This window comes from Rhizobium sp. Root1203, assembly GCF_001424945.1.
GTDB lineage: Bacteria > Pseudomonadota > Alphaproteobacteria > Rhizobiales > Rhizobiaceae > Rhizobium.
In genome coordinates, this window is the sequence record NZ_LMCW01000010.1 from 1 (window position 1) to 57,671 (window position 57,671).

Here is a 57,671-nt window from a genome sequence, read left to right on the forward strand (position 1 = left end):
CTTCCCAGGTCGAACCGCTGCTCGATCAGATCGACGCACCGATTGGCCAGTTTACGGCCGATGGCGCCTATGACGGCGACCCGACCTATGAAGCCGTCAGCCGGCATAGTGCCGATGCTGCCATCGTCATTCCCCCGCGCTCAAACGCGGTGGAACAGCCGGATGCCGYGCTTCGAAMTCAACGAGACCATCATATCGCGGCGATCAAGGCCATGGGTCGGATGAAGTGGCAAGTGACGACCGGCTACGGCAGGCGGTCCCTGGTCGAAACCACCATCGGCCGCTACAAGTCTATCATTGGACAAGGTCCAGCACGCGGGCTGCTTCTCGAAAGGATAGCCGAGAGCCCAGTTCCGCCTGAATTCGCTCCAATTCTGGTGTTGCTCTTCCATTCAGCAATGTCTCGAGGCTGGATGTGCGCGAATCTTGCGCCTTTCCGCATGCACAGCTGCACCACCGTGGCACGCGCACACCAACAAGCTCGACCCAGATGTTCATCTTCAATTGCGCTGACAACGCGTGCCCTTTCCAAAAAGCTCTCGACTATCCGAAGATTCTTACCCCCACGTTTTTCCCGCTCCCAAAACAACTGCGGCAATCTCACGGTTAACTGCCAAACGACAGGAACAGCCGGATGCCGCGCTTCGAACTCAACGAGACCATCATATCGCGGCGATCAAGGCCATGGSTCGGATGAAGTGGCAAGTGACGACCGGCTACGGCAGGCGGTCCCTGGTCGAAACCACCATCGGCCGCTACAAGTCTATCATTGGACMCCGATTGCGGGCACGATCCTTCGGTGCCCAGCAGACGGAAGTTGCCCTCGGCTGCGCCGTTCTCAATCGCATGCTCGATTGTGCACACCCGAAATCCGTCCGCTGCAAGACAGAAACGGCATAACCTCGCCATCAAAGTTCGAAATCCGCTCAAACCGCNTCTCAATCGCATGCTCGATTGTGCACACCCGAAATCCGTCCGCTGCAAGACAGAAACGGCATAACCTCGCCATCAAAGTTCGAAATCCGCTCAAACCGCGATCGCTGCACCAACGTCCTTCGACATTGATGTGTACCCAAGTCGCTTTTAATCGCAAGCCTGCCAAGCCGCCTATGCAAGACGTTTCCCGCCTGGCGTGAACAGGTGCACGCGCTTGAGGGGAAGACCGACTTCCAACCTGTCGCCCGGCTTTACGCCCGTCTGCTCGCGTGCCTCGACGACCAGGTTCTCTCCCCCTGCGGTCGTACCATAGAGGTAGCGCGTTCCCCCGAGATTTTCGACGACATCGACATTGAGCATTATTCGGGTTGGGCTGGCATCGGCGGGCACGAAATGTTCCGGCCGCAATCCGACCATGACTTCTCCCTCGGGTGCCCCGACCGGCCATGTTTCCCCGCCGGCTAGGCGAAGCGTCCCACCTGCGATACGTCCGGGCACGAAATTCATTCTGGGCGAGCCTATGAAACCCGCCACAAACATGTTTGCCGGATTTTCGTAAAGTTGCTCCGGCGACCCCATCTGCTCCACCTTCCCCTCGCGCAAAACGACTATCTTGTCAGCGAGCGTCATCGCCTCTGTCTGGTCATGGGTGACATAGATCATGGTCGAGCGAATTTGCCGGTGCAGCTTGGCAATCTCGACGCGCATCGTGACGCGAAGTTCCGCATCGAGATTGGACAAAGGCTCGTCGAACAAAAAGACCTCCGGATCGCGCACGATCGCGCGGCCAATGGCGACGCGCTGGCGCTGACCGCCCGACAACTGCGACGGACGGCGCTTCAGCAACGGCCCGATCTGTAGAGTCGTAGCGGCTGCCGCCACGCGGCGGCCAATCTCCGCCTTCGGCAGGCGCGCCATTCGAAGTGAAAAACTGATATTCTGTTCAACCGTCATGTGCGGATAAAGCGCATAGTTCTGGAATACCATCGCGACGCCGCGCTCGATGGGATCGGCATCGTTCACCCTTCGTCCGTCGATCTCCATATCGCCGCTCGAAATGGCCTCAAGACCCGCGATCATCCGCAAAAGCGTAGATTTTCCGCAGCCGGACGGGCCGACGAAAACAGTGAACGCGCCGTCTTCGATGTCGAGATTCAATCCCTCGATCACCGAGACTTCGCCGTATGATTTGCCGATATCCCGCAGTTGGACACGCGCCATCGTTCATTCCCCATTCGGAGTGTCAATCGGAAACCAGATGCGGGCGCCGAAAGCCGGCGCCCGCATCTAATTAAGCGGCGCCGTCGAACACGATGGCACGATGGATATGCAGGCCCGGCAGCACCACGTTGACAACGCCGTCTCCTTGATCCTGCCATGCGAGGTCCTCGCCCGATGCGGCATCGAAGACGCGGCGTGGCAGCGACCCCAGTCGCACCGCCGCAGATACGGGGCCGATCGCCGGTATGTCCTCGATCATCTCCATCACGCGGGTCGTGCCATCAGGACTGCCAACCGCCTTGCCGCGTATCTGCGGTGTGGCGAACAGCAGATGCAGCACGTGTCTGTTTTCCTCCTCCTGGTGCGTCAGGGTCGCCCGCCCCGCCGACGGCAGGTCGGTCGTGAAGGAAGGTTTCGGCACCAGCCGCTCCATAAGCCCGCGGACGATGTACCGGTAGAGCGGCTGACCGATATCGTGATAAAGTTGGAAAATGGGATAGGCGATATAGGCGATCCCCTCATACTCGGTGACGGCAGGCCCTAGAGGCTTGGCCGCCACGTCATCCGGCGCATGCTGATGCGACGAGAAGTGCTGGAACGAACGGTTGAAATAAGGCGGCACGATATCGGCCAGCACCGTCGCTCCCGCCGCCGATACGGACTGCGCCATGGCATAGGCGATGAACGGGCTTTCGGGCAGCCCTTCATCCAGGCCCTTTCTAGCGCTGATGTAGGATGGCGTGAAGCCGACTGGCTGTCCCGCCAGTTTGATTCCCGCATTGACCGCAAAGGCCTGGCCATCCGGAGCGAGGCCTGATTTTCCCGACAGGAGAAGCTTGCCGCCCTGTCGCGTGTAGGCTTGAAGCTTTTTCAGTAGGACATCATCGACGGGGACGTCGTCAGGCAGGATCAGCAGCCGATAGGGCTCAAAGGCCGAAAAGCCGTCGATGACGTCGAACGGGCGCTTCAGTTCCAGCAGCATTTGCGCGGCGCCATCGTCACTGCCGTGATTCCGTTCGGTGCCTGGATGATAATGCTCTGCGGCAAGAATGGCGATTTCCGAAACTTGTATGGCTCCGCGCAGAAACGGCTCCATCTTTTCCACCCGCGCATAGGCCGGCGCGATCGAGCGATAGGTATCATGATTGATGGCACCGCTGGCATGAAGCTGGTCGCCGACAAGGCATTTGGCGCCCAGCGCCGCCATCTGCATGATCTCGTATTCCAGCGCATGCGGATGCTTAAAGCCGCCGAACTCGCCCCAACTGGTATGGAACTTTCCGGTCTGGCCGAGAAAGTCAAAACCTAACGGCGCTGCATAGCGGGCGCTGGACGGGAAATGATCGTAGCCCCAACCGCCGGTCGGCAGGCTTTCGATCTCAAGATGCGTATAGCTGGAGAAGCGCTGTTTGCCCTGCTTCGGGATATGGCCGCAATTGTAGAAAACCCGCAGGCCCGGAAACTCCTCGAACAGTGCAGAGCTGATCTCGTGGCGAAACTGTTCGTTGACGGCCTCATCGTTGACAAGCCGATCCCTGGCGCTCATCGGGTCGAGGCCATTCATGTTCATCCGCTTTATGCAGGCATTGCACACGCAATCATGCGACCCGACAATATCGAAGAACAGACCTTGCGTCGGATAGTGGGTGGCCACCTCGCGCGCCTGAGCGAGCACATGGTCGCGATATTCCTTATGGTTCAGGCAGATCGTGTGCCAAGCCGGGCTGAGCTGCTTGAGGGCCGAGCGATCCTCCACCAGGCTGTGTGGGAACCGGCCGTTGTTGGCGGCAACCACCCGCCATTCCGGCCGCTCGCGCGCCGCACGTTCGTCCCACTGAACCGTGATGTAGATTGGTGCTTCGATATCGGCGGCTGTACAGGCCTCCAACATCTCACCCATCAGATCAGGGCGGACGAGATGGGGATGGGGGAAACCGACTTTCGTCGGATAGTATGACCACCCATGGTGGCACTTTGCGAAGATAGTGATCGAATCGACATGCGCTGTCTTGAGAGTGGCTACAAAGTCCTTTGCATCGAATTCGGCACCGACTGCGGGAATGTGCTCGGATGTGTGGAAATCGAGATGGATCTGGCGATACCGCAGCGGCTTGTTGGGCTTGTTGGCAGGCATAATTACTCCTTGCTCCCGCTGCGAGCGGTCGAACCGGCAGCGAATTGTTTTTGAAAGATGATGAAGATGATCAGCGGTACTGCGGTGGTAACGATTGCCGCCACAGCCTGGAGATCGTAGTTAAGGTCGTGTGTGCCAACGATGTTGGAGAACACCACCGGCAAGGGCGCTTTCGTGCGCAGAAAAAGAAGCGGCAGCAGCAAGGAATTCCAGCAGAACAGGAATTGCAGGATGCCGAGCGCAAAAACCGAGCTGAGCGAATTGGGCAGAACCACTCTGAAGAAGGTGGACAGTGCGCCGCAACCATCGACGCGCGCGGCCTCGATGAGTTCCTTGGGGAAGTCTTCCAGGAAATTCTTCACCAGGAAGATCGACCAGGCAAAACTTAGGCCCACATAAGGAATGAGGACGGAGATCATGTTGTCGATCAGGCCGACCGAGCGCCACAGTTGAAACAGAGGAATGATGATCACCTGCTGAGGCAGAACGAACGCATTGACGATGATCACGAGAATGGTGCGCCGGAAAGGAAATCTGAGGAACTGGAAAGCATAGGCGGCAGCGGGCGTGAGGAGCATGGTTCCCAGCGTCGCCAGTCCCGCCAGTTTGGCAGAAACCAGAAGACCCTGCGCCAGGGGATATTTATACCAGACGGTCGTCCAGGCATTCAGCGTCAACGTCAATTTCTCCACGTTCCACCACCCTGCAATCACTTCGGCGGGCGGGCGGATCGAGGTGATGAACATGCCGAGGATCGGGATCGCCCACAGGAGCGATACTCCCCAGACCAGAACGGGAATCCAACGTGGGGTTCGGCCAATCATCTTGTCTGCCTCGTCCTCTGTATGATCGCAGGGATTGAGACCATCAGCACTGCCGCCAGGAGGATCATCGTCGCTGCGGCACCGTAGCCAAGCTTGAATTGCGTGAACGATTCCCGATACATGAAGAAACCGACCGTCTCCGTGGATCGTACCGGGCCGCCGCCTGTCAGCACGTAGATCATGTCGAATGCCCGCAGGCTGCCCAAAAGATTGATGAAGACGGCAACCCTGACACCGGGCATCGCCAGAGGTGCGATGATGTGCCACATGATCGAAAGCGGCCGGGCGCCATCCATGTAGGCGGCTTCTATGGTAGACCTTGGCACGGCTTGAGTGGCTGCGAAGATGACTATCAGCGGCAAGCCGACCTGCGCCCAGGAATAAGCAACAATCACGCACCATAAGGCCGTCTGCGAATCGCCGAGCCAGGGGTGTGCCAACTGAGCGAGCCCGAAAAAGGCAAGGATGCCGTTGAGCATTCCGCCCGCGTCCGGACGGTATATGCCGCTCCAGATAAAGCTCGTCACAGCCTCGGAAATGCCAAATGCCGCGAAGATTACCATACGCGGAATGAGGGTCGCCTGCGGCGCGAACGAACAGACGATGGCCAGAGCCCAGCCGGTGCCTACCGAAAGCACCGTGGTCAAAATTGTCCATTTAAACGTCGTGACGATGACCTGGGGGAAACTGGCATCCGAAAACAGCGTCAAATAGTTTCCGAGGCCGACAAACCGCGGTTTGCCGAGGCCCTTGATATCGAACAGGCTCAGTCGGACCGTCTCGGCGAGCGGATAGATCACCGAAAACGCGAACAGGATGAAGACCGGCGCGAGCAAGAGGTAGGCAGTCGGCACGTCGCCAAGACGGAACCGTGTGGCAGCTGCCGGCTTTCGCCGGCCGCCGCCTCCCGGAGGATCCGTGATGACGACCACCCTATTGCCGGGAGCAATGGCGAGCTGACCCATCAGTAGGCCGTCGCCGCTTTTGCCTCGATCGCCGCCATGACGGCATCGATGCCGGCATCGCTCGGGTCCAGCAGAAATTTCTGCAACTGGACACGATATTCATCGACGAGATCCCCTGGAAGAAGATCGCCGAGCACAAACTGCAGCTTGGACTTGGCGACGTTCTCGACGGCGATTTTCAAGACGGGCCCGTAGAGCGCGGTATCCACCTTGTTGCTCGGCGAGGCCTTGCCGGCCTTGGCGATGATATTCGCCGCGTCCGCGGTCGTCAGCCAGGCCAGGAAAGCATCCGCAGCCGTCGGGTTGGCGCCTGAGCTCAAGGCGACATATTCGATGGCATCGATGCTCGACGTGTCGTCATGGCCTTCCCCTAATGCGGGGAACTGATAGATGCTGTAGTCAATGCCCTCGTTGAGGTGGAGCGTGGATTTGGCATAGCCGTTCGTCCATGGTCCGATGAGGTGGGATCCGTAGGTACCCAACTTCAGCACGTTGTCGGTCATCATCCCATCGTCACTGGCCAGCGCCACGCTGATGTCGCCGAAAGCGCCGGCTTCGATCAGCTCGCGCCATTTTAGAAATGTCGCCTTGACGACGGGATCGGTCCAGGAGATTCCATGGGCCGCCAGTTTGGCCGTGGCCTCAGTGCCGGCCGTACGCAAGAGCAGCGTCTCGAAAAATTCGCCATGCGACCACACCTTGGCGCCGAGAGCGATTGGCGTGACATTGATCGCCCTCAACTTGGGAAAGGTCGCCAGGAATTCTTCCCAGGTCGTTGGCTCGGCAACGCCCGCTTTTGCGAAGACGGCCTTGCTGTAGTACAGCGCGGATCGGTCGCCATAGGTATGGGTGATGCCGTAGAGGACGCCATCGCTCGATCCCTGCGCCTTCCAAATATCGGCGAGGTTTTCGCCGAGCTTGGCGTCGTCCCACAAGGAGCCAAGGTCGCGGAGCAAGCCGGCGCTTGCAAGCTCCTTGCGGAAGGCGGGCCAGGCGTTGATCAGCAGATCGGCGGCCTGTCCGCCGAGCAAGGCCGTGCGGATCGCACCGCGCTGGTCACCCGTTCCGGTCAATGTGACGTTCTTGAACGTCACGCCTGTATGCGCGGCGACAAAGGCTTTCTGCAATTGCTGTATCTGGTCAAAATCGCTGCCCCCGAACCAGTTCAGCAAGACGATCTCTCCACTCACGTCTTGTGCCCCGGCACGGGAAAACCCGGCCATGACGGCCAGGCCTGCACCGGCCATCAACATGGTGCGGCGCGTCACCGCGATCGGATGACGGGCTGCGGACACAACTTCGCTGGTATTATCCATTTTTGGTTCTCCTCTCCTCAATGCCATCTGTGCTCCTACACAGTAAATTGAAACGTTGTCTATTTCGCTCTCAAAAGCAATATGTTTGTTTTTTGCCTATAAAAAACATTTCGTGCGCCAGAGGATGATGGTGCAACATCTCCCCGGCTGGCAGAGGCAGAGGCCGCGATCTCATTCAATGGGCTGATTGGGTTTTGACGCTAAAATGTGGAGGCGGATGCCTGGACAGCGCGGCGACGCCCAGTCGCAATTTCAGTTCCTTGGCCTCTGGCGTCTAGCCGCTTATGTGCGCAGGCACTGGTTACGAGCGCACGCGCGCCGGTCATTCCCAACACTCCACTCTCGTCATTGGTGGACTTGATTGAGTCTGGAGCTTTGAGCAGAAAACGACTAGACATCCTTGGTGCAGAACCGTATTCGCGGCAGAGATGGGTAAAAAGAGGTGACGGTATTTCGATCGGATGGACGACGCAGGGCAGCGACCATCATCGACGTGGCGCGTCATGCCAACGTGTCGGTCGGCACCGTTTCACGCTATCTCAACGGCATCATCATTCGGCAGACGAAGCGCGAGGCGATCGACAAGGCCATTGCCGCCTTGCATTACAACCGCAACGCCGCCGCCAAGGCCATGCGCACAGAGCGGACAAATATGGTCGCCTTGCTCGTGCCGGACTATGACGAATTCTTTGCCGAGGTCCTAGCCAGCCTGACGAGAAACCTTGCCGACGAAGGGCAGGTGCTTTTGACTCACAAGCACGAGGGCGACCCGAAGACCTTGGCGATGGCGATGGAGTTTTTCCAGAATCATCGGGTCAATGCCGTGGTTACGCCGGGCGTCAGCGAGGTACGCACACAGGTCGAGGCTTTGGTCGAGCATGGCATTCCGGTGGTGTTCTTCAACAATGACGTGCCTTATCTCAAAGTAGACCGGGTTTTTGCCAGGAACAGGGATATCTCCCGCCGGGCCGTCCGGCACTTGATCGATCTCGGCCACCGGCGCATCGGTCATATTTCAGGAGGCATGCGCGAAACCACGGCTCAGGACCGCCAGGCCGGATATAGCGATGCCTTGCGGGACGCCGATATTCCGCTCAACCCGAACTACATCGCCGGTGCGAGCTGGAAGCGGCAGGATGCCTACAGCGCCATCGAGCGGCTGATGCAACTCGACGAGCCCCCGACGGCAATCTTCACCGCAACCTATGTTCTTGCGCTTGCGGTTATCGACTATTTCCGCGAGCACGACATCGCCTTGGGCAAGGACGTTTCTCTTCTAAGCTTCGACGACGTCGAAATTTTCCGGCAGATGTCACCGGGCGTGACCGCTATTGCCCAGCCAACCACCGCAATCGGGCAAGCTATCAGCGAGATCGTGCTCGGCCATATCAACGGAATTCAGCGCATTGCGCCACGCACCGTCACCATCGATTGCAGCATCATACTGCGGCAGAGCACCCGACCGCCAAGAGGGAATGGTTGAACCAATCGCACTTTGAAAAGTGCTAGCAAACTCAAATCCATAATGCGCGCTCAATATCGTTCTGCAACAAGTCTTCCACTCCGAAACGTCAGGTGTCCGATTGAATAGCCCGAGTTCCTTAGACGCCCTCGGTTAGGTTCTCTATGGTGGCGGTGAACGTTGCCATCATCAGTAGTTTGCGTCCGCCGGCCGACCTTTATGGGAGTTCGTCCCAGCAGATACGCGCCATTGCCGTCCTGCACCATCGACTGAACCGAACCGGGAACATGGCCATCTGCATGTGTGAATTTCCGAAAGCGGGCGAAATTGGCCGTCCCGCTCGGTTCACGCGGCAGCGCAGCCGTCCGGGCGTTGAGGATGTCGGTTTTTCGGCCCGACGCGGGTGTCATCAGTGCGAAGAAGCTTCGCAGGGCAGCCTCAAAGCCTCATCAGCGGCAAGTTTTCGTCCCGGCCCTCGGCACCTATTCCTATTACCAGTTCGCGCATCGATGTGTTGCAAGGTGCTACCATCCCCAGTAGTCGACGTTTTGTCTCCATTGAAGGCGTCAAGTTGGCGTTATTTGCCGTTCGGTTAATCTTGTAGTTCCATAATTAAACTTACCCTGCAAAGCGTTGTAGCGGCTATTTAGTAATGCGACAGTTGGGCCAGTTAGAGATGCGACAGTCTCGCCTCTCGAGGTTCTGGTCAAAGCCAACGTTGGGAGCAAGGATGACGACCTTCAACCTGGTCGAGACCATGAGCGGTCGGAGTCGTCATGTCCTTTATGATCACCATGTCACAGAAAGAATTGCATCGCCTCGAAGTCATCCAGAAGATCCGTGATGAACGCCTGAGCGTTGTCCAGGCTGCCAAACTGCTCGACCTCAGTCGAAGTCAGGTCCACAGGTTGCTGCAGGCCTACGACCGGGATGGTCCGGCCGGGCTCGTTTCCAAGAAGCGATCGCAGCCGAGCAATCGACGCCACAGCGAGGATTTCCGCAATGCGGCGCTGGATCTGATCCGCGAGCGCTATCTGGATTTCGGTCCGACGCTGGCGCGCGAGAAGCTGACTGAGCTGCATCAGATCTCGGTCGCCAAGGAGACGCTGCGGCAATGGATGACCGAGGCCGGCATCTGGATCTCGCGCAGGGAACGCAAGAAACGGGTTTTCCAGCCACGCGGCCGGCGCGACTGCTTTGGCGAACTGGTGCAGATCGATGGGTCGCATCACTGGTGGTTCGAGAACCGCGGTCCCAAATGCGCGCTGCTCGTCTATATCGATGACGCCACCGGCAAGCTCCTACATCTTCGCTTTGCCGGATCGGAGAATACGTTCGACTATCTGCATGCGACGAAGGCCTATCTGCTGCATTGGGGCAAGCCGCTGGCCTTCTACAGCGACAAGCATGGCGTTTTCCGCTCCACCCATGCGTCCGAGAAGGACCGGACCAGCGGACTGACGCAGTTCGGTCGAGCACTTTATGAGCTGAACATCGACATCATCTGTGCCAACACCCCGCAGGCCAAGGGCCGTGTGGAACGTGCCAACCAGACATTGCAGGATCGGTTGGTCAAGGAGATGCGGCTTCGCGGCATCGATACGATCGAGGCTGCTAATGCCTATGCGCCTGAGTTCATTACAGATTTCAACACTCGTTTCGGCAAGCAACCACGCAATCCGAAGGACATGCACCGGCCGCTGGCCGAGCATGAGAACCTCGATGGCGCCATGTGCCGCAAGGAGGTGCGCACGCTGTCGCAATCCCTGACGTTGCGCTACGACAAGGTGCTGTTCATTCTCGATCCAACCGAGCTTTCCAAGCCATTGGCGGGCCAGAAGGTGATTGTCTGCGATTATCCGGACGGTCGGCTCGAGATCATGCACGAGAGCTTTGCCCTGCCCTACAGGACGTTCGATACGTTGCGCTCGGTGCATCGTGCCGAGGTCGTCGACAACAAGCGGCTGGACGACATGCTGTCGATCGTCGCCGAGTTGCAGGCGGGACGCGAACAGCAGCGTAGCAAGAACGGCCCACGCCGCACCGGCCAGACGGATCATATGTTCGGAATACCGGACGGCAGCACAGCCAACGGCTACCAGAAGCGTGGCCGCAAGCCGGGGCCGAGGGCGGATTTCATGAATGATCCGGCGGTGATTGCGCGGCGAGAGAAAGCGTTATTGAGGCAGCCAGCGGCGGAATAAGATCGTCAATGCACGCCAATGTCGCTTTGCGTATCCGATTGCAACTGCAGGCAAGCTGCCCAAAGTGGCGTCTTGTGGAAGGATCCGTCCTGCAGAAGAGTGAGCCCCTCTCGTGCCTCATAGAGCAAACCGAGCCAGCATAAGCGTTGGAAGACGCCATACTGAAGGTCGGATTTCAACTCCCAAGCTTCTATGGTCATTTCGGTGTCCGACAGAGGCGCCAGGTCTGGATAGAGGATCTTCACAACGTCCATTGGCGTGCAACCTTCTCTGGCCTTGATATTGAGAAGATCGAGGAACATGCGCCACCAGCGCAAGCGCGCTCGGACCTCCTCTTCCCGCTCGGTGGCGTGGACATACGAATAGAGATAATCCGTGGCGACCAGATCGAAGAAGGCTTGCGGGTTCACCAAAAACTCCCGGCCGCGTCTGGTTGGCAGCAGCATATCCTTTTTCCGGCGAAGAAGCTTCAGATGACGGGCCATGTCGCGCACGACCCAAAGTGGCGGCATGTCGCTTTCATTGAGAACTTTGTTCATGCTGTAGAGGTCCTCGGCTGTGAATCCTGGCCAGAGGAAGTGCACAGCGGCCCAATGCACGAACTTGCGGTTCATGGCGCCGGTCGCCGTCAATCCTATGCCACCCTCACCGTCAGCATAGGCAACCGAAAGAAGCATGCCGCGAAGAAGTGGTGACAGCGCGGCGATGTCGACGTCACCTTGCAGGTTGATTTCCGGAAGCATCGTGCGGCTTTGATCCCCAACTGCGCCATGCAAGTGCCAGCGAGTATCGAGCGGCAAAAGAACAAATGCTAGTGAGAAAGCTAAAGCCGAAGGGGCGTGTTTATCACCCGCCCCCGCTCCGCCCTTTCAACCCGGCCCAGCCGGCCGGATCGGGGGCTGACCATCAGAGCAAGTGTCGCATCTCTAACTGGCTGACTATGTCGCGCCTCTGGTCAGCTTTGACAAGCGTGAGTTTTCAGCTATATAAGTGACTTTGACGCGGCCGAGACGACGGTTCGAAACCGTTGAACGCGGGCAATTCTCTCTCAACCGGGATCAAAAGGTTCGGCAACAGTGATGATTACATCATCGCCGATCAAGGTCAGCCGGATCGTCAGGGGAGACGAGATCGACGTGGCTAACGCCAAGCTTGTCGCCTTTAGGTCTTTGTTTTTACGCAATTCGTTGTCGCCGAACCGCTGCACACTTTTGCGCGACATGCTTCAGAAGACCGTTGGATTACTCCCAGAAATCATAATCCTATCTCCGATGGGAGACTGCTTCGGCCAGGTGATGTCCGTTTCGCCCGCCGGATTGCGTCGAGCGCGATTGCCGTGAGCAATGTCGCCGCCAGAATGAGGAGATAGCCCCCGACCGCACGGTAGATGCAGACGCCCAAGATGCCGCCGATCAGAAAGGCACCGATCGTGTAGAGGTGCAGGCGAAGCTTGGTCAGATTGTGCCGGGTCTCTGTTGCCGGCTCGCGCCCACACAGTATGTCGAAGGCAATACCGAGTTCAATGCCGAGATCGGTGGCCATGCCGGACACATGTGTGGTGCGCACACGGGCATCCGAGATGCGCGTGACGACGGCATTCTGCAACCCCATCAGGAAAGCCAGGCCGGGAACGAGCACCGGCACCCGCCAGGCAGCCAGCAACCAAAGATCCGCGCAGCCGAGAATCGCAAGCAGCATCGCTTCGGCCAGAATGCTGTAGGCGTAAATGGCATGCATGCCACGACGCCGACCCTCGTTGACGATCAGGGTCGACATAGCCGCGCCGAGCACGAAGGCCGCCACGATCCCGCCATAGAACAGGGCGGACAGCCATTGGCCCACAGCGAGGTGGTCGGACAGCGTGGAGACGTTGCCGGTCATATTGGCGGAGAAGAAACCGACGGCATAAAAAGCCGATGCGTTGAGCGCGCCGGCGATCGCGGCAAGGGAGGCTGCGAGGCCGCGGTCGATCTTCTCGTTACGGTGAGAGCCCTGTCTTATGAGCATGTATGGCGAGCTATTGGCGTGATGCTATCAGGTTTGACGGGAAGCTGAGGCTGCTTCTTTTGGCGACCTATGTCTTTTGTTCTGTGAGAATATTTTTGGCGTGATGACGGCGGACTGTTCCGCTGTCGGCACCCTCGAGTGGCCCAACTCGTCATCAAGGGCAGCAACGGCTGACTGCACAGATTGGCGCTCGTCGGTCACGAACGGCTCCTTCGGGTGTGTGAAAACGACGTCTTCCTACTCCCAGCCGGGTAGGTTTAACAAGCGGCGGTTCACGTCAAAACGGTGCTGACGCATCAAAATATTGATTTCAGACATCAATAGGCACATCATAGACGTCAACTGTCAGAGTCTGCGCAAGATAAGCGATATTTCGGTCGTGATCACCGCCGCTCAGATGCGGGCCGCCCGGGCCCTTCTCGGTATCAACCAGCGCCAACTGGCCGATCTGGCGGGAATTTCTGTCCCGACAATTCAACGCATGGAAGAGAGCGCCGATGTGGTGCGCGGCAATGTCGACTCCCTCATGCGTTTGCTGGCGGCGTTGGAAAGCGCCGGCGTCGAGCTGATCAACGAGGGGGCTGCCAGCACGGATGGCGGGCGAGGCGTCAGGCTCAGGGCGAAACTCAAACCATCCGAGAGCGGAGCGGCCGAACCATCAAGACCCTCTCCTGCAGCGAGGGATGATCCGTGACATCAGTTTGCGTCCTGTTGTCATGTGTGGCGGCGCTGTTCGGGACAGCCGTGCTTGCCGTGTCGATCGCCCGGTCGGCTTCGTCCACGCCTGTCATCTACGGTGCAAGCCTGGTTTTCTCCGCCGTCACTTTCGTTATTGCGCTCGCCTATCTGGCCATGGCTCTCCCTGCCAGCGAAGCTTCGGCGCTTGTCCTTCCTCTCGGCCTGCCAGGGCTCGGGAGCCATTTCCGGATCGATGCGCTTGCGGCCTTGTTCCTTGTGATCGTCTACCTCGGCGGCGCGCTCTCCAGCCTCTACGGTCTCGGCTACGGCCGTCACGAACACGCGCCGCATCGGGTGCTGCCGTTTTTTCCGGCTTTTCTCGCCGGCATGAACCTTGTGATCATGGCCGATGATGCCTTCACCTTCCTCATTTCCTGGGAGTTTATGTCGCTCGCGTCCTGGGCGATGGTGATGGCCCATCATCGCGACGCCGGCAACCGCAAGGCCGGCTATCTTTATGTCGTCATGGCCGGCTTCGGCACGCTCGCGCTGCTGCTTCCCTTCGGGCTGCTTGCCGGGGCTGACGGAAGCTATGGTTTTGCCGCCATGCGGATGTCCGAACATACGCCGTTCACGGCTGGTCTCGTGCTCATCCTGCTGCTGCTCGGCGCTGGTTCCAAGGCCGGCCTCGTCCCGTTGCATGTCTGGCTGCCGCTGGCACATCCGGCTGCGCCAAGCCACGTTTCGGCTCTGATGAGCGGCGTCATGACCAAAGTCGCCGTCTATGCGTTCATCCGCGTAATCTTCGACCTGATCGGAGCGCCGCCATGGTGGTCGGGCGTCATCGTCCTTGTGCTCGGCGGCGGCACGGCTGTGCTGGGCATCCTGCATGCGATGATGGAGAGGGACCTCAAACGGCATCGTCAACTTAACGAAACCTGGAATTTGATGTGCGATGAGGGGTCATGACAGACCATGATCCGCTATATCGCCGCCATCGCTTTCCCGCTGAAGTCATTGCCCACGCCGTGTGGCTTTATTTCCGTTTCCCTCTCAGCCTGCGGATGGTCGAGGACTTGCTGGCTGCGCGTGGGATCATTGTCTCCCATCAGACGGTCCGGCTGTGGGCGGAGAAGTTCGGCCGGCATTTCGCCAACGACATCCGTCGTCGCTCATCCGGCCAGCTTGGAGACAAGTGGCACCTCGTTGAGGCCGTCACTTCGATCCTAGGCAAGCCGCACTGGCTGTGGCGCGCCCCGTTGATCAGGACGGTTTTGTTCTGGAGGTGCTGGTACAAAGCCGCCGCAATGCCAAGGCGGCCAAACGCCTGATGCGTAAGCTCCTGAGAGGGCAGGGCCGAGCGCCGCGGGTGATGATCACCGATAAGCTTCGATCCTACGACGCCGCAAAGCGGGAGATATGCCCGGTGTCGAGCATCGCTCCCACAAAGGCCTGAACAATCGGGCGGAGAATTCTCACCAATCAGTCCGGCGGCGAGAGCGGATCATGAAGCGCTTCAAGCCACAGCGACATCTACAACGCTTCGTCTCCATGACCCGATTGCCAACCTGTTCCACATCCCGCGCCACGACATCCCCTCCAGCCATCATCGCGAATTGCGCGCAGCGGCGATGAACCTGTGGGCAAAAATCGGCCGGGCATCACCGACAAAATAGGACGGCGTCATGGTCTGGCTTCTTTGCCGTTAAGTTTACGATGCCAAGCGCGGTGCTAAGCGGATCCAATTCTCATGCTTCGGCGGCATTCAAGGCGAGCTTTGACGCGTTGGCACAGCTCGAAGGCGGTGCAAATTTTTTCTGCCGCAGATCTTGAATCATAAATTCGGCAAAACCAAATCGATTGCCGCCAGTCGCTGGTGAAGGGCTGGCATCACCGAGAGCGCCGCTTTTGGCGCTATCTTACCCATGTTGCTTCAAGGAGGATATGGCTATGGCAACATCTTACGACTACGCACCTCTGTTCCGCTCGAGCGTTGGCTTTGACCGGGTCTTCAATCTTTTGGAAAACGCCCAGCGCGCCCGCTCGATCAGCGACTGGCCGCCCTATGATATCGTTAAGACCGATGACGACACTTACCGGATCTCGATCGCGGTGGCGGGCTTTGGTCAGGACGATCTCGACATCACCTTTCAATCCAACCTTCTGACCGTCACCGGCAAGAAACAGGAAGCATCTGCCGATGGTTATCTGCATCGCGGCATTGCGGGGCGGCCGTTCGAACACCGGTTCGAACTTGCCGACCATGTCAGGGTGAACGGAGCGGATCTGAGCAACGGTCTCCTGTCGATAGAGCTCGTTCGTGAGATTCCCGAGGCATTGAAGCCGCGGAAGATTTCGATCCAGAGCACGCCGGCGCTGACTTCGGCCGCTCCGGCCCAGATCGAAGCGCAAAGGGTCGCTTGACCACTAAGTTCGTTCTAGCGAATCGGGGCGCCGTCGCGACGGCGCCCGTCAACATTCCGGGTTGGGAAGGAGAGAGCGATGAAACCCGATCTGTTCAGAAGACCTGTCACCATTCTTGTCGGCTTGGGCTTCCCTGCGGAAGTTCGCAGCGTCATGGACGCCTACCGACACCTTGTCGAGTGGCCGGCGTCGTCTGGAGACACGGCACACTCTATTGCCCTGAAAGCATGTCAGGCGGCGCTTCGCGGCGAAATCGAAGCGGAGACGGCGCGCGGCCTGTTCGCAGCATTCGCCGAAAAGCATGAAATTCTTGCGCCTGAAAGGCCCGCGATTGCTGCATCTCGCATGCCAAGCGAGAACGATCCCCACGTGCAATGAGGTCGTTTCATGAGAGACATCATGTTACAGCGGGTGGTCGATAGTGCGGTGGCCTTGGGGCCGACTGTTCTGATGCGAGGCATGCAGCTTCGGCGGCCGAACGATGTGGTGAATGCGCCATCCCTGTCGACCGATGACAAACGGACGATACTTGCCGCATGGGCATCCCATTTCTACGCGGTCGAGTCTAAACCGACGCTTCGCCAACTTCCCGGAACGCCAGAGCCGGTCTCCATCGACGAGGTCCAGTTGCGCCTGAAAGAGCTGGATCGGCTCTATGATCCGTAGAGCTTTTGACTAAGGAGTATGTGTAACCAGGCGAAAACAGAGGCGCGGCGAGAGCAGTTGTCCCGCCATAGCGTTTGGTCACGGCGCAGACGACCGGACAGGATGGCCTGCGCCGGTCTTCATGATGAGACCGGATGGATTGGCTCGCCGCGCAATCCCCAACAGTTCCATGGAACAAACGCGGCACTCACGCATTTCTTCGCGGATCTTCCCATAAAGAGAGCGACAGTGATTCCGGCAGACGATTTAAGCTTATCAGCCGCCCCAGTGTCGATTGGACGGATGCTGCTGGCCGAAGATGACATCCTCATCCGTATGGACATTGCTGATGCGCCCCGTGCGGAGGGTTGGGAAATCGTGGAAGTTGCGACGGCGGATGATGCACTTGTCGTTCTGTCGCGCGACCAACGCCAAGCGTTTGAGCGTCGCCTCGTAGCCAACCCGTTCCGTCGTTTCATTGACGATGCAAAACACGGCAAGCATATCACCGCGTTCGTCGGAAACGGGCGAATAGGAAATATCGAAGTAGACTGACTCCGGTAGGCCGTGCCGCTCGATATAGAAGGGCCTGTCCTTGGCAACGATGGTCTCGCCACCTTCCCGAACTTTCAGCAGAAGCGGTTCTAGGTCGTCCCAAAGTTCAGCCCAATTTTCCTTCGCCGGTCTCCCTAGCGCGTTTGGGTGTTTGGCGCCGATGGTCGGGGCATACGCATCATATAGATGGACGCATCCTTTCGCGTTCATCTGAGGGACACCGATATGGCGGCTCGCTCTGGGACTGGCCAGTCGATCGCTCGAGGATCGCCATCTAGGATGGTTATCACCTCGTCAGAGGATTGTGCCAATCGGAGCCCCTCGCGGATCCGAGGTGCCCGAAGCATCCGGCACAGTTGTGCAAGCGCTGGCAGGAAGGCGGCAGCGGCAGAGCGCGGCCAAAGAAGGGTGAAAACAAGGTCGACGGGATCCCCGTCGGCGCTGCCGAAATCAATAGGAGCGGCTAATCGGGTGAACGACGCAACAGGCTTTGAAATCGAATCGAGCAGAGAATGCGGGACAGCGATACCACGGCCAATACCCGTCGCTCCGCTACTTTCGCGCTCCCAAAGGCCACGGAGAACAGCTTTATCATCAGCCTCTATCCTCTGCGCAATATTAAACGCGATTTTGGATAGCGCGGAATGCTTCCCCTGCGTCACAACGTCAAGGAAGATGTCTTTCTCTGACAGGTTTTTGAATATCATCGTGGTTGCCTCAAAGCCGAGCCGCGCACATGCGAACGAAGCGCGTTTGGCACTCCGTCTGCAGCGGGGGTCACATTGGATTGGGATGCTGGCGGACCCGGACGCGATGCCAGTGAATTCGCGCCCGGGCTAGAGGCCTGCTTTAAGGCGTCGTGGTTCTCGATCGTACAAGAAGATATCCATAGCTCTAAAGATGGGGGCAGTTTGTTTGAAATCAAGATAACCGCAGAAACGGCGAATCTCAGTTGCGTTTGTAATCGAACGAAATGTCTACTTCCAATTGGGGGCGGCGGATGGCGAAATCATTATGTGTGAGGCAATTGTTACGCACATGGTGGCGGCCACTACTCGGTGCAGAAATACAGCATTAAAATAGCTTTTCAATGGCTGTGCGCGACAGATCGGAGCGGCCCATGGCTGCCGACCTTTTGGCAATCGCTAGTTAACGAAAAAGGATCTCCCCGATGAAAAAGCTGCTCCTCGTACCTGTTCTTACACTCCCTCGGTTTGTGCCAGGGCAGCGGATGACTTCGCAAAATCGCCACCGGCCGCCGGCTATCAGCAGGTCAGCAAACTGGTGAAGTTCCTGATTTTTTGCCTGGCAGGGGCCACCTCTTCGTCGATCCGGCGACACTGCCTGCCGGTCCTTTCCTTGCCTATGGTCACTACCGAAAGCTTGTCAGCACGATTTATATGCTGCCGACGAAGGATCTTACCCGGAAAAGACATTCGATAATCTTGCAGCGCCCGGCGGCTGCATGTCGACCATGTCGACGTCTACTACAATGCCGGCCATCCGGGCGTCGAAGAGCCACATGTCCATGTGGTGCTGTGGCATGTCGCAACGGACGGCGAAGCGGGTGTCGCCAAATGACGGTCGCGCGGCGTGATGTGCTGAGCTTGGGTGGCGGGCTTCTCGCCGCCCTTTCCCTGTCCCGACAGGATGTGGGGGCCCAAGAGGTGGTGGAGATCAGAATGCAGAATCGCGCGGATGGCTCACATGTCTGGTTCGATCCGATTGGTGTTTTGATCAAGGACGAGGCCCTCACGGCGTTTTCGATGGTCGAAGAGATAATGGCGAAGCGCATAGTCAGCCGGTGTAAAGAGCCACGGCGACAGGTCGGAGCCGACGGGTGAATGATCGGACGGGGAATGAGAGCTTTCTGCGACCGTCGGTGAACAAGGAGATTAGTAACCATGGCAGACACGGCGCTTCCGAAAGACAATCCGTGGCCATCGCAGGCGGCACGAGGCAGCCGCGTGCATGCGGTCCAACAGCGCGAACGCGCAATGTATCGACTTTCAACCTTGGGCGAGATGACAGGCGGTATTGTCCATGATTTCAGGAACCTCCTGGCGATCATAGAATCCGGCCTAAGGCTCGCCGAAAGCATGGCCGACCACCCCGAGAACGTGCGCGACTATATTGCAGCGGCGCGGGAAGCGTCAATCGAGGTGTCGAGCTGACGTCTCAGATGCTCACGTTTGCGAACTACAAAGAACTCGACGCAAGCCTTCGCCGCCGACAGCGTCGGGTAGCGTCATCTTCTGGTCGCGCAGCATCGCCGTCGTCATAGGAATCACCGGGGTTCCCGCCGTTTCGCTTATGCGTCCCAGTGCCCTCGACTTGACTCGTTGATGCTCGCCGGCGAAGATGCCGCTATGAAGACCCGCGACATATACTCCTGCTCTTGCATCTGGATCTGCTCTATCGCAGAGCACTAGACCCGGACCGGGTTCTGTCGCTCCCGCGTCTTGGGTTCAATCTACATAGCTCCTGCTTTTGTACGCGACGAGTTTGCGAAACCGCAACTTGTGCTGGAACATCCAGTCGGTCTGCGGTCGCGAAGAACGTAGCCATGCGGTCGGCAAAGCCTGCCGCTGACGTGCCGGACCCGCATCGAGCGACCGACGCGTCTCAGATCATGGGAATAGAAACATGTTCAATCCTTCACTGGATGTGTCGGGCGATGCAGTCGTCAACCAGGTACCAAGTCATATTGTTTTCGCCACCGACTTCACGGCGCGATGTGATCGCGCGCAGGATCGTGCGGTGCAGCTTGCCATCGAATGGAATGCCAGTCTCACAGCTGTTCATGCAATCGACGATGCCTGCGTAGCTGCCAACGCCTCGGCCCGCCATGCTCACCAGGTCGCTGCGCGCCGAAACGCCAAGCGCCTGCGTGAAGATCTGGCAGGGGTCGAGGGTCTTCGCTTGTCCGTTCACGTCGAAAGCGGAAGACCGGCAACAGTAGTTCAGGCACTGGCGACGAGAGAGCGGGCTGATCTGATCGTCACCGGCCTGGCAGGAAGCATGATACTGGGCGCACTGCCGATGGGCAGCACCGTCAGGGCTCTGGCGAGGTCATCACTTGTTCCGGTGCTCGTGGTGAAAAAGAAGCTCCTGAACACAAGGTCACGAACGTTGGTGGCCACCGACCTAACGGCGTCGTCTAGCACCGCTTTGCGGGTTGCCCTGAATTGGTTCCCCAATGGCCGGCATGGACTTTTTCATGTTATCGATCCGCCTTACCGGATGTGGGCGGAGGACAAAGCGGCTTACACGCGCCAAGTTGAACAGTTCGCGATCGGTGAATGCGCGAGGTTCGCCGTCGAGGCAGCTGGCGCGGCCGCGCGGAACAGGTTCGATATCACTGTGAGAGATGGTGACGTGGTGGACGCCCTGCGCCCCGTGGTAGACGAGGGGGACCTCGACCTTGTCATTGTTGGGACCCATGGCCGCACAGACGTGATGAATTTCCTCCTGGGCAGCGTGGCATCTCGAATTGTGAATGAGATCGAGAGTGATGTGCTGGTGGTTCCTCCAAGTTTTAGTGAGGTCCGCCCTGGAATGCCGACGTTAGGCTGAGCTGAATAGCGATGAGTTTGCTGAGCCCATCCTGGAGACGCGCCGGACCGAGACCCGAGTGTGGGGCAACGTCTGTCGGCCATCGTCCCCTGCATGTGCCCCACGTGCCACCGCAGAAGTGCCACGTTAGGGTTCGACCTGGCCGCTCAGCAGCGGCACATTGGGATTGTTTTCAAACCTGTCCCGATATAGCGCCGCCTTCGCAAGAAGCATCAGGGTTACCGGAGTAGTCACAGTGATGAAAACTCCGATCAACACTTCGTGCACTATCAGGCGACCTCCGGCCACGCTGAAGAACAGGATGGAAGCAGTCATGATGCCGCCGGTTCCCCAACTCGTTGAGAGGGTAGGAGCGTGAATGCGCTCATAGAAGGTGGGCAGTCTCGCAAAGCCGATGGCCCCGATCAAGGCCAACCCCGCCCCAACGAGAATGAAGAAGGCGATAAAAAGAGCCAACCAAACCGGCGTGTCGGCAGCGGAATACGTCATTCGATCACTTCCCCGCGCATCAGGAACTTGGCCATGGCAACGCTCCCAACGAAGCCAAGCAGCGCGATCACCAGGGAGGCTTCGAAGTACACGGTCTTTCCGGTGCCGATACCGAAGACTGACAGCAGCAGGCAGGGTTCTCGAACTTGTTCGGAGTAAAAATGCCGTCAGCAAGCTTCCTGCGAAAGGCAGGATGACGATCAGCACGAGAACCGTCGATGCTGCATCTACCCCACTTGGATTCTCTCCTGACGTGGAAGTGGCGGCCGCAAAGCTTTAAGCTTTACCCTCATTTGGCTATATCTATTATATGGGTCTCGCCACAGTAGAAGTAGCCTCACGCCGGCATTATGTCGCGCCGCACCCGGTTTCCTTGCGTGGACACAGGAGGAATTGGCCGCCCGCTCAACAGTCTCTCGCAGTACAATCCGCGACTTCGAGGGAGATCGACATGGGCTGCATCGGTCGACGGAAGCGCAGTTGCTCAGCGCTCTTAAACCGGAAGTGTCATGTTCGTTGACATTCTCGGCTGCGGCACGGCGATCTGTGGTGCGACCAATGCTTCCAACGAGTGAGCAAGCGGTGGATTTGAGGCTGCCGAATTCGCGAAGAAGATGTCGAGCGATGTAATGCGCGTACCATTTTGCCTCCCAACTTTGCCGAAAATGCGCCTCGGCGAAGCAGCCGAAAATGCGCTTTAGAGCCCCCCCCAGGTAAGCCGCAGCCTAATCCAGAGGGACGAATTCTCATCCGACCGTTCCTCCATCCTGCCTCTCCACGGGCATCAATGGCGTTAGCCACCAGCTATGTCCGCAGCCAATTGACGGCCAAATCTACGCGCTTGCTAGGATCAGAGTTTGATGACAACACACCTCCGTTTTCTCCGGACACTTGTCACGGCCCAGTACCACGGCGGGTGGATGGAAAGTGGTAGAACTTCCGTTTGTGTGCGTGATCGTGTCAGCCGGTGTGAACGGGTCCGATAGTTTCGACTGATTTTACAGTCAGCCTATGGACGTGCCCGTCTCGGCCGCTCCAGTTGATCGACTGTCCGGACGAGAGCCCAAGGAGAGCTACTCCTACAGGGGTCATCACGCTCACCATCGATCGCTCTATGTCGGCCTCGCCCGGATAGCAGAGAGTGACCGTTCGCGATTGCCCACGTTCTGTCTCGTAAGAGACAGTAGAGCCGAGGCCCACTACCTCGATTGGAAAACTGTCGTCGATCACCACCGAAGCCCGCTCGAGTTCGGCGAGGAGCTCATCAGCCACGTCGAGGTCCCGCCCAGGTGCCGCCAGCGCCAGCGACGTAAGGCGGGAGTGGTCGGTTTGGCGCACGATGATCGACGGCTTGACGCCAAAAGCTAAGTTGGTTTCCATTTTTCATGCATCCTCACGCAGCCGTTCGGGCCGCACTGACAGAGTAGAGTCTTGTGGGTGTGGGTCGCGCAGGACCAGCAAATGACGGAGATGACGATCCCAGGGTTCAAGTGCGCGACAGCTGCGAAGAACCCTGGGCTAGAGTCCTTCGATAAGACGCACTCCGCGGCGGCGACGGCTACGAAATTGAGAGTTCTTCGTCATGGTCCTGAGATGATGCCGTTCCTGAGGGGGAAGTCAAGGCACTCCCTCAATCCCAAGGTCTGGCTATCCCGATGTTGCCAAGCTGCGACCGCAGCGACAGATTATGTTTGGCGTTTGCCTGGGATACCGGGCACTTCAACATTGATCGCGGCGGACGCTCGGCTGACCTTTCGGAGAAGAGACCGGGCCAGCTGAATTGGATGCGGCAGCGCGTCGCATACCGACACGAGGCCGGATGGCTTGACTTCTTGGCTCCCAATGGCAATCTTAAAGACCATGTTGAACAACCGCGACATATTCCCGATCGAAGCCTTCAGGGTCTGCCCGATCGCAGGATCGTAACCCCGGATCCGGCCCATCGTCGTCTGCCGGATCATGGGTAAAAGCGGTCAGCACCAAAGCTTGCTGATAGCCCGACAATTCTTCCACAACAGTATCGCATGCATGGCAACCGTCGTGCTTGCACCGGAGGCATCGCGAGCAATGTCAAACAGTATTTCTTCGTCAAGGCACCAGGTATCCATTCTCGGAGCAACAGACTACTGGTCGCTCGTACGCCTTGCCAACGCTGCCTCGGCGAAGGACCGCCACGCGTCCGCCGACCTGGTCGATAAACTCGAAAAGAGCGTCGTGGTGCCGGATGGGCACTCCCCAGAGGATACCGTCGGGATCGGTCGCTCTAGACGGTCAGCTCGACGAGCTGACTGTGGTGCACGTTGCCGAAAGACAAATCACTGGCTTCTGGCACTAGCGCTCCTCTACGTCAGCACATCTCCCTGAGGAACATCAATGCTATTGCGCGACAGCAGATACGGAAAACACCGGGGAAGTTGCCTCACCGCAGGCAGGTAGCCCTGTGCTGCCCATCGTGGTCGGCACAGGGCGTTCCTGTTGAACCAGCGTTGGCACATCCACAGGAGACCTACGATGACTACGGTCCATCCGCCCCTCATATTTTCTGATGGGGATACTGCTATCCTGCGGCGTCTGCTTGATGACGCCACTCCGCTTGATCGGGCAACGGCTTTGATCCGCAAGAGACGCGGTCGCATTCTCGCAAACCTTCCTGGAAAGGTGGCGACGATGAATAATTGCGTCGACTTCCAAATCGGAAGCGACGTTCCCACTACCGCTTATCTAGTGGACACCGGTTATCTAGTGGACACCGGGCAGCCCGCCTGGTTGTTCGGGGTGCGTCGCGCAGCGCGGCCTAGTCGGCCGTTCTGTTCTCCGTCTCGAGGAACCTGAACTTGACGAGATTGAGATCCTCGCGACCAATTCGCTTAAGCGAAGGGTCGACCAGCCCCAGTGCAAGCTCGAGGCGATTTCCGGATCGGCAGATTTGGTGGCACGGCCCCGGGAGCAAGCACAAAGCCGGCTCGACCCTTCGCAAAGTGAGGCGGCGCGATGACCTATCATTCCTTCGCCAATAATCCGTCTCGGGGCGCTGTCGACGTTCAACTCCACTACGACCGCCTGAGCGGGACCGCGTACGCCTGCTCGACTGTATTCGATGGGGTTTTGCCGTCGCGCTATCCAAGCCCTGAGGCTGCAGCGGAGGGGGCTCACGTGGTGATCGAAACCGCCATTTCACGTAGCGACCCGAACTTCCCGCCGCGCCAGATACGAGTTTGGTTGCGCTGAGGTCCTCATCGAGGTGCTGCGGTATCCCCGACCATCGACGAGGTGAGCGACAATATTTACTGGAGAAATGAGCATGTCCAGAAAAGCTTTTTATCAATTGACCGCCGAGGATGCCAATGTCTTGATGTCCATGCTCGAACGGCAGGGGGACCGCCCGGGTCCGTTCGCGGCCGTGCTTCGAGAGAAGTTTAACCGTTCGAGGGTGTTTTCTCGCGAGGACATTCCCGCCAATGTGGTGACGATCGACACCGAACTCGTCTACACCATCAACGGCGTGAGGGCCGGACCGCATGTTCTTGTCCATAAACCGGCAGTTGGATTGCTCGGACTCGCCCTCTCTGTTTGTTCGATGCGGGGCCTGGCGCTCTTGGGGCTGGCGGTTGGGGCGAAGACCGAAATTCCGGGAAACGACGGAGAGTTTGAGGTTCTAACGGTCGAGAGCGTGCTGTTTCAGCCTGAGGCGGAAACTCGCCTGAAAGAGGATGGTCGGCAAGCCGCAGAACTGATTGACGAGGCCCCGCAAGTGGTCGATTTCCGGCCACGGCCCAGAAAAATCGTGATCTCCGATGATGATGATCCTGGTCCTAGTGCCGCATGATCGGGAACGGAGTTGTCACGTTATCGAGCGGTGATTGAACTATACCCGCGGCTCTCTGAGATCAGGCAACTGCGCCCGTCACAGCTTTCCAATGCGCTATTGCGCGGATGCGGTGAATGTGAGTTGCCAAGGCGGATCGTTTGTGACGCGGGGTGACGAAGAGATTTCGAAGCGCCGAGAAGATCGAGATGAACCGCTGCAAGCCGCCTGCTGATCGGAAACCCTGCATCGTTTGTTCCCGTTTTCGCAGCGGCAGATGAGAATTTTCCGCTCGATTGTTGAGGCTGTGGGATCGATGTTCGACGCCAGGCATCACGTCACGCTTGGCTGCTCCATAGGAGCGAAGCTGTCGGTGATGATCCGCTTTGGGCGGCATGCTCTGTCTCTTCAACAATCTGATGAACAATCTGATGAGCAGTCGCCTGGCGGCTTTCGTATCGCGCCGGCTTTGGACGATCTCCTCAAGAACATAACCATCCTGGTCAACGGCACGCCAAAGCCAGTGTTTGCGGCCAGCGATGGAAATGACCACCCGTCCAGATGCCAAACATCCCGGGCCGCAGGCGGCTTGCGACGGAGTTGCCTTGCGTGGGCGGGTCCGAATTTCCGACCCCACCGGCGGATCGTTTCATACGAAACGACGATGCCACGCTCGAGCAGCAATTCCTCGACCAGTCGCAGGCTCAAAGGGAACCGGAAATAAAGCCAGACCGCATGGACGATGATCTGTTGCGGAAAACGGTGGCGCTTGTAGGCGATGGCGGAATTCTTCATCCCACCATCTCTACGCTCCAATCACTGACAGCAAGTTTATGTGACAACACCCCGCAGAGGCATACCCTTCGTTGCCGCGAACGAGAATGTAAATATCTCTCGCGTTTTCCGCGAAGCGGATCATAGTGTAGGGAAACTAGGCTCCGGCTCTACCGCATGGGCCATTTCCGGAAAGTACTGCATGTTTCCGCTGTCACATATGATGAAAGCCTTCATTCGTAGAGGCCGCCTGACGGTCATCGATGCGGAAGACAAGCGGCACGTCTTTGCCGGGACAGACGGCCCGCAGGTGACGATGCGGCTGACCGACAAAAAGCTTTATCGCACGCTGGTGTTCAATGCCGAACTAGCCGCCGGCGAGGCATACATGGACGGCACGATGCGTTTCGAGGAAGGCTCGACCCTGCGTGACTTTCTCACCCTCTTTTCCGTCAACCGCTTGTCACTCGGTTCCTATCCGATCCAGAAGATTTTGCGCGCCATCAAGATGCGCTTCCGCAAGCGCCAGCAGTCTAACAAGAAGGTTCAGGCTCAGCAAAATGTCGCCCATCATTATGATGTAGGCAACGACTTCTACAAACTCTTTCTCGACGAGAACATGCTATACTCCTGCGCTTATTTTCGAGAGGCTGGTGAGACACTCGAACAGGCTCAGCGCAACAAGCTGCGCCTACTTGCCAGCAAGCTTGGCCTCAAGCCCGGTATGAAGGTATTGGATGTTGGCTGCGGCTGGGGTGACCTTGCGCTCTATCTCGCACAGCTGGAGGACGTTCAGGTACTTGGTGTGACCTTGTCAAAAGAGCAGCAGACACTGGCCACCGAGAGATCGCAAAAGGCCGGGCTAAGCGACCGGGTGAAATTCGAGCTTCGCGATTATCGTGACGTCACAGGTCCTTTCGACCGCATTGTCTCTGTCGGCATGTTCGAACATGTCGGCGTCCATCACTACGACGAATTTTTTGCAAAGTTGAATGCGCTGATGCCCGACGACGGCGTGATCGTGCTTCATTCGATTGGACATATGAGCCCACCGGGCATGGCCAGCGCATGGTTGCGCAAATACATTTTCCCCGGCGCCTATTCACCGGCCCTGTCGGAAGTTTTTGAAGTGGTCGAACGTAATAACCTGTGGGTGACCGACCTGGAATGCTTGCGCGTCCACTATGCGACGACCCTGCAGCATTGGGCGTCACGCTACGAGAGTAACCGCGAGAAAGTCGTGGCGCTTTATGACGAGCGTTTCGCCCGTATGTGGGAGTTCTATCTGATCAGCGCCGAGATGATGTTTCGCACCGGCAGCCAGTTGGTCTTCCACATGCAACTCTCGCGCTCGCGCGACGCTACCCCGATCGTGCGCGACTACATCACCGACCAACAACGCGCCTATATCGAGAAGGAAAAGGCGCTGAACCTGGTCGTGTGACGCGACGAAGGCCATGCGGCCCTCCTCCTGTGGTAGCTCGCGCGACCGATCCCGCCTATTGAACACGAACGTGGCGAGTCCTTGGTGGATCCCATGCGCGCCGGGCCGCGACCTCGTTAGCCCCTTGGTCAACAGCCTTTCGGTGCTGCATCCGGTTTCAGCCTCACGGCGAGAAACAAGTCGCCATTTGTGAAACGTCGGAGACCTGGCGTCGATACTCCAGGCCCCGATCCGTGACAGTTTGGGTCGCATCCTCTGGGACGAAGATCCTGTCGTTTGGCAGTTAAACGTAAGAATGCGGCCGTTATTTTGAGAGCGGGAAAAAGCCGGGGGGCACGCTGCCAGGTCGAGCTTTGCTTTTTTGAGACGGCCTCGGCGACGGCGGCTCGAACCTGCAGGACCCGATGAGCGCCAATYGGCGACCAACGCATCTGTCGCTTCTTATTCATGCGGGCATTRACGAGACTSTTTGCTGCGCTTTCAGCGGGGGARCTGGATATGGGCTTGCCTGACCAATATCGCTGGCAGTAGTTGACAATCGAARTCTTGTTCTGGACCAGATAGGTGCGAAGATTGGTGATCAGCTCATATGTGCCGAAGCCGCATCGATAGATGAAACCAGTCAAGAATATGCGTCATGCCGCATCCTCGGCACATGAACCGCGACGTCGCGAAGGTAGACGTTCAGRTCTTGCCGATGTCTGATGCCCTCCCAGGCCTGTTCGATGTGCCGAAGCCGCATCGATAGATGRAACCAGTCAAGAATATGSGTCACAGGCTGKCGCGTTGCGYTTAACACGATGCTTTGCAGTCCGATYTCTCCRTCACTGAAGACAGYAACGTCTCGGCCTGGAAGCCACCCTTGTGCGCGCATCGCTGCGCGAACGACATCGKATTTGGCGKTGGCAATATTAGGCGCAGCAGCAAATTGGCGCGGTGGCCGCCCCKGCACAACAACACGTCCCATGGCGATCTCGAAATGCCGGCTTTGGTAGCCCGGAACTGCGCGAATATAGGCGCCATCAATGAAAACAGAAACGGCAGNGCACAACAACACGTCCCATGGCGATCTCGAAATGCCGGCTTTGGTAGCCCGGAACTGCGCGAATATAGGCGCCATCAATGAAAACAGAAACGGCAGRCTCGCGAGCTCGGCTGATMCGATAGGGGCTCGCAATGTCCCACTTTTCGATCTGATCGGCGACCTTTGCGAGCCGGYGRCTGACAGTCCGGTGGTTATGTCGATGTGTGGCCGATYCAACCGGCACAAARAGGTCCAGCACGCGGGCTGCTTCTCGAAAGGATAGCCGAGAGCCCAGTTCCGCCTGAATTCGCTCCAATTCTGGTGTTGCTCTTCCATTCAGTAATGTATCGAGGCTGGATGTGCGCGAATCTTGCGCCTTTCCGCATGCACARCTGCGCCACCGTGGCACGCGCACACAACAAGSGCCGAGGAGCGAGTCTATCGTACGGGATCTGTAATCATGAAYCCTCCGGAGGCCATCRCAGTCTTTGCATTTACGATCCTGCTGGCCGGCCTGGGCGGCCTGAAACTGGGTCAACCCGRTTTGTAGACGCCGCTGTATCTCCTTGCCTTCTTCCAGAGAAGCCCCTTCGACAATGCGTTCGACACTGGAAATCTCAAGACGCTGCGGAACGCCGTCCACGCCAACAAGCTCGACCCAGATGTTCATCTTCAATTGCGCTGWCAACGAGTGCCTTTCCAAAAAGCTCTCGACTATCCGAAGATTCTTACCCCCACGTTTTTCCCGCTCCCCTTAGCCGGTGTTACGGCTCCGCCGTTAAATGTGTCGTCGACGAATTTTCCGAGGAATTCGACTTGCTTCACACTCGGACCATCGGCCTTCAGCGAGGCAATATCGAGCAACCGCCTTGTGAATTCACTGGCTAGAGGCCGGCCGGCCGTTTTTGAAAAGCCGGCTCCCACGATCATTACTACGCCTGGATCAAATGCCATGAAGCCCCCTAGTTAACGTTGGTTGTTCCTGCCTATCCAACAGGCAATAGGCCACCTTGGAGGTGCCAGAACCCAAGTATTCTTTCACGTCTTAGAGTTGACTGCCACGGCTTCCCGACTGCTTGCAACGCAACATGCTGTCGAACTCTTTGAGTTTAGCGAAAACCTCAACGCCTCGAGGGCCTATAAGCTTGGATGCATCGATCGACACCTCCCGCCAGTTCAGCGTACGGTCCTCATTCGGCCCAATGGGTATTGACCTATCGTGGGTGTCGAGGCCGAAAGCCGCATATCGGACCCGCAATGGATCCTGTAAATGTCGTCGGAGATCGAGGTCTAAATCGCCGGTCAACAGGGGCAAGGATAAATCTGATTGCCAACTGGCCGGATCGGCTAGGTCATCATTCGGATCCAGCATGGCTGCAAATCTCTGCAGATAAAAGAATTCAAAGAAGAGATCGGAGTCAATGACGGGATAGCCATTGACCGTTAGTCCGGCGCCGAACTGCGTCGCTGTCATAATAAATCCGACCACGTGAAGGTCTTTGACTTCGCCACGATATCTCGTTTTCTGTGCCGCTGCCTTAAGGTTCGAGCGAATGAATGACATGCGCGCATCCAGCTGCGCGGAAGCATGCCGGAGCTCCTTCATATACTGTCCGATCTCAACAGGAATCGTCGGAAATTTTCTGAACTTTAGCTCCGCGATAAAGATCGTGCTGTCGATCCGAAATGCGAGGTCGATATCGCCGACTGCAGGCTTCCAGTTCTCCGTAACAACGTGGAAATCCTCAATCGTCACCGCTTTAGGAATCTCCTGCGTGCAGCGCTTGCGGATCGCTTCTTCGAAGCGTGCACCGCGGTTTCTCAAGACGTCGTCCGCCTTCGCCGATGATAACCATTGTTCGCATTGGCGGTATAGGTTCTGCTCGACGAATGAGGGAAGTATAGGGATGTATTGATCAGCGTTGATACGCACGAGGGGTTTGCCCCACAAACCGTCGACCGAGGTCTCCGAAAATGTCAGGAAGTTGATCATCGCTTCGCGCTTTTCAGGCTCAAAATCAAAGCCGGCCAATAGCTCGTCAAGAAATGAATGTGACATCGCCAATGCAGACAGAGCGACTTTTCCATTGAGAACGAATTGGCTGGCAGAAACACAGGCCGAACTGAGAAGATCCCATGCTGCGAGCAACTGCTCAAGCGTAAATGCATTGTCGCCCTTTCCCAATCGGTCGAAGAGCACCAGCGCCAATTCACTGGATTCGAGTCGTTTTCTCGGTGGCAAGCCGGCCGGCATTGGGTCGATGCCGGGACCGTGAATTTTTAGCTGATATTCCAGTCGCCCCGAACGGTTCACAGCCTCGACCTGAACCGCACGCTCCAGATCTTCGCCTTGATCCCATTGTTGCTGATAGTGAACAGCGAACTCGCCTTCCTCCAAATTCCGGCGCCATTCCGCGATAGCATAATTTGCTTCAACATCGCTGTCCGGTGCGGGCTGAAAGGACCAAACGTCGTCGTGTTCCTTCAGCGCCCATCCTTGCCAGAGGACCCGACCCCAGAAGAATTCAACCTGATAAATCTCGGAAAAAAGCGAAAAGGCTGCCTGCACAGCCGTAGCAAGATCAGCAGTGCGATTGGATGACGTGCTCCCCATAGCGATGACAGCCTTGAGCATGCGGCTCCAGACATCGATCGTGCTGGTAATCACGGCATCGTAGCTTGATATATCGCCGACTCGATACGCAATGCGCAGATGACCCGCTGCCCCCATGGGCAATACGGATTGCTGTGCAAGAGCCTCCGACAGAAAGTCTCTTGCCGTGGCGAACGACTTGTTTGCGCTGAGCGCTAGATAGTAGGTGACCACCTCCGCCGGATGGCTCGTGAGGCCCGTTTCATCCACAGATTTCCAGAGCTCAAGAAGGCGACTTCCGATTATCCGTCCCGCACCGTGAACTCGCTGATCCGCATCCGACCGCCCGTAACGCTCATACTCAAGGTCCCACGCCTCGACGCTAAAGCCCTTGGTTCCCGGATTGGAAATCTTCCTATCCCGGACGAGCAGGACAAATTGATTCGCGGTCTCAGTCGTCATCGTCTCAAATCTCGTTCTGATAAATCAAACGTCATATTTTTTTGTTTGGTGGGAAGAATTCACGAGCTCTCGCCAACAGCGCCGCGGCTGGCGGCAGCGAAACTTTTCAAGCCGGTACGAAGTGTCGTGGCGTCGTATAGTTGACAGGCCACCGACAAGGCGCCGCTCTATGAGGTGGCGCGGTCGGCTCGGCTCGATTCCGCAGCGCGCGCACAATGTAGTCGCGCAGAATTGCCCCAAATTTCCGCCATCTTCGCATCGATTTGCGAAATGCATTGCGTTCGCGACCCATCCTCAAACAATCTTCTCTATCTCTCAGCGCCCTCAACTTCGCGAAGATGGATTGATATTCGATGAACGTTATACGCGATTAATTAAACAGTGTTGCGCGAGTTGCTGAGATGAAATTCTGAGGCCGGGCCTGACCAAAAGGGATAACGTCCGGATAGTCGTGCGAAATCGATGACGCCCACCGTTGATCAACGGGATCGTCGGTTCATATACCTTCAAGGCGACCACTGGCAGGGCTGTCCGATCCGGATGCATAGGTAACAGTTCGTTCCTAAGACATGGGTGACAACCTCGTGCCGAACGGGTTGTCGATGGTTTGCAATGTCTTCTGCTTCAGGTCGATATATCCCAGATCATAGTGCATTAAGCTGACAAGCCAAATACCGTCATCGACCTCTTTCTGTCCCAGTTTCTGTCCAGCGAGCACGATCGAGATGTTGATCTTCTTGCGATAGACATCCGCAGGGTCAAGGTCTTGAAGAACCAGCTAGTTAGTAGTCATCTGGATGTTCGATTTCCACCACTATCGAATTTGCAGCCACAGTTCCTTCAAGTCCGAAGGAACTTTGGAGCTCAATCTTAGATCCGCTATCAGTTTCAACTTCCTCTAAGCTGAGCAGCACATTCTGATGGTTCCATCCACGCAAATCTTGCTCCACGATTCCATCGAGTGAAAGATGGACCACCACTTGCCGCTCCCGCGTGAGGTAGCCCCGATGGTCGACCGTGCCGCCAGTGTTCCAAGCTAATACGCGAATGCTTGACTTTTGAGGTGAACGTCGCAACTCGACGCTTAACACTTCTCCATCATGAAAGTCGGGCTTCCGTCCAAACCATGCAATTGCATCTGACCAATCAATCGACATTTCTTTCCTTTCAGTTGGCTTACAAACATCACCGATACCGGTCCGGGATGGGGATTCCGGGAAGGCGGGTGCTTCCCTGCCAAAAGTGCAAATGCGGAGTTCCAGCACCGTGATCTTGATTGGGGTTGAGATCTATATCGCAAAATGGCGCGCCGCCCATGTTATAAATCCGAATTTGCTGCCCAGGAAGAGAAAGGCTCCCCCCAGGGGGGCCATTTAGTGGCAAGCTTTGCGACGCTCGCCCATCCAGATCGATGTTAGAAAGCGGACTGTTGGTGGCATAGACATACAGATTCTGCTGCCCACCATTGAGTTCATCTTGTGGATCCCTGGATAACCATCGCCCGACAACCGGATCATACGCCCGATACCAAGTCAGGCCAAGACTACTGTCGCGATCAGCCACCATCCCGGCGAACCCAAAATCTGTCGTCGGCGCGGTGCCCTGCAGCGGCACGCCGAAGGGGTCGTAGTCGTTGGTCGGCGCGCTGCTGGCGCTGGCGAACACGCGCCGTACCGATCCGATCTGATCGACACCGTAGTAGAGCGACTGGCCGGGCGATCCTGTGAGGAACTCGCCTTCGTCGAAATAGCTGAGTTGCGGAGACCCGGCGGCACTGCGCGCCTGGCAGATGCGGTCGCCGCACCAGAGGTAGTTGGTGGTCGTGCTGCTGCCGCCCCCGGCCGGCGTGGTGCCGATCGCGACCCGTCGCCCAAATCCATCGTAGCTGAACTGCGTCTGCTTGCCAGATTGGGCGGGATAGGTGATCTTGATCAGGCGGTTCTCGGCATCCCAGCTGTAGCTCCGCTGTCCGTCGGACAGCAGGTTGCCGTTATGGTCATAGCTGTAGCCCTGGCCATTGACGATGGTAAGCTGATTGAGATTGTTGACGGATGCCGTTTGAGAGAGCGTTCCCGGCGTCGAAACCGAGGCGTCGCTGGTCTGCATGATCCCCGAGATAAAATTCTCAGGGGTCGTCGTGAAGGCGAAGTTGGTGAACTGGCTCGTCGCAAGGCCTGTGTTGCTGATCGCCGATAGCCGACGATCATGGGTGTTGTCGAGATAGCTCCAGGTGGTTTTCAGGTTCGAAGTCGTCGGTAGGAGCTTGCGTTCAACCAGCTGTTCCGTCTGACCGAGATAGCTCAGAGCGAACGACCCGAGATCGCTCGAGTGATCGATGATGCGACCAATGGCGTCGTACTGGAAGGTTTCCGGACCGCTCCCCGCGATAGTCCTGCCTGAAAGGCGTCCAAGGCCATCATAGGCATAGTCAATCTCGTGCGAGCAGCTCGTTGCCCCCGTCGCGGTAAAGCATTCCTGCCGCGGTTGCTGTGCGCCGTCGACAAACGACGGGTAGTAACTGTATGTCGTCGTTCCGATCCCTGATGTCATCGAGGCGAGCCGCGGGAAATAGACGTCGTAGTTGAAGCCGACATTTTGTGTCGGATTCACCGCGTTCAGGTAGCTGAGGGAGATCAGCTTGTCATCGAGTGCATACCCATACTGTTTGGTCTGTCCGAGAGCATCGAGAACGGACTTGAGGCGGCTGGTCGTATTCTCATAGGTGTAGGTGAGGGTGCTTTGATCGGCATAGGTTTTGGCCGTCAGGCGCCCTTGGATGTCATAAGTCCAGGCGGTCACATTGCCTTTTGGATCAGCTAGAGACGTCAGCTCCCCGATCTCGTTGTAGCCGAGCAGCGTTTCGTGGCGCATGGGGTCTGTGATCTTCGTCAGGCGTCGATTTGCGTCATGGTCGTATTGCCATTGCCGACCCTCACGGTCCTTGTAGGACGCAAGGTCAAGCTTATCGTAGGTGAAGCGATCCGTGGTGCTGTCCGGATAGCTGATCGTCGTCAGCCGGTCGGCGGCATCGTATTCGTAAGTAACACTCCAGCCTTCAGAGTCAGTGTAGGTTCGAACCCGCGCGTGGCTGTCATAGGTATAACTGCCTGCGTTCGCCTCATTGGCATTGACGATGGATGTCAGATTGGCGTTGGCATCGTATTGATAGGTGGTCTTCTGTTCGAGGGGATCCGTCGCTGATATGAGCTGGCCCTTCGCGTTGTATTCATACGTTGCCCTTCGACCAGCTGCATCCGTGTAGAGGAGCGGCCGATGGTGTGCGTTGTAGATGAACTGCGCCAGTGTCGAGACCGTACCGAACTCGGTCACCTGGCTGATCGCGGCTAGGTCGATGCTATTGGCGTAAGCATAGGATGTGGTACGGCCAAGCGGGTCGATGGCTTGTGTCAGATTGTATCCGCTGCTGTCGTAGGAAAATTGACTGATCTGAGAGCTTCCGTCATCGAGCACGCGGCCAATGGCGATTGGCTTGTTATACGTGCCGCCGAAATAACTGGGCGCTGTCTGGCCAGGATAGTTGAACCAAACTCTGTTTTCGAGGGCATTTTTCTCGCTCTCGATCGCGGTGCCTTTGATAGACGCTCCGGGCATATGTACGAAGTGACGCATACGCGCTTTGGAGTAATCACAGCCGCCAGTATCGGTACAGCCAGCCGCGACATAGGCGTGCTTGTCCCAATGGAAACCATCGCGGTAGGTGAGGTAGGCATTGAGCGGCGGCAGCGGCATGCCGACAGGAACCTTGGTGGCCGGGTCACTTGCCGGGACGGGAGCCGGTTCCAGCCATTCCTCGCGTTCCTTGTAGCCGAGGGGATCGGTTACTTGAACGAAACGAGGCGGGCTGCTCGTGCCTGGAGCGGTATAGCTGAAACGCGTTGTTCCATAGGGTGTTGTGAGACTGTTGACCAGTGAGTTGTCGTCATAAGTGAACCTTGAAGTCAGCCCGATGATGTCAGTGATGGAACTCAGACGCCCGTTGCCGTCGTAGGTCAGTGTTGCGCTTCGGCTAAAGGGATCGGTGATCTTGGTCACGAGCAGCGGCCGTGCCGGCATGCCGTAGGTAAACGTGGTGTCGCGGCCAACTGCGTCGGTAATCGACGTCAGCCGTTGCTGGGCGTCGTAGTGCAAGGTGGCTGCGTTTCCCTGCGGATCGACAATCTGGCTGAGGAAAATCTTGCGTGGATAAGACGCGCTGCCATTCGCCTGCGCATAGATCTCGACTGTACCGTCGCGCAGTTGGCGGCGATAACTGATAGGCGATTGTGATGCGATCGCCAATATTGAACCATCGTTGTCCTGCGCGGCGAAGGTCTTTCTCGCAGTGTTAAAACCGATGTAATAGAAGGCGCCACCTTCGCCCATGACCCGAGAGACGTTGGCACCAGGATTGGTCGGGTCGTCGATGACATAGCTCAGCCAGCTCAGCGTCCATTTCGGGCCGACATTGAAGTAGTTGAAATTGGCCGGCTGGCTGTCTTCGCGCTGATTGTAGCTTATGCCGATCTTCATCGAGGGGCCGATCGGCGGCACGTAGCCAACGGGAATATCAGACAGCGAAACGCTGACGCTCGATTCCTTAATGTTGTAGATACAAAGAGGGCATCCCTCATTCGCGGGCCAGGGTGTTCGCCCACCAAGCTTTGGTATATTCGGTACCGGCATCTCGGGAGCAGGCTTATTGGCATTGGGGTCGCCCGCACCGCCCTGCCTGGTTCCGTTCGTTGGCCCTTTGCCCCAGACCTTGCCGGCTTCGGTGGTGTCCACGGTTTTCCATGTGGCCGCTGCAACCTCGGCATTGCTGGGCACGAGGAAATAACCACTTGCCTCAGCATCGAGCGCCGCTGCAGTCACCCAGATATCGGAACTTGCAAAGACAGCATCCTGAACGTGGTATCGGCCATTTGCTTTGCCGATGATGGCTGCGAAATGTCCGACCTTCCAGTGAACGATTGATGGGACCGGAACCGCCTGGCCGGGTTCGCGTCGAATTAGCCGGTGATCAAGTGTTAATCGTTGGGCGAGTTCTCCGAGCTCAGCGAGACTGGTGCCATCCAGGCCTGCGTTGTAAAAAAGTAAGGAGCTAAGAGTTTCCGGCCTAGCATGTTCCGCGAGCATCAACGAACGCAATGCCAGCGGACCACAGTTAAACAGATGCCGTGGGTCGGATCGCACCAGCGTCAGTTGTTCACGCGCGGCCTGGATTGCTTCCGTCGCCGATCCCGAAACCGCACGCCCCCCGATCTGATCGAACAGCGTGCCAAGGTCATCGGTATGTCCAAGATTGGCATAGAGGCGCGCGAGTTCACCAACAGCGCGATCGACGAGCGCACGAGAAGCTGGATCGCTCGCATCCTTGCCCTCTTCCCAGGCATGTTGCCACGCATCGGCTGCACGGGAAAAATAGCCGTAGTGGAGATCGGAGAGGCCGACATTTGTAAAAAGCGCTGCAGCCCAGCCGGAGTGTGGATGGACGACGAGGAAGGCTGTGAGCGCGCTCACGTCCTCCGGTTGATGGCGTCGATTGTAGCTCGCGAGCGCCTGCAAAAGAGCCTGGTCTTCCGTGGCGTCTGTCGGTGACGTGACAACCAGTGGTTCTGCGAATTCGGCGGCCGCAAGGGCAATCGCTTGTTTAAGCGGCGCTAAAGGCACCCCAACGGTGGTGGCTTGTGCTGGTGTCACCACCAACGTGGCAACAAAAGGCGTGAGTACGAAAAGGCTCACCACTGCTGCAAGCAATGCTGATTGTTTCTGTCGGGCCATGCGTCCCTCTTCTCGGCGTTGGCCGGTCGTCGTGTAGATTATTTCCGCCAAGGCGGAGGCAAGCCGCAAAGACATTTCCTCAGTCTCCAGTGCGTCCGAGCGAAGCTGCTATGGGCTGGTCCATTTGACGCAGCCCCATGACGCAGAACCCCAGGTTGGCGGTGTCGCTGAAGCCACGTCTGTCTGCGCTGTGCGATTGCCATTGGCGTCGTAGACGTAAACGACGCATAGGCCGTTGTCGTAGAGCGCGCTTACTAAGCGGCCATCCGGATCATACCCATAGGTCACAAAGTTGTCGGCGGACGCGGGCAGTGTCCAGCCAAACAGTGTCGCCGTCGCGATGACAATGCCAGCTCCGGTAAGCCATGTTCTCAACGACATCGCATTTCCCCTTTAGGCAACAAGCGAGCTGGGCGGAGCCGTCGGCGCTCAATCGCCACATAGGTTTAGACTTCGAGAGCGGCGAGGGCCGCTCACCAATGGGTCAACGGCGCACGCATCACTGTCCCGCCAACAGCGAGGACCTGGACGACAATACCCACGCTCAACTTCGGTGACTGAAAGGCTGCGTTGTTTACGACGACCCCGGGCGATAGCCTGGGTGATTGCAACCCACCGTTCTGCAATATCACACCCGGTGAAACTTTCGACGATTGAAAGCCCGTCTGTTGAGTCACGATACCGGACGAGAGTTTTGAGCTTTCAAAATTCGAATCCCCAGACGCGACAGTCGCGAACGACATCGCCAGTAGAGAGACAGCAGCAGCTAAACGAAGGCCGTTCATGGCTTTGTCTTTGCGCCGACATTAAATCCTGCCGCCTGGAAGTCCGATACGGCCCACGGCGCGGTCGTCGCAGGGTTCACCGCCTGAATATAGTTGGTGATGTTCGAGAAACTGTTGGTCGGGCCAAGGTCGGGGGAAGGATAATCTGTGCCGTTCAGCCGTACCAAGAAGTCGAAATGCTGTGGCCCTGAAGATCCAACCAAAGCACGCCCACTCATGACCAAAGCGAGGACATTATAGGCTCCCGGCGGGATCGTGCTTTTGATCGTGCATTCATGCACGACATTGGACGAACCTGAATAGGCGTAATTGGCATCGTTGGCGGTCGTTGCGTTCCAAATTGACGAACAAACGTTCGTCCCCGAAAAGTTTACCGTATTGCCGTTTGCAACAGTATTGGCGGTAAACCGAGCCATTGTGCGCGTATCCGTCGTTGCAATGATCACTTCCGACCAGGCGCCATAGTATCCAGATAGGGGCGATGCAAATTCAACCTTATTGAGTGTCGTTGCCCCGTCTCCATTTGTCACATCGCCAGTAAAGCCGCAGACCTTTACGCTGTTGCTATAGAGAGCGACTTCTCCAGAAGAGCTATAGTTTGCGTAAATATCGAGCTGGGTCAGTGCAATACCGAACGCTGATGGGCAGGTGACGAGGTCAGTTAACGTTCCCGTTGCTGTCCGCGACGAGATCTTCAAGCCTCCTGTAACCCCAGCGCCTCGTACAATGAGGGCCGCATTGCCGTTGCTGTCCATCAGCCTTAACATCTGAGTATTGGCAGTCGTGGCGTTAACTTCGCATCCATAATTGTATACGTTGCAATATTGTGCATGCGTCCACAGAGACGTGCTGGGAGCAAAAGTCGAAGTTTCGAAGCGATTTGTGGGGGGATCAGATATGGTTCCGAAGGTTTTATAGCTCTCTCTCGCCCATCCGGCTCGAAACGTACCAGGGGCGTCAGTGATCAAGCAGGTTCCACCCAAGCTGCATACGAAATCTACATCCTCTCCTCCAGAATAGAGAAGTGTCGCCCAAGCTGTCGTCGACCAGAATGGCAGGATGAAAACCAGCAAAGTCGCTAGTAGGCGCCGTAATTTCATGGGACTTCTCCATGTAGAACCGCGGAAGGACAGGGGATATGACGGTTAGGTGGTCAAGCGCCGTCGCCGGTAATAATAATCTCGGCGGCCGAACCACCGGCGTTCATATCTACGAACAGGCCGAGAATGGCGTAAGGGCCGTAAGTCTTTGTGTAGCTGTGGGGGGAACGCTGGGTGGTGCCCGCTCCGGCAGCGATCGCGATCTGCCCATTGCCCGCCTGTTCGATTGCAACGGAGCATCCGGGCGGCAAGCTGTTCAGCGTGGTCACCGTGACCGGCGAGTTGCTTGTGAAGCGGATGGTCGTGCCGCAATCGCTTGCAGCGAGGATATAGGCTGTTCCGCTCTGGGTCGTTATCGAGCCGACGACGGCCCCGAATGTCTGCGTTCCAGACCAGGTATTGCCTCCATCGAGGAAAGGCAACACATGGCCGGATGTCCCAGTGGACGTCCAAAGCTCGGGACTGGTTCCGCCTCCTCCGGAGGTCAGCAAGTCCCCGGGGTTTCCTGCCGTGGCGGGCAAATTGAAATTGTAGTCGGAGGTAGAACTCGGATTCTGCATGGTGATGACACCGCCGCCGGGGCCGGAGAATTGCTTGCTGGGAACTGGAGCGGGGTTTTCGATACAATCAACGAGCGCGCTGAAATCTCCCATTAGCGGCGTCGCATCCGCAACTTGGCCATTGGTGATCACGTTTGGAATCGTGCACTGCGCTTCGGCGACTCGGATGCCGCCGAAGGCAAGGCACGCAACGGTCCCGGTGAGGGCGAGAAGACGTCTGCAATTCATGGCATCAATCCACGTACGAGGTCACAAAGGCACCGTAGCGATTGAATTCTCAAAATGCAAGCATAACGGGAGTAAGATAATAAATATTTTAGGTTGCATTTGTGGCGGGCCAGCGAACTGCTATGCTATTGATCTTGAGCACAAAAATATGGTTTCACGAATCGGAAATCTGTCCGAAATTCGCAAGAAATGGTATTGCCATTTAAAAATGTGACGTCTTGGTAAACGGAAAGATGGCGCAATAGTTGGCTTGCAACCTGTTTTTGAGTTCCTTGGTGCAAAGTGATGCGCTTGATGCCTTGGAGCTTTAAAATCTGACGCTGTCGGCTGACCGTCTACAGATGATCGATATCACCCGGGTATGATGGCTTGCATTCGAACAACTGACCCTGCTGGTGAAAGAGGCAGAAGGTGGACGCGATCTTGCCCGCGAGGATATTCGCGGTCTTTGACGCTGCTGGTTGACATCGTGCCTCATCGCAATGCTCGCGCAATGCAGCGACTCCACGAAGCAGTCATGAGCAAAGACCTTTTTGGCTACCTCCGTACTATCATGGCGTCGGGTCGGCGTTCGCGCAGGAGAAAAGCGGAAATGAATGGTCGACGCTGCTTCGCCGTCGGATTGATCGGCCTGCTGGTCTGTTCGCCTGTCAACGCGCAGGCTTTGGTGGCGAAAAGCACGACTGCCGGCCGCAGCGTCGCCATCACCTTCGACGACCTGCCTTATGTCCACGCCTCCGAACCGGGCGCTGAGGACGCACCCGACCGGGCCGTGGCCGCCAACCACGCGATCCTCGCGGCGCTCGCGCGATACCGCGTTCCGGCGACGGGATTTGTGGTGGAACAGCGCGTCCGGGCGTTGGGGCTGACCGGTCGCGATCTGTTGCAGCCTTGGAACAAAGGTGTACTTGAACTGGGCAACCACAGCTTCAGCCACGCCGATAGCAACACGCTTGATGCCGATGCGATCCGTCGCGAGATCGTCGGCGGCGAGGCGACGATCCGGCCGATGGCGGAAGCTGCAGGGCGGGCGCTGCCTTTCTTCCGCTTCCCGTTTAATCACGTCGGCGACACGATCGAGAAGCGGCGGGTGATCGAAGCGCTGCTTACTGAGCGTAGCTATCGATTGGCGGCCTCGACGATCGACACATCCGACTATATCTTCGACCAAGCCTATGAGCATGCGTTCACCCGAAAAGATAAAGCGATGCGCAAACGGGTCGAAGATGCCTATGTCGCCTACAGTCGGCGGCAGATCGCTTATTATGCCGAGTTGAACCGAAACGTTATCGGTTATGAACCACCAGCGATCATGCTCCTCCACCTTAACCGGTTGAACGCGGCCACCATGACGCGGCTGCTAAAGCTGTTCCGCGAAGCCGGCTATCGTTTCGTATCGCTGGCCGAAGCGCAGTCCGATCCCGCCTACGCGCAGTCGCCGCGAATGGCGACGCAGTTTGGACCCATGTGGGGCTACCGCTGGGCCAGCGAGCGTCGTGTGAAGGTCGACGGTAGTCGCGAGCAGGAGCCGCCGGAGTGGGTGGCACACTATGCGAAGGAAAAATAGTATGAGGTCCAATGGCGATTGGCCGTGTCATCCCTGTCGGGCGAGTGACCTGAGTCTGATGTCGTGCGGTCAACAAAACAGAATATGCTGGTGCGCGCTAATGAACTTATGGGTCTCAGGGTATCTCGGCATTCCAGGCGAACGGGCTCTTGGATAAGCCGAGGTACATCGCCGGTGGAAGAAAATTGGTTTAAGCGCGCACTCTCTGGCGGCCAAGGCTGACGATGATCGACTGGCAGAGGATCATGGCGGTGTACTGGGCATCAAGCATTTCCGCAGCAAACCCTCGACACCCAAGACCAACGGCAAAGCCGAGCGCTTCATCCAGACAGTTCTGAGGGAATGGGCTTATGCATGCGCCTATCCATCATTCGACAACAGAAAATCGCATCTACAGCTGGACCCATCTGTACACACCAGACGCCCGCATTCATCCCTTGACCGGCAGTCCGGATCAGGCTTACTTCAACGCGCTGATACCAATCCAGGCAGCAGCATAATCAAGGCGGAAATCCACTTAGCGCCACCTCTGCTTCACCTTGTTCGCAAGAAAGGTGATGTTGAAGGAGCAGCACTATGAAGCCTTGGGCGTGATTTCGATCAAAGACCTCCGCTTCGAAACGAAGGTTTGGATCTTCCCAAGCGAGACGGATCGAGGATGAGCCAATTCAAATTCCCTCCGAGAGAATGGAACCAAGGAACGTTGCCGTTCGGGCGAATGCTCATACCAGCTTGTTGCTCTTGACCACCTATGTGGCCGCACCATTTCCCGAGGTAAAAGCGGGAGATAGCAATGAAGGTCCAGAAGTTCAGCATCGCCGACGTTAATCTGGTGCGGTCGCCAGGACAAAGCGGCGATATATTCGTCGCTAACATGGTGGACGAGAGGCACGGCGGACACATTACCATCGGATACGGAAGGTACGCTCCGGAACAAACTCTCACCGAGACGATGGCCGTCGATGACGTCATGATCGTTCTGGAAGGGCGGATTGCCGTTTCGATGGGCGCTGGCACGGTCGAAGCGGGTCCGGGYGAGATCGTCTACATGCCCAAAGGCGCATCGGTAACGATCACGACGGAAGGCGAGGGGGCGCTCACGGCTTACGTGACGTATCCGCACTGGGCCGAAGCCCATGAGAGCTAACTGCCCAAAGGCGCATCGGTAACGATCACGACGGAAGGCGAGGGGGCGCTCACGGCTTACGTGACGTATCCGCACTGGGCCGAAGCCCATGAGAGCTAACAGCGCTCGACGAGAAGTGCCGTGATGGGGCGGCTATTAGGGAAGAGACGAAAGCTCTGGCGAAAAAGTTCGAATGCCCGAGGCCTTAGTGAAGGAGGACGACCTTTTCGTGGTCGTCACCCTAGATGAAATGTCTGGGCACGACCTTAGGGAAAGCCACCCGGTCGACCTGGACTGCATATCTTCGTAATCACGCACAGGAAGATCATGGTCGGTTCCTTCGTGACTGATCGGGCGGTCCACAATGGTGCAGATGTCGGCTCCGGCCCCAACGCTGCGCAAGTTGAAAGCTTCGCGTTTCCGCCGGTTGCGACGATGATCCCGGCATAGTCCGCCGGGGTCTGGTATCCGAGCGATGAGTGCGGCCGGAAATTGTTGTAATCGTCGGCCCATTCCGCAATGGCGCTGCGGGCATGATCGAAACCAAAGAACAGGCTCTCGTTGAGCATGCGGCCGTTGAGACTCTCGACATAGCCGTTTTGCATTGGCCTTCCCGGCGCAATGTAGTGCCACTGGACCTTATGATCCTTCGACCAGGCAAGATGGCATTCGAGGTCAGTTCGGTCCCGTAGCACCTACGGAAGAATTGGCGGCGACGGCCAAAACAGCGGTGCGCGCAGCTTTTCGCTGCACAAGGTGTGGTCACGGCTCACCTCGGCCATGCCGGTGCGCTCGACGGCACGGGCCACAGACCTGATCTGCTCGGCCTGCTTCGCCAGCTCCGGATGCTGAGGATCGGAATGACCGAAACGCTGCTGGAGAGCTTTTGCGACCGGTTTGGGGTGGAAATATAGGTCTTTCGCACTCGGAAAATCGGCAGGAAATCTTCTCGCGGTACTTCGGCAAAAGCTGCTTCAACACGCTCATCGACAATTCTCACAGCAGCCGCGCTCTGCTTCGCATAAGCTCGCCGCATAGGGTGTCATCAGCAAAACCACTCCATAGGTTCCTGTCGGAAAATCAGGATTAGGAAACTGCAGCCGGAGAGGCAGGACGATGAGCGATGGCATCCTTGAATCCAGAAATCCGATTCAAGATAAGCTCGCGATAGTCCATCGGGGAAATCTCACGGTCAACGACGCTCGCGAGGCCGCGAGAAACAGGAACCAAAAGATCGCCTAATTGCTTGCCACGAAGTGCATTGATGCTGCTTGCATGGCCGCCTTGTGCTCCCAAACCAGGTGCCAGAATGATGGTATGTGGCAGAAGCATTCGCAGTCGTCGCCCTTCATGTGGAACGGTTGCTCCGATGACCGCCCCGATTGGATTCAAGCCTTCGCCATCCCCGCTACCGATCCCTCCTATAAGTTCGGCAACATGATCGGAAATGGGCCGGTTCCCCGTCATTCTGTCCTGTAGCCATCCCGCACCCGGATTGGACGTGCGGCAGAGAACGAACAGGCCTTTTCCGTAACGTCTGGCACATTCGGCAAATGGTTCGAGCGTATCGGGACCCATCAGCGGATTCACGGTCAGGCAATCGGCCTCAAAGTCGCCAGATCCACCTTCTGATACCGGCGTCAGATAGGCGCGAGCATAGGCGGCGGCGGTGGCTCCGATGTCGCCTCTTTTAGCGTCGAGGATCACACCGATGCCGGCAGCCTTTGCGCGCTTCATGCCGAGGGAAAGGGCCGTGAGGCCGGCAAAGCCGCATGCCTCAAAGTACGCGCTCTGGAATTTCACGAATCCGACTTGTCCCTCGATGGCGTCCAGAACGAAATCGACAAAGCGGCTGATCCACGCAGGGTCGTCTTGCTCAAAAAACGAGGGAATCTCGGACGGCGAGGGATCGATGCCGGCAACAAGCTCGCCATATTTGGCAGCGTTCTGCCGAACTGTTTCTACCCACGAACCCGATGACATCGCCCAATCCCCTTCCGTTGCTAAATTCCCGTCCTTTGCTTCATATATTACTCTGACTTTTGCGCCGATAAAAAGTTAGGATTTTTGCGGCAAACGGATAGCTAGATCGCTTTGTGCAACGGAGCGTTGGTGCAGCGATCAGCTAATTTGCGGAATCTGGTTTTTGATGGGTCCGCTTATTTGGTTGCTCCCGTCGAGGCTTGGCAGCGAACGGATTTCGGGCGTCCGCAGTCGAGCATTCGGTTAAGGATGGCCACGCCGATCGCTNGCCACATGCAACTCTTTCAAGTCATTGAGGAGCGATCAGCTAATTTGCGGAATCTGGTTTTTGATGGGTCCGCTTATTTGGTTGCTCCCGTCGAGGCTTGGCAGCGAACGGATTTCGGGCGTCCGCAGTCGAGCATTCGGTTAAGGATGGCCACGCCGATCGCTGCCTCTGTCTGTTGAGCAAGGAATGACCGAGCGCGCAAACGCGGTYCAATGACGCCTTTGTATCGACCTATCGCGGTTTCAACCAAAGCTCGTTTGCCATAGCCGGTGGACGTCTGCCATTTCAGCCGGCCCTCTATCTGCATGGAGGCGATGTGATCGTCTCTCTGGCAGGATGCTGCTTGCGCGTTGGGCTGTTCAACCGCGTTCGATCGCGGTGGNTTCAGCCGGCCCTCTATCTGCATGGAGGCGATGTGATCGTCTCTCTGGCAGGATGCTGCTTGCGCGTTGGGCTGTTCAACCGCGTTCGATCGCGGTGGGATGACGACCCTTGCGCCTGCGCTGTGACGCAGAACTCCGTCGTAGGTTGGAGTGCCATCATAGGCTCCATCGGCAGCGAGCCGGACATGGTTTTTGGCTTCAAAGCATGTCCCAACGTGGCAATGGTCAGCGCATTTTGACAGAGGAGAAAATGCTTGTCGCCTGCAACAGCATTCGGAAAAGATAAGAGTTGACTGCAACGTCCGCTTTGCGCCGATACCGTTGAAAAACCATTGGTGCTGATCATCTCGTCTGTCGTATTAGAGATGCAGCGGTCCGTGACACGAAGCGCCCACCGAGATATCGTAATGCCTTTCTGGGAGGCTGACGTGTGTAACTCGGTTTTGGATGGCGAAACAATCTACGAGACACCGCGCGAGTTGGCGATGCTTGTCGGAATGGATGGTCTCGTGTGGAGAGACAAAAATCCTTTTGCAAATTGGTCTGCTGGCAAAGATTGGCACGACCTCGACCTATGCCTTTGCGGCATCGATATCTCGGCCTCTCTGGGTCGGGCGGGACTTCGGTGTGAGCGGATGACAGCGGACCCAATGGAGCTGAAGATCGTTCGGTGATGCCGGATTTAGCCGTCTAGACGACAGTTCGGCAAAGACTGCTACTGAACAAGCTAAAATCGACGAAGCCATCCGGGCGGATGAGAGCCGCCTCGTCATCCGCCAATCCGGTGAGCGACCGCCAGGTAACGGATTCGTCGACGAACAGGAAATCGGTTCCGGCAAGATAAGAGGGAACTCCTATGCGTCGAGGCGCCGAAGGACCGCCAATCGCCACGAACGAGGAACCAAACAGATCCAGGGTCGAGCGGCGATGTCCCTGGTGCCCGATCCATGCATGCGGAAAGCGTGTTCCCGGCTGCGCGCGAAGCGCATCTACTGTATCGTCCACGCCATAACGATAGCGCATCTGCAACTCGCCATAGTCGATAAGCTGTTCGAAGAACGCGCTATTATCCTCGCTCCGGATTTGGAACCGCGCGTCGAAGTCGGTGCGAAGCCACGCTTGCTCGCCGTTCCGTCGAGCGACGGGTTGGCGCTCGCTCTCGTAGGTGTCGAGCAGCGCTGGGTCGGCTTCCCCGTTGAGAACACGCGCAAGCTTCCAAATGAGATTATGAGCGTCGGCAATCCCCGTATTGGCGTTGAACCCACCCCATGGCGGCATCAGATGTGCCGCGTCGCCCATGAGGAAGATATGTCCGTCGCGATAGCGGTCAGCCACCCGAACCCGCGTGTTCCAGGGGGATCGGTATCGGAGCGTAACCGGAATATCAGCTCCGATCGCCGCCTTGACGAGGGTGGTAAGTTGCTGATCGGACCATTGCTCAGGCTGTGAAACGGTGGGATCATATGCGAGGTGGAAAGACCATTGATTGGCATTGTTCATCGCCAGAAAGATGCCGCTTACCTCTTCATTGGCGATTTCGCACTGGCTGAACGTGCGGCCCGCGACCTGGGAGGTCAGATCGGCTTCGAGGAAGATATTGAGATAGTAGCGATTGGGATCGATGCCATGGCGGTCGATATTGAGACGCCGGCGGATTTCGCTGCGCCCGCCGTCCGCCGCAAACACGTAGGAGGCGGAAATCGTCCGTTCGGCGCCGAGAGGATCGCGCACGATCGCGGTAACACGCCCTTCGTCCTGCTCAAAGTGCAGCAACTCCCACCCGAAGCGCGTATCACCGCCACGCTCCTCCAGCGCGCGTCGCAGCACCGGTTCGACAAGCGTCTGAGGGCATGCGATGAGCTCGCATGGCGAAGGATCGGCCTCGGCATGAAGCTTCGAGATGTCCGCAAGGGGCAGCGATTCGGACTCCAGCATCGTCCGTCCGCGCCGTGCCCCCCCAAATCTTCCCTGCTTCCAGGCTGTCCTGGCGACCGCTTCGATGCCATCCTGCAGCCCGACCGACCGGAATAACTCCAGCGTTCTTGCCGAGAACCCCCGGGCGCGAGGAAGTGGTGAAACGGCCGCGTTGCGCTCGATCAGGATGAATGGGATTTGATGGTGGTGGAGAAACAAGCCAGCCGAGAGGCCAACGATCCCGCCACCCACGACCAACACTGGAGTTTCCTCGTTGAGATGGTGTTGCAGCATGGCACTTAACCTCTAAATGCGTTAAACTTTATCAGCGATATAATTTATCAATGATAAGGGTGCAATAGGGTGGCCAGGTTGAATCGTGAATCCGTTGTCGCAGCAGCGCTTGCTTTGTTGGATGAGGTCGGCATCGATTCCATAACGACGCGAAGGCTGGCGCAACGGCTCGGCGTCGAGCAGCCCGCGCTATACTGGCACTTCCGCAACAAGGCTGAATTGCTCGCCGCAATGGCGGACGCTGCGATGGAGCCGCATGCAACGGCTCCGCTTCCAAGCTCATCGGACGAGTGGCAGGTGTGGTTCGCTGACAACATGCGGAGCTTTCGGCGAACGCTGTTGCTTCGCCGCGACGGCGCTCGCCTCCATGCAGGCTCGCGCCCCAGGGACGTCGATGCGGACAGGATAGCGAAGAAGGTTGCCTTCCTGGTAGTGTCCGGCATCAAGGAAGAAGACGCCCGGATGGCGATGCTCGCAGCCGGTCGCTTCACCGTGGGAAGCGTGTTGGAGGAGCAGGCGGATATTCTCTCCCATGGCGATGTGGAGCACATTAGCAACGGTATACCCATTGATCAGGGTGCGGCTTTCGAAGCCGGCCTCTGCCTCATTGTGGACGGTCTTGCAAAACGCTTCGAGCAAAACTAGCAAAGCATCCTCGAAAGGGAGTAAGCCTCCTTCCGCGAAGCAGGGTGTGCGCCGCACTGTCCTTCCAGCGCTACCTAAGCCGGGGTCTTCCCGAGCTTTTGTGTGGCAAGCCTTTTTGAACATGCTTGCGTGCAGCTTCACAGACCGGACGTGAATTGCTGGACAAAAACATGTCGCAGATGTTGGGAATCCACGATCAAAGAACACAAGAGAGATTTATGCGTCTATTCACTGTCATCATCGCGACTCTGACCATATCCCTCTCTCCAGCAGGGGCCAACGCCCAATCGTCTAAGCGGCAATTCACCGTGCCGACGGCCAGCGGTGGCGTTCTTGTCGAGAGCTTCGGGGATTGTGCGAACGCAACCTGCCCGGCCGTTCTAATCTTGAGCGGAAGCAAGGGCTTTGGGGCGCCCGTTTACGGCGAGATCGGGCAGACGTTTCGGGCAGCGGGTTTGGATGCCTATCTGGTTCACGCTCTGTCGGCGACCGATCTCAAAGCCATCGCCACGGCGGGGAGCGCGCGGGGGCGGATAGTCTATTATGCGCTGCGGTTGCCAGATTGGACCTCCACCGTTCAAAGTGTGGCTTCCTATCTTGAAGGGAAAGCGCGCCACGGCGGTAAAGTCGGGGTTCTCGGAATCTCCCTTGGCGCGCAGATCGCGTCGGCCGCCTCAGTCGGGCGAGCTGACATTAAAGCGCTGGTACTGGTCGATGGTGGTTTTCCGAATGGCTATTCGCATCCTATCCGTTCACTACCGCCTCTGCATATGATTTGGGGTAGCGCCGACCAGACTTTCCCCTTGCAAATCGCCCGGGAGCTGCAACTGACGGCACAACGGCTTGGCGGAGCTGTTACCCTTGATGTTTACGAAGGCGGCCCGCACGACTTTTTCTTGCGATCAGGAACAACCAATGCTGTAGCTGCTCAACAAAGCGCTGCCGATTTTCTCATTCGACAGCTTAAATAGCGCCAGTTATCTACAACTTCATTGGGCATGGAGATCGTGTCCCGGGACGTGGTGTAGCTGACTGGAGGTAGCAAAGCCGAACGCCCGCGCGCTTTTCATAGCGCCGTAGCGGGTGGTTGGGTTTGCGGGCGGCCATCGGTGTTTTCCGCTAGGGTCGGGTTGTTCAAAGACCAACCTGACGGAAAGAYCACCGATGACCAATGACATGATGAACGTGCGCTCCCTCGTTGAGAAGAGCGSGGATGCAGATTTATTGCGTGAGATGATTGGCTTTGCCGCCGAGCGGCTGATGGAGCTGGAGGTCGGCTCGGCYACGGGTGCTGACTTTGGTGAGAAGAACCCGATGCGGCTCGCTCAACGCAATGGCTACCGTGACCGCGATTGGGAGACGCGGGCTGGAACCGTCGAGCTTCGCATTCCGAAGCTACGCAAGGGCAGCTACTTCCCCAGCTTCCTAGAACCGCGCCGCATGGCAGAGAAAGCTCTGACNCGACGGCGCACGTCGAATACGAGACGCCGGCTCGCTACGGGTGCTGACTTTGGTGAGAAGAACCCGATGCGGCTCGCTCAACGCAATGGCTACCGTGACCGCGATTGGGAGACGCGGGCTGGAACCGTCGAGCTTCGCATTCCGAAGCTACGCAAGGGCAGCTACTTCCCCAGCTTCCTWGAACCGCGCCGCATGGCAGAGAAAGCTCTGACAGCCGTTATCCAGGAGGCGTACATCCAAGGAATATCGACGCGTTCTGTCGACGATCTCGTCAAAGCCATGGGGATGAGCGGCATTTCCAAAAGCCAGGTGAGCCGCTTGTGCGCCCCTTTTGGCAACGCAGGCGTTGCCTGTCGGGCACGGGGAGATCGACGTCAAGGTGAAGGCGTTCCTCGACCGCCCCATCGAAGGCGAGTGGCCATACGTCTGGGTGGACGCGACCTACCTCAAGGTCCGGCGCGGCGGCCGCATCGTCTCGGTCGCCGTCATTATCGCRGTCGGCGTCAACAACGACGSACGGCGCGAGGTCCTGGGTATGGAAGTCGGCACGTCCGAGGCCGAGCCGATCTGGACGGAATTCCTGCGCAGGCTGACACGTCGAGGATTGCGTGGCGTGAAACTCGTCGTCTCCGATGCGCACGAAGGGTTGAAAGCTGCTGNGAGCCGATCTGGACGGAATTCCTGCGCAGGCTGACACGTCGAGGATTGCGTGGCGTGAAACTCGTCGTCTCCGATGCGCACGAAGGGTTGAAAGCTGCTGTCACCAAGGTTCTCAACGCCACCTGGCAACGGTGCCGGGTTCACTTCATGCGGAACGTCCTGGCACATGCCGGAAAGAGCGGCAGGCGGGTGGTATCCGCCTTCATCGCAACGGCGTTTGCCCAAGAGACGCCGGAGACAGCCAGCGCTCAGTGGCGCAGYGTCGCCGATCAGATCAGACCGAAAGTGCCCAAGCTYGCCACCATCATGGACGACGCTGAAGAGGACGTGCTCGCCTAACGGCGAAATCAAACGCCGCACCGAGGTCGTCGGCATSTTTCCGAACGACGAAGCCATCGTCCGTCTCGTCGGTGCACTGCTGCTCGAACAGAATGATGAATSGGCCGTCCAACGCGCAAGGTATATGACGCTTGAGACGATGGCMCAAATGAGCGATGATCCGCAAATCAGTCTGCCCGCTGTGGCACGCTGATATCCCCTCCGACCCGACGTCGGAAAGCACGGCAATCAGCCGTCAGCTACACCAAATGAGCGATGATCCGCAAATCAGTCTGCCCGCTGTGGCACGCTGATATCCCCTCCGACCCGACGTCGGAAAGCACGGCAATCAGCCGTCAGCTACACCACTCCCATGGACACGATCCGGTTCTACGCGATGTCGATCGATCCGACACTGTTCAGCGACGCCTGCCTGACGCGAAGATGGGGTCGTATCGGAGCGAAAGGCCAGATTAAGACCCATCTATTCGAGCGAGAGCAGGACGCTGTAGAACTGTTCCTCGACTTGATCCGCCAGAAGCGGGGCCGTGGCTATGCCACCGTCACCCCTGATCGGCGCTCCACCCTTCCCGAAAAATCTCCCAAGTGTTTTCAGGGCACATTGGGAGACGGTGGAAGCCTGGGGTTAGGCTGGTTTCGGGAGGTCTGACGAGGACATAAACCGCTGCTGGGAACCGTGGTGCTGGAGACCGCCGCTTGTTCGATTCGATCTCAACATTGACCTCGCTCTCGACGAATATCAGGACCTTAATTGCCAGCTTCGGGACAAGCTTAACCTTGCAGAAAAAATGACGCATCACCTTTTACGAGAGTGCGGAGGCGACGTCCATGTGGCGGCGAGAAATTGAGAGGTGTTGCATGATGTCTTCTGCGGATATCGCAGTGATAGTCGTACACCGGGAAGCCCGGGCGCACCGGCGCGGCCGCAGCAAGTGCAAGACTGGCGTCGCCTGAATTATGTTTCTGCGAGAAGCCGCAAACCCGTCGCAGTGCTGAAGGACCAGTGGCTTGCGATTGCGGCCCTCAGAAGGGGGGCTCGGCCTCGACGCTCCCGTCCTGTTCCGCGCGAATGACAATAAGCTCTGCCTGGGCAAGTTCTAGCTCAGCCTCGATCTCGCGGCGCTCTGCGCTATCGCACGCATTCTTCAGCTCTGCCCGTAGCTCTTCGATTTGTTGTTCGATCGTCATCGGCTCGGCTCCTTGAGCTTGTGAAAGACGATCTCTGAGGCCGGGTCGGGATGGCGGCGTCAGGGATCGCGCAAGCGACCGCCAGCGGCGGTGAGTGGGGGAGCCGATTTCGGATGGGCGTCGCAGACGTTCATGCGAAATTGGGAAACTTGTCCTTGAGGCTGTCAACGGGAAGAGAGGCCCCACCGGCAGGCGGAGCCTCGATATCCTTACTCCCGTTCTGCCGGGACCAGATCAGCTGGTAGCCATCCTCGACTTCGCCAAGCGTCGCGTAGATCGGAGCCGGGAAGCTCGGGTCGTCGAGCTTGACCGAGAGGTAGTCGCGGTCGCTCTCGCTGGAACGCTTCTGCCAAGCAGCGCCAAGCTCGACGGCACCCGCGTAAATCCGGTACTGCGGGCCTTTGTCGGTCGGATTTTCGACGCGGGCGATGCGTGCCTTGAGATTGAGGGCGAGGGTACGGATGGAGCCGGTGAAGCCGTTCTCGGTGGAGGTGAAGATGCCGATGGTAGCCATTGTCGTGTTCCTTTCGGTGTTCGGGCCGCTCCATTGCGGCCTCGATGGCAGTCGCAAAGACCGGAGATGATCGGACCGCACTTCATTAGGCCGGAATGTGATGCAGGGCGGCAAGTTGTCGAATTCACAGAGGGAGAGAAGGGTGGCGCAGCCACCCGGGGTGATGAAATCTACAAGCGGCCGCTGCGGGAGAACGATCGAGGCAAAGCCGCTCTCCGGTCAGACATCCCCCATCGAGTCCGCAGATGGAGCACTGGAGATTGCCGATTGAGCAGGACAAACGCGTTTCTCAGCGACCAATCCTGGATCGCGGCCGGTCTTAGACTCTGCTCGTACGGGCCATGCGCGTGAGTAATGATATCACCAGCAAAAGAACCGAGGCGCCAAGCCAACAGCTGATCCGTATGAAACCCGCTATCGTTCGCAAGCAGTCGCGTGGAGAACCCAATCCAAGTGCATCACGCCGGTTTTGCAGGGTAGCGGCTCTTGGGTTCAACGAGGAAGGTGACGTTGGCAGGACCGCGGTCGCCCTCCTTGTGGCCAGCGGCGGGCGGAATAATCCACCAGGTCATGCCGGTCACTCCCATCAACAATGGATCCCCCGGGTCCGGCGCCAATTCAATGTATTGTTACCGGTGAGGCTTCTCCGCTTCCTCCCGCGGCTCTGCGATATCTCGCGCGGCGACGGCCCAGAAACGCGTCCTAAAAAAAGAGAAATGGCGGTCGCTTTCAAGTTCTAGGCTGGCCGTACCGATCATATGGAGGCATCCAGTCTGTCGACCGCGAAAAAAAACACAATTATTCCCCCTACATCCTAAACGAAAACCTGGACTTTAGAATTGGATCAAAGCTGTATGCGCATACGATACTGTTTTCTTGGCATCTTCCTGGTATTTACACCGTCTGCATTCGCCCTGGAAGTTGCATCGCCTCCTGTTTTGGCGCCGTCGAAGCAGCAGGCACAGGCGGCTCAGTTGAGCGCACAATTTCTTACGCGTTTCAGCTACAAACCAGTTCCGCTCGACGATACCCTGTCGGCCAACATTATGAATCGGTTCATCAATTCTCTCGATCCGGACCGAGTATTCTTCCAGCAGGCGGATATCGACTGGTTCATGTCCAATAGCGCCAAGATTGATAATGCCATCAAGCGGGAAGATCTTCAGATCCCGTTTTCGATATTCAACATATATGAGCAGCGGGTAGTGGACCGGATGAACTACGCCCGGGGTTTGCTCAAGGAGAAATTCGATTTCGGTCTGCAGGAAGACTATTCCCTGTCGCGGGATAAAGAACCTTGGCCACAATCTGAAGCCGACGGCAATGAACTTTGGCGCAAGCGTGTCAAGGCTGATTGGCTACGGTTGAAGCTCGGAGGTAAAACCGACGCCGCTATTCGCGAGACGCTCGACAAACGCTACGAAAATGTCCTGCAGCGCGCTTACAAATACAAGAGCGACGACGTTTTCCAGTCGTTCATGGACGCCTTTACAACGTCGATTGATCCGCACACGGACTACTTCGGCGCGACCGCTTCGGCCGATTTCGATATTTCAATGAAACTCTCGCTGGTTGGTATCGGTGCGGTATTGCAGGAACGCGATGACTACACGACGATCCGTGAGCTTGTTCCTGGTGGCCCAGCGCAATTGTCGGGCAAGCTTGCGGTGGGGGATCGCATTACCGGCGTTGGTCAAGGCGAGGGCGGCGCGGTGAAGGACGTTATCGGCACGCGTCTTGACGAGGTTGTGCAGATGATACGAGGGGAAAAAGACTCGACCGTGCGGTTGGATATCTTGCCGGCGGATGCCGGAGCAGACGCCAACCATCGCACAATTAGCCTGGTGCGCAACAAGATTAGCCTCGAAAAGCAGGCTGCCAGGAAGGCCGTCCTGTCGATAAATTATGGTAACGCGACGCGCAAAATCGGAGTTGTTACTCTCCCGGCGTTTTACGAGGACTTCGAAGCGCGCCACAAAGGCGACAAGGATTACAAAAGCGCCAGCCGCGACGTCGCCAAGCTTCTCGAAGAACTGAAGCAAGAAAAGGTAGACGGCGTTCTGATTGATTTGCGCAACAATGGCGGCGGTTCATTGGCCGAAGCGATTGATTTGACAGGTCTGTTCGTCGGCAAAGGTCCGGTGGTTCAACAACGCCATGCCGACGGCAAGGTTGAGGTGGAAACCTATGATTTCCCAGTAGCTGCGTGGACAGGTCCGATGGGTGTGTTGATCAACCGCGGGTCAGCGTCGGCCTCCGAAATTTTTGCTGCCGCGATCCAAGACTACGGCCGAGGTGTGATTGTCGGCGAACCCAGTTTCGGCAAGGGCACGGTGCAAACAGTCGTCAATCTCGATCAGGTGGCTCACAACACAGAACCAAAATTCGGCGAGCTAAAGGTGACGGTTGCCCAGTTTTTCCGTGTTAATGGCGGCACGACCCAACTGCGCGGCGTCACGCCAGACATTCCTTTGCCGGGCTTTTCTGATCCCAAAAGCTTCGGTGAGGCGAGTTATGACAATGCTCTGCCATGGACACAGATAAGGCCTGCGAAATATGCGCCTGCCGATAGTCTGATGCCTTTGCTTCAGAAATTGCAAAGCCGCCATGATGATCGCGTGAAGAGCGATCCGGAGTTCCAACGCTTTTCAGAGGATATAACCGAACTGAAGGCGCAGCGCGAAAAAGGGGTCGTCTCTCTGAACGAAACCGAACGTCGAAAAGAATTGACCGTTCGGGAGGATCGCCTCAGGTCGCGGGAAAAAATAGGTGACATTGCAAATCCTGGCGACGATGGGCTGCAAGCAAACGAACGTAGCATTAATGCGGATATTGCAATGGAGAATGCCCGCAAGAATGCAAAGGACGTCTTGCTGAACGAGGCCGCCTCCATCCTCGCGGATGAGGCGGATTTGAAGGAAGGCGTGCGACAGGCCGCGACGCAACAAACAGGCAACCGGGGTAGAAAATAGCATTTCTCGAAAGATGCTGTTGCGGGTTGCATCACACTTGTCGAAATACGACGTGATGAAAAGTCTTGCTTGGTATGTCTTTATTCCGCTGCTCTCGGCTCTAGCGCCGAGGGCGGCGGGACAGTCCGAGATGAGCGATAGAATGAATTGCAATAGCTCATATATATATGCAATTTTGAGCTATAGAAAGGCGGCCTATAACTCATGCAATGGAACTGGCAGCACGCAGATTGGCCGAACTTCTCATATGACGCTGAGAGCATGGCGCCGTTGGAGCAAAGGTTTCTCCAGTCGTCCGGTGAGGTGATCGGCGCAGTTCGGCATTTCAGTGAGGACGACAGTAGCCAGCTGCGGATCGAGTTGCTGAGCGACGAGGCCGTTAAAACTTCGGAGATCGAAGGCGAGTTCCTTGATCGAGCAAGCGTCCAGGCGTCGCTGCGCAGACAGTTTGGTCTCAACACGGACAATCGTCCGGTCCGACCGCAAGAGCGCGGGATCGCAGAAATGATGGCCAACGTCTATAAGAACTGGTTCGGTCCACTCCACCAGGGGGAACTTTTCCATTGGCACTCGATGCTGATGGCCGGAAACCGATATGTCGAAACAATCGGATCCTACCGTCGCCACGATGATCCAATGCAGATAGTTTCAGGTAGGCTGGATAAGCCCACAATCCACTTTGAGGCACCTCCATCCCGCCAGGTTGCCCCGGAAATGGTGCTTTTCGTCGACTGGTTCAATCAGTCGCGGCCAGGCGGGCGAGCTACGCTACCTGCGTTGACCCGTGCGGCCATCGGACACCTCTACTTCGAAACCATCCATCCCTTCGAGGACGGGAATGGCAGAATTGGCCGCGCGTTGGCTGAAAAGTCGCTGGCGCAGAACATCGGGCAGCCAAGCCTGATCTCGCTTGCCTTTACAATCGAGCGTGACCGAAAAGCCTATTATTCGGAACTTGAGCGCCACCAGCGAAAGCTCGATATCGCCGGATGGATCATCTACTTTTCGGAGACCATCCTGGAAGCCCAGCAGGCAACGATTGATCGCATTGCCTTCTTTCTTCAAAAGGCAAGGTTCTACGATCGGTTTCGGGGCCGGCTCAACGAACGTCAGGAAAAAGTTATCGCTCGCATTTTTCGAGAGGGTATCGCGGGTTTTAAAGGGGGGCTCAGCGCGGAAAATTATATTTCGATCACCGCAACATCACGAGCGACGGCAACGCGTGACCTTCAGCAACTTGTGGAGATGGGCGCACTGACTCGTACCGGAGAGCGGCGACACACGCGTTACGCCCTGCAACTTCCAAAATAGCCAACATTTCAGGAGGCGACGCGTTCGAATGCAGGCTCGTCGAGCATCGCGATAGTCGCGGAAATCGTCCGAAGTAGCCGCCACCTCAAATTTTGCAACAGAACCGGTCGTCGACCCGGCGGTTTTAAGCAGCGTCAACTTTAACTGAGCTCGAGAGAAGGAGAGAAAGCGGCGCAAGGAAAGCGATGGTGGAAACGCGCCGGTCAGGTGATCGACGGCGTTCCAACAATCCTCGTGACCGACGGCGTGTACGACAGGGAGGTGCTTCGGGGGGGTGCCTCGATAGCGAAGACGTCATGGAGGCGGCTCGCAGTCTGGAGGGAATTGCGTCCGTCAAGGATATCAAGTTCGCCATCCTGGAGGTCAGCGGCAACATCAGTATCGTTAGGAAGAGCTGACCGACCTGGTGTCAGGCGGTCAGACCGGCCTCATCGTCTCGGATGCTCATGACGGTAGTGTCGCCACTAGACGGTCCGATTCAGGTCTCTTGCGGCATTTCCAGGGTGAGTTGGGTCCGAGGAATTAGCAGGCAGGCAGGGACGATCAGCACAGCGATCACGAGCATTGCAACGAAGGTGGAATGCAGCGCATCCTGCAACGCAAGCCGGATTGCTTCGCCATCCGTCACGACGGCGCCGGCGCCATTCAGCAGACTTCGCAGCTGTTCCGGGGTGATCGGCTGGCCGTTGGTGGAGTGCGCTAGGCCATAGGTCAGCACCGCACCGAGCACGGCTGCCCCCAGTGTGCTGCCGAGGTTTCGCGAAAAGACGTTAGATGCCGTAGCGCTGCCGCGTTCGGACCAACTGACGCTATCCTGGGTGAGAACCAGGGCGCTGATATTGAGGAGTCCCATGCCGAAACCCATCATAAGCGAACCGGCGCCTGCCAGTATGGCAGAACTCGATGGAGTAAGCAGCACGAGAAGGCCTGTTCCTGCCGGAATGCAGACGCTGCCCGTAATCATGATGTTTCGCAGGCCGAACCGGGCAAACTGGCGCGATGCGATCGTTGCACCGCAGGGCCAGCCGAGGAGCAACATGGTCAGCGCGAAACC

At 57.4% G+C, this 57,671-nt stretch carries 41 protein-coding genes and 20 pseudogenes (1 of these 61 running past the window's edge); 29 read left to right on the forward strand and 32 right to left on the reverse strand.

Annotation, left to right across the window (positions count from 1 at the left end; all coding sequences use genetic code 11):
* Both ASC97_RS32775 and ASC97_RS09425 read left to right on the forward strand, forming a co-directional pair.
* Nucleotides 1-305: pseudogene (locus ASC97_RS32775) on the forward strand (transposase); the annotation flags it as partial.
* A 346-nt stretch (nt 306-651) separates the two neighbouring features.
* Nucleotides 652-900, forward strand: a pseudogene (locus tag ASC97_RS09425) (IS5/IS1182 family transposase); the annotation flags it as partial.
* A 207-nt stretch (nt 901-1,107) separates the two neighbouring features.
* Here ASC97_RS09425 and ASC97_RS09430 read toward each other — a convergent pair.
* The 5 genes from ASC97_RS09430 to ASC97_RS09450 form a co-directional block, all read right to left on the reverse strand.
* Complete coding sequence (locus tag ASC97_RS09430) at nt 1,108-2,157, reverse strand: ABC transporter ATP-binding protein (RefSeq protein ID WP_057468107.1); 1,050 nt, start codon at nt 2,155-2,157, stop codon at nt 1,108-1,110.
* A gap of 70 nt (nt 2,158-2,227) precedes the next feature.
* Nucleotides 2,228-4,291 (reverse strand): alpha-L-fucosidase, encoded by a 2,064-nt coding sequence (locus ASC97_RS09435; protein WP_057468108.1) that lies wholly within the window; start codon nt 4,289-4,291, stop codon nt 2,228-2,230.
* A 2-nt stretch (nt 4,292-4,293) separates the two neighbouring features.
* On the reverse strand, nt 4,294-5,115 hold the full coding sequence (locus tag ASC97_RS09440) for a carbohydrate ABC transporter permease (protein ID WP_057468109.1): 822 nt from the start codon (nt 5,113-5,115) through the stop codon (nt 4,294-4,296).
* Nucleotides 5,112-6,080 (reverse strand): carbohydrate ABC transporter permease, encoded by a 969-nt coding sequence (locus ASC97_RS09445; RefSeq protein ID WP_082529938.1) that lies wholly within the window; start codon nt 6,078-6,080, stop codon nt 5,112-5,114. The genes ASC97_RS09440 and ASC97_RS09445 overlap by 4 nt, the downstream gene beginning before the upstream one ends.
* The gene (locus ASC97_RS09450; protein WP_057468110.1) at nt 6,080-7,396 is read right to left on the reverse strand and encodes an ABC transporter substrate-binding protein; all 1,317 of its coding nucleotides are present in this window, start codon (nt 7,394-7,396) and stop codon (nt 6,080-6,082) included. The genes ASC97_RS09445 and ASC97_RS09450 overlap by 1 nt, the downstream gene beginning before the upstream one ends.
* Nucleotides 7,397-7,838: 442 nt before the next feature.
* Between ASC97_RS09450 and ASC97_RS09455 the strand changes: the two genes are divergently transcribed.
* A complete protein-coding gene (locus tag ASC97_RS09455) occupies nt 7,839-8,879 on the forward strand; it encodes a LacI family DNA-binding transcriptional regulator (protein WP_057468111.1) in 1,041 nt (346 codons plus the stop codon).
* Between the two features lie 755 nt (nt 8,880-9,634).
* Nucleotides 9,635-11,062, forward strand: a complete 1,428-nt coding sequence (locus ASC97_RS09460; protein WP_057468112.1) for an ISNCY family transposase — start codon at nt 9,635-9,637, stop codon at nt 11,060-11,062.
* A 5-nt stretch (nt 11,063-11,067) separates the two neighbouring features.
* Here ASC97_RS09460 and ASC97_RS09465 read toward each other — a convergent pair whose 3' ends face one another.
* The 3 genes from ASC97_RS09465 to ASC97_RS09470 form a co-directional block, all read right to left on the reverse strand.
* Nucleotides 11,068-11,805 carry a hypothetical protein gene (locus tag ASC97_RS09465; protein WP_057468113.1) on the reverse strand — a complete coding sequence of 246 codons (738 nt, stop codon included), beginning with the start codon at nt 11,803-11,805 and terminating at the stop codon, nt 11,068-11,070.
* Between the two features lie 305 nt (nt 11,806-12,110).
* Entirely contained in the window at nt 12,111-12,284 is a 174-nt protein-coding gene (locus ASC97_RS33870) for a hypothetical protein (RefSeq protein WP_156390339.1), read from the reverse strand.
* A gap of 32 nt (nt 12,285-12,316) precedes the next feature.
* Nucleotides 12,317-13,069 (reverse strand): YoaK family protein, encoded by a 753-nt coding sequence (locus ASC97_RS09470; RefSeq protein ID WP_057468114.1) that lies wholly within the window; start codon nt 13,067-13,069, stop codon nt 12,317-12,319.
* A gap of 304 nt (nt 13,070-13,373) precedes the next feature.
* On the opposite strand from ASC97_RS09470, the gene ASC97_RS09475 reads away from it, so the two are divergent.
* The 6 genes and pseudogenes from ASC97_RS09475 to ASC97_RS09500 all read left to right on the forward strand — a co-directional run bounded on the left by ASC97_RS09475 (nt 13,374) and on the right by ASC97_RS09500 (nt 16,837).
* Entirely contained in the window at nt 13,374-13,763 is a 390-nt protein-coding gene (locus tag ASC97_RS09475) for a helix-turn-helix domain-containing protein (protein WP_057468115.1), read from the forward strand.
* Nucleotides 13,760-14,665, forward strand: a pseudogene (locus ASC97_RS09480) (proton-conducting transporter transmembrane domain-containing protein); the annotation flags it as partial. The gene ASC97_RS09475 and the pseudogene ASC97_RS09480, both read left to right, overlap by 4 nt.
* A 47-nt stretch (nt 14,666-14,712) precedes the next feature.
* Nucleotides 14,713-15,423 (forward strand): annotated as a pseudogene (locus tag ASC97_RS09485) (IS6 family transposase).
* Nucleotides 15,424-15,697: 274 nt separating this feature from the next.
* Nucleotides 15,698-16,171, forward strand: a complete 474-nt coding sequence (locus tag ASC97_RS09490; protein ID WP_057468116.1) for an Hsp20 family protein — start codon at nt 15,698-15,700, stop codon at nt 16,169-16,171.
* A 78-nt stretch (nt 16,172-16,249) separates the two neighbouring features.
* Complete coding sequence (locus tag ASC97_RS09495; protein WP_057468117.1) at nt 16,250-16,549, forward strand: DUF982 domain-containing protein; 300 nt, start codon at nt 16,250-16,252, stop codon at nt 16,547-16,549.
* A gap of 9 nt (nt 16,550-16,558) precedes the next feature.
* Nucleotides 16,559-16,837, forward strand: a complete 279-nt coding sequence (locus tag ASC97_RS09500) for a hypothetical protein (protein ID WP_057468118.1) — start codon at nt 16,559-16,561, stop codon at nt 16,835-16,837.
* Between the two features lie 375 nt (nt 16,838-17,212).
* Here ASC97_RS09500 and ASC97_RS09505 read toward each other — a convergent pair.
* Together ASC97_RS09505 and ASC97_RS09510 are read right to left on the reverse strand one after the other, a co-directional pair.
* A pseudogene (locus ASC97_RS09505) lies at nt 17,213-17,551 on the reverse strand (PAS domain-containing protein); the annotation flags it as partial.
* Nucleotides 17,552-17,577: 26 nt separating this feature from the next.
* Complete coding sequence (locus ASC97_RS09510; protein WP_057468120.1) at nt 17,578-18,078, reverse strand: PTS sugar transporter subunit IIA; 501 nt, start codon at nt 18,076-18,078, stop codon at nt 17,578-17,580.
* An 870-nt stretch (nt 18,079-18,948) separates the two neighbouring features.
* Here ASC97_RS09510 and ASC97_RS09515 point away from each other — a divergent pair.
* From ASC97_RS09515 to ASC97_RS09525, 3 genes are all read left to right on the forward strand, one after another.
* Nucleotides 18,949-19,215, forward strand: a complete 267-nt coding sequence (locus tag ASC97_RS09515; protein WP_057468121.1) for a hypothetical protein — start codon at nt 18,949-18,951, stop codon at nt 19,213-19,215.
* Between the two features lie 60 nt (nt 19,216-19,275).
* Complete coding sequence (locus tag ASC97_RS09520) at nt 19,276-19,545, forward strand: hypothetical protein (RefSeq protein WP_057468122.1); 270 nt, start codon at nt 19,276-19,278, stop codon at nt 19,543-19,545.
* 472 nt (nt 19,546-20,017) lie between these two features.
* Complete coding sequence (locus ASC97_RS09525) at nt 20,018-20,947, forward strand: universal stress protein (protein WP_057468123.1); 930 nt, start codon at nt 20,018-20,020, stop codon at nt 20,945-20,947.
* Between the two features lie 126 nt (nt 20,948-21,073).
* Here ASC97_RS09525 and mnhG read toward each other — a convergent pair whose 3' ends face one another.
* The gene (gene mnhG, locus ASC97_RS09530) at nt 21,074-21,436 is read right to left on the reverse strand and encodes a monovalent cation/H(+) antiporter subunit G (RefSeq protein WP_057468124.1); all 363 of its coding nucleotides are present in this window, start codon (nt 21,434-21,436) and stop codon (nt 21,074-21,076) included.
* Nucleotides 21,433-21,567, reverse strand: a pseudogene (locus ASC97_RS09535) (monovalent cation/H+ antiporter complex subunit F); the annotation flags it as partial. The pseudogene ASC97_RS09535 and the gene mnhG, both read right to left, overlap by 4 nt.
* Before the next feature lie 160 nt (nt 21,568-21,727).
* Between ASC97_RS09535 and ASC97_RS35160 the strand changes: the two are divergent.
* Nucleotides 21,728-22,011: pseudogene (locus ASC97_RS35160) on the forward strand (transcriptional regulator).
* A 385-nt stretch (nt 22,012-22,396) separates the two neighbouring features.
* Here the strand turns inward: ASC97_RS35160 and rnk are convergent.
* A complete protein-coding gene (gene rnk, locus ASC97_RS09540) occupies nt 22,397-22,816 on the reverse strand; it encodes a nucleoside diphosphate kinase regulator (protein WP_057468125.1) in 420 nt (139 codons plus the stop codon).
* Between the two features lie 1,921 nt (nt 22,817-24,737).
* Between rnk and ASC97_RS09550 the strand changes: the two genes are divergently transcribed.
* Nucleotides 24,738-25,262, forward strand: a complete 525-nt coding sequence (locus ASC97_RS09550; RefSeq protein WP_057468127.1) for a hypothetical protein — start codon at nt 24,738-24,740, stop codon at nt 25,260-25,262.
* A 61-nt stretch (nt 25,263-25,323) separates the two neighbouring features.
* Here the strand turns inward: ASC97_RS09550 and ASC97_RS09555 are convergent.
* Nucleotides 25,324-26,036, reverse strand: a pseudogene (locus tag ASC97_RS09555) (IS6 family transposase).
* A gap of 181 nt (nt 26,037-26,217) precedes the next feature.
* Between ASC97_RS09555 and ASC97_RS09560 the strand changes: the two are divergent.
* On the forward strand, nt 26,218-27,459 hold the full coding sequence (locus tag ASC97_RS09560; RefSeq protein WP_057468128.1) for an SAM-dependent methyltransferase: 1,242 nt from the start codon (nt 26,218-26,220) through the stop codon (nt 27,457-27,459).
* Between the two features lie 336 nt (nt 27,460-27,795).
* Here ASC97_RS09560 and ASC97_RS35165 read toward each other — a convergent pair.
* The 10 genes and pseudogenes from ASC97_RS35165 to ASC97_RS09610 all read right to left on the reverse strand — a co-directional run.
* Nucleotides 27,796-28,426 (reverse strand): annotated as a pseudogene (locus ASC97_RS35165) (hypothetical protein); the annotation flags it as partial.
* A 78-nt stretch (nt 28,427-28,504) separates the two neighbouring features.
* Nucleotides 28,505-29,171: pseudogene (locus ASC97_RS35170) on the reverse strand (hypothetical protein); the annotation flags it as partial.
* Nucleotides 29,172-29,197: 26 nt separating this feature from the next.
* Nucleotides 29,198-29,437, reverse strand: a complete 240-nt coding sequence (locus ASC97_RS09570) for a hypothetical protein (protein WP_057468130.1) — start codon at nt 29,435-29,437, stop codon at nt 29,198-29,200.
* A gap of 91 nt (nt 29,438-29,528) precedes the next feature.
* A complete protein-coding gene (locus ASC97_RS09575) occupies nt 29,529-31,538 on the reverse strand; it encodes a hypothetical protein (protein WP_057468131.1) in 2,010 nt (669 codons plus the stop codon).
* A gap of 562 nt (nt 31,539-32,100) precedes the next feature.
* Nucleotides 32,101-32,286: pseudogene (locus tag ASC97_RS36220) on the reverse strand (IS481 family transposase); the annotation flags it as partial.
* A 34-nt stretch (nt 32,287-32,320) separates the two neighbouring features.
* A complete protein-coding gene (locus ASC97_RS09585; protein ID WP_057468133.1) occupies nt 32,321-32,695 on the reverse strand; it encodes an Imm50 family immunity protein in 375 nt (124 codons plus the stop codon).
* 28 nt (nt 32,696-32,723) lie between these two features.
* A complete protein-coding gene (locus tag ASC97_RS09590; protein WP_057468134.1) occupies nt 32,724-37,394 on the reverse strand; it encodes an RHS repeat domain-containing protein in 4,671 nt (1,556 codons plus the stop codon).
* 33 nt (nt 37,395-37,427) lie between these two features.
* Nucleotides 37,428-37,700: an RHS repeat domain-containing protein gene (locus ASC97_RS09595; RefSeq protein ID WP_057468135.1), complete on the reverse strand. Its 273-nt coding sequence runs from the start codon at nt 37,698-37,700 to the stop codon at nt 37,428-37,430.
* A 400-nt stretch (nt 37,701-38,100) separates the two neighbouring features.
* On the reverse strand, nt 38,101-39,204 hold the full coding sequence (locus ASC97_RS33875) for a hypothetical protein (protein WP_156390340.1): 1,104 nt from the start codon (nt 39,202-39,204) through the stop codon (nt 38,101-38,103).
* A 53-nt stretch (nt 39,205-39,257) separates the two neighbouring features.
* Complete coding sequence (locus ASC97_RS09610; RefSeq protein ID WP_057468138.1) at nt 39,258-39,992, reverse strand: hypothetical protein; 735 nt, start codon at nt 39,990-39,992, stop codon at nt 39,258-39,260.
* A gap of 517 nt (nt 39,993-40,509) precedes the next feature.
* Between ASC97_RS09610 and ASC97_RS09615 the strand changes: the two genes are divergently transcribed.
* The 4 genes and pseudogenes from ASC97_RS09615 to ASC97_RS36225 form a co-directional block, all read left to right on the forward strand.
* Nucleotides 40,510-41,559, forward strand: coding sequence for a polysaccharide deacetylase family protein (locus tag ASC97_RS09615; protein ID WP_162246685.1), 1,050 nt, complete (start codon nt 40,510-40,512; stop codon nt 41,557-41,559).
* A gap of 256 nt (nt 41,560-41,815) precedes the next feature.
* A pseudogene (locus tag ASC97_RS33880) lies at nt 41,816-42,001 on the forward strand (integrase core domain-containing protein); the annotation flags it as partial.
* A gap of 351 nt (nt 42,002-42,352) precedes the next feature.
* On the forward strand, nt 42,353-42,706 hold the full coding sequence (locus ASC97_RS09620; protein WP_057468140.1) for an ethanolamine utilization protein: 354 nt from the start codon (nt 42,353-42,355) through the stop codon (nt 42,704-42,706).
* Nucleotides 42,707-42,805: pseudogene (locus ASC97_RS36225) on the forward strand (ethanolamine utilization protein); the annotation flags it as partial.
* Between the two features lie 146 nt (nt 42,806-42,951).
* Here ASC97_RS36225 and ASC97_RS09625 read toward each other — a convergent pair.
* The 5 genes and pseudogenes from ASC97_RS09625 to ASC97_RS09645 form a co-directional block, all read right to left on the reverse strand.
* A pseudogene (locus ASC97_RS09625) lies at nt 42,952-43,373 on the reverse strand (integrase core domain-containing protein); the annotation flags it as partial.
* A 398-nt stretch (nt 43,374-43,771) separates the two neighbouring features.
* Nucleotides 43,772-44,668, reverse strand: coding sequence for an orotidine-5'-phosphate decarboxylase (gene pyrF, locus ASC97_RS09630; protein ID WP_057468141.1), 897 nt, complete (start codon nt 44,666-44,668; stop codon nt 43,772-43,774).
* A 341-nt stretch (nt 44,669-45,009) separates the two neighbouring features.
* Nucleotides 45,010-45,318, reverse strand: a pseudogene (locus tag ASC97_RS35185) (IS5/IS1182 family transposase); the annotation flags it as partial.
* A gap of 1 nt (nt 45,319) precedes the next feature.
* Nucleotides 45,320-45,501 (reverse strand): annotated as a pseudogene (locus tag ASC97_RS35190) (IS5/IS1182 family transposase); the annotation flags it as partial.
* A 508-nt stretch (nt 45,502-46,009) separates the two neighbouring features.
* On the reverse strand, nt 46,010-47,527 hold the full coding sequence (locus tag ASC97_RS09645; RefSeq protein WP_057468144.1) for an FAD-dependent monooxygenase: 1,518 nt from the start codon (nt 47,525-47,527) through the stop codon (nt 46,010-46,012).
* A gap of 78 nt (nt 47,528-47,605) precedes the next feature.
* On the opposite strand from ASC97_RS09645, the gene ASC97_RS09650 reads away from it, so the two are divergent.
* From ASC97_RS09650 to ASC97_RS32815, 6 genes and pseudogenes are all read left to right on the forward strand, one after another.
* Nucleotides 47,606-48,172, forward strand: a complete 567-nt coding sequence (locus ASC97_RS09650; protein ID WP_244481434.1) for a TetR family transcriptional regulator — start codon at nt 47,606-47,608, stop codon at nt 48,170-48,172.
* A gap of 170 nt (nt 48,173-48,342) precedes the next feature.
* Nucleotides 48,343-49,143, forward strand: a complete 801-nt coding sequence (locus ASC97_RS09655) for a dienelactone hydrolase family protein (protein WP_244481435.1) — start codon at nt 48,343-48,345, stop codon at nt 49,141-49,143.
* Between the two features lie 193 nt (nt 49,144-49,336).
* A partial coding sequence (locus tag ASC97_RS32810; RefSeq protein ID WP_210171770.1) for a transposase occupies nt 49,337-49,632 on the forward strand: 296 nt, incomplete at its 3' end.
* A 1-nt stretch (nt 49,633) separates the two neighbouring features.
* Nucleotides 49,634-50,292, forward strand: a pseudogene (locus tag ASC97_RS35195) (IS256 family transposase); the annotation flags it as partial.
* Nucleotide 50,293: 1 nt separating this feature from the next.
* Nucleotides 50,294-50,825 (forward strand): annotated as a pseudogene (locus tag ASC97_RS35200) (transposase); the annotation flags it as partial.
* Nucleotides 50,826-50,984: 159 nt separating this feature from the next.
* Nucleotides 50,985-51,281 carry a WGR domain-containing protein gene (locus ASC97_RS32815; RefSeq protein ID WP_082529943.1) on the forward strand — a complete coding sequence of 99 codons (297 nt, stop codon included), beginning with the start codon at nt 50,985-50,987 and terminating at the stop codon, nt 51,279-51,281.
* A 374-nt stretch (nt 51,282-51,655) separates the two neighbouring features.
* Here the strand turns inward: ASC97_RS32815 and ASC97_RS34610 are convergent, their stop codons facing one another.
* Both ASC97_RS34610 and ASC97_RS09670 read right to left on the reverse strand, forming a co-directional pair.
* Nucleotides 51,656-51,820 (reverse strand): hypothetical protein, encoded by a 165-nt coding sequence (locus ASC97_RS34610; protein WP_200959450.1) that lies wholly within the window; start codon nt 51,818-51,820, stop codon nt 51,656-51,658.
* A 217-nt stretch (nt 51,821-52,037) separates the two neighbouring features.
* A pseudogene (locus tag ASC97_RS09670) lies at nt 52,038-52,334 on the reverse strand (DUF736 domain-containing protein); the annotation flags it as partial.
* Between the two features lie 854 nt (nt 52,335-53,188).
* Between ASC97_RS09670 and ASC97_RS09675 the strand changes: the two are divergent.
* The 3 genes and pseudogenes from ASC97_RS09675 to ASC97_RS36035 all read left to right on the forward strand — a co-directional run.
* A complete protein-coding gene (locus tag ASC97_RS09675) occupies nt 53,189-55,306 on the forward strand; it encodes a carboxy terminal-processing peptidase (RefSeq protein WP_057468146.1) in 2,118 nt (705 codons plus the stop codon).
* Nucleotides 55,307-55,510: 204 nt separating this feature from the next.
* A complete protein-coding gene (locus ASC97_RS09680) occupies nt 55,511-56,617 on the forward strand; it encodes a Fic family protein (protein ID WP_057468147.1) in 1,107 nt (368 codons plus the stop codon).
* Between the two features lie 180 nt (nt 56,618-56,797).
* Nucleotides 56,798-57,015: pseudogene (locus ASC97_RS36035) on the forward strand (YetF domain-containing protein); the annotation flags it as partial.
* Nucleotides 57,016-57,095: 80 nt separating this feature from the next.
* On the opposite strand, the gene ASC97_RS09690 reads toward ASC97_RS36035, so the two are convergent.
* Nucleotides 57,096-57,671, reverse strand: partial view of an MFS transporter gene (locus tag ASC97_RS09690; protein ID WP_338012521.1) — the 3' portion only. Its footprint extends 696 nt past the window's final position; the window shows 576 of its 1,272 coding nt (coding positions 697-1,272); its start codon lies beyond the right edge, outside the window; it ends in the stop codon at nt 57,096-57,098.

What these genes read in the sequence shown, in the direction of transcription:
- ASC97_RS09430 (WP_057468107.1), bottom strand. Translation starts at nt 2,157, where the DNA reads ATGGCGCGTGTCCAACTGCGGGATATCGGCAAATCATACGGCGAAGTC.
- ASC97_RS09435 (WP_057468108.1), bottom strand. Translation starts at nt 4,291, where the DNA reads ATGCCTGCCAACAAGCCCAACAAGCCGCTGCGGTATCGCCAGATCCAT.
- ASC97_RS09440 (WP_057468109.1), bottom strand. Translation starts at nt 5,115, where the DNA reads ATGATTGGCCGAACCCCACGTTGGATTCCCGTTCTGGTCTGGGGAGTA.
- ASC97_RS09445 (WP_082529938.1), bottom strand. Translation starts at nt 6,080, where the DNA reads ATGGGTCAGCTCGCCATTGCTCCCGGCAATAGGGTGGTCGTCATCACG.
- ASC97_RS09450 (WP_057468110.1), bottom strand. Translation starts at nt 7,396, where the DNA reads ATGGATAATACCAGCGAAGTTGTGTCCGCAGCCCGTCATCCGATCGCG.
- ASC97_RS09460 (WP_057468112.1), top strand. Translation starts at nt 9,635, where the DNA reads ATGTCCTTTATGATCACCATGTCACAGAAAGAATTGCATCGCCTCGAA.
- ASC97_RS09465 (WP_057468113.1), bottom strand. Translation starts at nt 11,805, where the DNA reads ATGCTTCCGGAAATCAACCTGCAAGGTGACGTCGACATCGCCGCGCTG.
- ASC97_RS33870 (WP_156390339.1), bottom strand. Translation starts at nt 12,284, where the DNA reads ATGTCGCGCAAAAGTGTGCAGCGGTTCGGCGACAACGAATTGCGTAAA.
- ASC97_RS09470 (WP_057468114.1), bottom strand. Translation starts at nt 13,069, where the DNA reads ATGCTCATAAGACAGGGCTCTCACCGTAACGAGAAGATCGACCGCGGC.
- ASC97_RS09490 (WP_057468116.1), top strand. Translation starts at nt 15,698, where the DNA reads ATGGCAACATCTTACGACTACGCACCTCTGTTCCGCTCGAGCGTTGGC.
- ASC97_RS09495 (WP_057468117.1), top strand. Translation starts at nt 16,250, where the DNA reads ATGAAACCCGATCTGTTCAGAAGACCTGTCACCATTCTTGTCGGCTTG.
- ASC97_RS09500 (WP_057468118.1), top strand. Translation starts at nt 16,559, where the DNA reads ATGAGAGACATCATGTTACAGCGGGTGGTCGATAGTGCGGTGGCCTTG.
- ASC97_RS09510 (WP_057468120.1), bottom strand. Translation starts at nt 18,078, where the DNA reads ATGATATTCAAAAACCTGTCAGAGAAAGACATCTTCCTTGACGTTGTG.
- ASC97_RS09515 (WP_057468121.1), top strand. Translation starts at nt 18,949, where the DNA reads ATGACGGTCGCGCGGCGTGATGTGCTGAGCTTGGGTGGCGGGCTTCTC.
- ASC97_RS09520 (WP_057468122.1), top strand. Translation starts at nt 19,276, where the DNA reads ATGGCAGACACGGCGCTTCCGAAAGACAATCCGTGGCCATCGCAGGCG.
- ASC97_RS09525 (WP_057468123.1), top strand. Translation starts at nt 20,018, where the DNA reads ATGTTCAATCCTTCACTGGATGTGTCGGGCGATGCAGTCGTCAACCAG.
- mnhG (WP_057468124.1), bottom strand. Translation starts at nt 21,436, where the DNA reads ATGACGTATTCCGCTGCCGACACGCCGGTTTGGTTGGCTCTTTTTATC.
- rnk (WP_057468125.1), bottom strand. Translation starts at nt 22,816, where the DNA reads ATGGAAACCAACTTAGCTTTTGGCGTCAAGCCGTCGATCATCGTGCGC.
- ASC97_RS09550 (WP_057468127.1), top strand. Translation starts at nt 24,738, where the DNA reads ATGTCCAGAAAAGCTTTTTATCAATTGACCGCCGAGGATGCCAATGTC.
- ASC97_RS09560 (WP_057468128.1), top strand. Translation starts at nt 26,218, where the DNA reads ATGTTTCCGCTGTCACATATGATGAAAGCCTTCATTCGTAGAGGCCGC.
- ASC97_RS09570 (WP_057468130.1), bottom strand. Translation starts at nt 29,437, where the DNA reads ATGGCATTTGATCCAGGCGTAGTAATGATCGTGGGAGCCGGCTTTTCA.
- ASC97_RS09575 (WP_057468131.1), bottom strand. Translation starts at nt 31,538, where the DNA reads ATGACGACTGAGACCGCGAATCAATTTGTCCTGCTCGTCCGGGATAGG.
- ASC97_RS09585 (WP_057468133.1), bottom strand. Translation starts at nt 32,695, where the DNA reads ATGTCGATTGATTGGTCAGATGCAATTGCATGGTTTGGACGGAAGCCC.
- ASC97_RS09590 (WP_057468134.1), bottom strand. Translation starts at nt 37,394, where the DNA reads ATGTCTTTGCGGCTTGCCTCCGCCTTGGCGGAAATAATCTACACGACG.
- ASC97_RS09595 (WP_057468135.1), bottom strand. Translation starts at nt 37,700, where the DNA reads ATGTCGTTGAGAACATGGCTTACCGGAGCTGGCATTGTCATCGCGACG.
- ASC97_RS33875 (WP_156390340.1), bottom strand. Translation starts at nt 39,204, where the DNA reads ATGAAATTACGGCGCCTACTAGCGACTTTGCTGGTTTTCATCCTGCCA.
- ASC97_RS09610 (WP_057468138.1), bottom strand. Translation starts at nt 39,992, where the DNA reads ATGAATTGCAGACGTCTTCTCGCCCTCACCGGGACCGTTGCGTGCCTT.
- ASC97_RS09615 (WP_162246685.1), top strand. Translation starts at nt 40,510, where the DNA reads ATGAGCAAAGACCTTTTTGGCTACCTCCGTACTATCATGGCGTCGGGT.
- pyrF (WP_057468141.1), bottom strand. Translation starts at nt 44,668, where the DNA reads ATGTCATCGGGTTCGTGGGTAGAAACAGTTCGGCAGAACGCTGCCAAA.
- ASC97_RS09645 (WP_057468144.1), bottom strand. Translation starts at nt 47,527, where the DNA reads ATGCTGCAACACCATCTCAACGAGGAAACTCCAGTGTTGGTCGTGGGT.
- ASC97_RS09655 (WP_244481435.1), top strand. Translation starts at nt 48,343, where the DNA reads ATGTCGCAGATGTTGGGAATCCACGATCAAAGAACACAAGAGAGATTT.
- ASC97_RS32815 (WP_082529943.1), top strand. Translation starts at nt 50,985, where the DNA reads ATGGACACGATCCGGTTCTACGCGATGTCGATCGATCCGACACTGTTC.
- ASC97_RS34610 (WP_200959450.1), bottom strand. Translation starts at nt 51,820, where the DNA reads ATGACGATCGAACAACAAATCGAAGAGCTACGGGCAGAGCTGAAGAAT.
- ASC97_RS09675 (WP_057468146.1), top strand. Translation starts at nt 53,189, where the DNA reads ATGCGCATACGATACTGTTTTCTTGGCATCTTCCTGGTATTTACACCG.
- ASC97_RS09680 (WP_057468147.1), top strand. Translation starts at nt 55,511, where the DNA reads ATGCAATGGAACTGGCAGCACGCAGATTGGCCGAACTTCTCATATGAC.